A 57,671-nucleotide genomic window follows, 5' to 3' on the forward strand; every position below is an offset into this window, starting at 1 on the left:
AATTGATGACACGCCCTAGTAACTGTAGCCAGAATTTTTCAAATTGGTATTATTTTGCTAAATTAGTCCCAAGGGAAGTCAGCGAATCCCACGGATCAACTCGCATCTTGTTCCATATTTTTCATATAAATGTCCGTGGCTTCTTGAACAACTGCTTTCAGTTCATCCGGCGAAAAAGGCTTCATAATACATCTGAATACAACATTCTGCCGATTGCTATCCTCCTCATCCATGTCTCCTTCACTGTATCCAGTCAGGAGAATGCACTTGGTATTGGGGAATCGCTCTGTTGTTTTGTCAAACAATTGCGTGCCAGTCATTTCCGGCATACTCTGATCGGAAATCATCACCGCCATTTCCCCTTCCTGGTCTAAAATGTCCAGAGCCTCAATGGGGTCTGATGCTTTATAAACTTTAAACTCACGTCGAAACGTCCTGTAGAGCAAATCCAGGTTATCTCTTTCGTCATCGACTATCATCAGTTTGAATTTTTCGGGCATGGTTTACCTCTTGCCAGTGTTTGATCTTATCTGATAGTTGCTTTCCATTTTATGCGGCTTAGGCAAAGGGTTCATAGAGCATAAAGTATTTTTCACCATTAACTCCTGGCAATTGTTTGCCTGATGCTTAGTCAACACAGGAGTCTATCCCATAGAAATCAATTTATCATCGATTACCAGTCCAGCCACATCAAAGGATCAATTACCTGGGATCAAAAGCCAGCACCCTCGCAGATTGGATGAAGATTATATGATGATTCTATGTTAATCAACAATATCAACTTGGTAATATATCATGCTTTTAGCCGCAATCCAGGTTTGTTTATCTTGGGCAATCCGATCGATTGGCCAAGATTCCTGGGGAGGCGACGTAGCGGATCCAGATGCAGGCGATCGCCCATCTCCAGAGGCTTAAGAAACTTTTAATTCTTCATTTGTAATTGCCAATTACAGCTAATTTAGTCAAAATCCTTGCGGATCCTGACAAAAATAGTATTTTTAGCTACAAAAAAATCACAATTCATCGCGATACTAGGGTACGATGCGGGTAAAACAGTAAACAACTACCCAAAGCGAGAGGAGTTAAGAGCTTGAAAAAGGTAGAAGCGATTATTAGGCCATTCAAACTCGATGAAGTCAAAATCGCTCTGGTCAACGCCGGGATTGTCGGGATGACCGTTTCGGAAGTCCGAGGGTTTGGACGGCAAAAAGGACAGACTGAGCGTTATCGAGGTTCCGAGTACACCGTTGAGTTTTTACAGAAACTCAAAGTGGAAATTGTGATTGAAGACAATCAAGTAGATACGGTGGTTGAGAAGATTATTGCGGCAGCCCGTACTGGCGAAATCGGCGACGGCAAAATTTTCATCAGCCCTGTAGAAAAGATTGTCCGTATTCGTACCGGAGAAAAAGATCTGGAAGCGATTTAGGCAATCAGGTAATCTTCAACCCATCTTGATTCGGGGGATTTGCTTTCGGCAGATCCCCCGAATCTCTTTTTGATCTCTTCTTAATTTCTTGATTTCTAGGTCGGTGGAAGTAACTGGAGTTGCGGCAGCAGGAGTTGGAAGGCTTGACCGCGATGGCTGTGGTGTCGCTTTTCGGCAGTGGTCATTTCCGCAAAGGTCATTCCCGCAGTGGGACAGTAGAAAATGGGATCGTAACCAAAGCCGTTGGTGCCACGGGGTGAGTACAAAATTTCTCCGGGACAAGTTCCTTCGACTTGGACGGCAATGGAACCATCGGGACGAGCGATCGCGATCGCGCAGACAAATTGGGCTTGGCGATTGGTTTCCTCGCCCAACTCCCGCAACAATCGCTCGATGCGATCGCGGTCATCTTGACCATAGCGGGCAGAATAGACCCCAGGGGCGCCCCCCAACGCGGCCACTTCTAACCCCGAATCATCGGCGATCGCCCACTGTCCCGTTGCTTTCGCCACTGCGGACGCCTTCAGTTCAGCGTTGGCCATAAAAGTTGCCCCGGTTTCTTCAATATCCAACTCTGGAGGCTTTAACTGTAACTGCCAATCCACATCCCCCAAATATTCCTGCATTTCCCGAAGTTTACCGGGATTGCCCGTCGCCACAACCAGAATAGTCATAAGATTTTTATAGTTGTTTGTTGTTGGTTGGTTGTTGTTTGTTGTTGGTTGTTGGTTGGGGAACGGGGAACAGTTATCGGGGAACGGGGAAATTTATAAGTGAAAAGTTAAAAGTGAAAAGTTAAAAGTGAAAAGTTAAAAGTGAAAAGTCGTAGGGGCGAATGGCCATAAGGCCTGACGGATTATGCTTCGCAAGGACGCCCGTACAAAAGAAGTATCACTATTCACTATTCACTATTCACTATTCACTATTCACTATTCACTATTCACTGTTCCCTATTCCCTATTCCCTGTTCCCTGTTCCCTGTTCTCTGTTCTCTGTTCTCTGTTCCCTGTTCCCTGTTCCCTGTTCCCTGTTGTTTGTTATTCGTTATGCGAGTCAACCAATAACGAATAACAAATAACCAACAATTAGACAGAATTCGCCCAAGATGAAGCCCAAGCTAAAGTGCTGCGGACTTGCTGCATGGTGGGGGCTTCACAATAAAGCCGTAATACGGGTTCGGTGCCGCTAAAACGAATCAGCAGCCAACTGTAATCGGCTAACTGAAATTTATAGCCATCAACGGTTAAGCAATTGAGCACCGTGCGACCATCAATTTCGGTTAACGGCGATTTTTCTAGTTTGTCTAATAATTTTGCCCGCACTTCCATGCTGGCTAAGGGTAAATCAATCCGGTCATAGACAAAATGATAATCGGTTTGATTTTGTAACGCGGTGTAAAGCTGACTGAGATCCTGACCAGATTTAACGATCGCCTCGATGGTATATAGGGCAGATAACAAGGCATCTCGTTCTGGTACATGGGTGCCATAGCCAACACCTCCCGACTCTTCACCACCGATTAACACCTGAGTGGTTAACATTCGCTCGGCAATGTACTTATAACCAATCGCCGTCTCAAATAGCGGCAAATGATAAAGTTTAGTCACACGGGGAATCAGATCGGAACCACTGACTGTTTTGACCACTTCTCCGGTCAACCCGTGATGTTGCACCAGGTGTTGAATCAAAATCGGGATCAGAACTTGAGAACTGAGGAAATTGCCTTGGCTATCTACGGCGGCAATGCGATCGGCATCCCCATCAAAGACTAATCCCACGGAGAGACTATTGGGTTGCTGACGACTTTTGGTGCGGATTAAGCGGAAAAGCTGAGAAAGATAGCGGGGTAAGGGTTCTGGGGCACCGCCATCAAAGAGAGGATCGCGATCGCCGTTAATTTCTTCGATGGGCATACCCAAAATTTGCCCGAGTCCACCACTGGCGGCGCCGTGCATTACATCAGCAAATACGGTAATTTTTCCTGAAGCGATGCTGTCACGAATGGCGGCAATGTCAACTTTTTGCCGCAACATCTCGCAGTAACTCGGCCAAATATTAAATTTTTTTATAGATCCAGGGGCGATCGCTGGTGGCAGAGGACTATCGAGTTTGGCTTCAATATCTAACGTCACTTCTGGGGGCACGGACCCACCAAAAGCCCCTTTCACTTTTAAACCCAGATATGCTGCCGGATTATGACTAGCGGTCAGCACGATCGCGCCGAGTGCTTTTTGGGCATTGGCATACCAACTAAATGCCGGTGTTGGGGCATAAGTTTCGGACAGCAGCACATCAAATCCTGCCCCTTGCACGGCTTGGGCAGCACTGCGAGCAAAATCCTCAGCCAAAAAGCGGCGATCGTAACCGATAATCACCGTGCGACTATTAGTGGTTGGGCCATAAACCTCGGCCAAAACGTGAGCCGCTACCCCAGCGACTAAAGCCACTCGCTCAAAAGTAAAGTCAGCGGCAATCACCCCCCGCCAACCATCGGTGCCAAATTTAATTGGCTTGAAATCAACAGGTAGAGAAGCGTGTTTAACCATAATTTCCGCAAAAATGCAAATTATCTATTCAGGTGACAAGGTAAGCAACCATCAACGAATCAGCACCCCTGAGTCTTACAAACGAGTATCCCTTGAGTAAAGGAAAGGTAAAGGCCATGCCCACTTGTGTCTCTACGAAGACGGGGAAAATCCCATAAGCGTAAGTCCTGAGTGAGCAACACAACCTACAGGCCAAATTATATTGGCAGATCATGGCCAGATTTTCTTTTTTCTGTGAACCTGATATTTTTTTCAGGGTAACAGCATTAGTCCACGATCGATCTCTCAAAAAATCTCCGCACAGAGCCTACGGGTGTGGATGAATTGCAAGGAACCTTAATGGGATAGGAATCCCTAACCAGCAAAAATAGGATCCATTTGGTTTAAGGATTAGCGGTGACAAAAGTAGCGTTAATTTGAACAAAGTTAATTAGTGCGGGAATTGTTCCGGTGGCATATATCAAGGCTACATCGCCATTAGGGTAAAAATCTACTCGACAGGGATAATAAGTGTTATTCCAATACCCCCAACATATTGACATTATACCAGGGCTGGGACGACAACTTGAGGGTAATACTAAAATAGTATTATTAGTTCCAGAAGTTCTAGTTACTAATCCTGTTATAACAATTAAACTCGAAAACTTATTGATTTGTAAATACCAGGATGAACTATGATTACTCCACCCTGTATTGAAAGTGTATGAAATACTGCTCATTGCGACCTGTAGATTAGTTCGTGCCGCTGATACGGTACTTGCCCCGGTGCCGCCATTCGCGATCGCAGCTATCCCAGTAATATTGGCAGCATTTCCAGGGATATTCCCAGAAATTTCAGCGCCCGTGTGAGTATGCGATGCGGCGGCGGCACCTAAATTAGCCAGAGCACCTGCGGGGGTAGTCGCCCCTGTCCCACCTCCCAGAAGTCCCAAAGGTTGATTAAGGTTTACTAACTATGTCAACTTCACAGCCGTGATACGTCAGCATATTCACTGGCATTACCCAGGATGGACGCTTTTTTACCACATCCTACCCCCACGAAGGCTATTCTTACACTTAAATCACTACTCCATTGCTGGAGAGCCAACGTGGGGTTACTTCGTCCCCAAGAGAAGGTTATTTTGCTTTTAGGCTGTCCATCTATCCGGATACTTTTGGGACTTCGTAACGGATGAATCAATTATTTCTCCGTCTTTTTCCTAGTGAATTCCTAGGATTTCTCCAGTCACTTTTTGTGCGTGGCGTGTCAAGCAGTTTCGCCACTTAGTTATTAGGAGGGTTCAAGACGATGGTTCCCATAACGCTATCCATGAGCAATTGACTCAGATGCCGACTTTTTTGACCATCTGCTTAGGTCTTATCGGCTTCGGGAGAGCCCGCTTCACAAGATTGATAGGTATTCCGCTCCGTGGGGCTGATGTCGATGACAAAAGTGGATGGCTCCACAGAAGTCTTTGTCTGTGGGACTGTCCCACACATCTCAAGAGTTATCCTTCTTTCAGACGGCTGAAAGAAATACCCCGCGCACTTTTTAAATATTATTCTCCACTTTTCACGGGAACGAATCGCACATTTTAATTAACTATATAAGTAAATTTAACTGTGCTGGATATAATTTAAATTTACCAGATTTTGCCTGAAAAATATGTAGCAATATTTTATCTAAATTTTTGCTCAGTTTTTGCAGCTTTTTTTCAATATATTTAAAATATTTTTTTTATTATGCGGCCATAAATCACTATATATTTTAAATAAGTTTGCGGTTTTATATATGGTGTTTAAGGGGGTATAAAATTGATAAAATGTCATAAAAATTAAGTAATATTTGAATTGATTTATTTCTTTTTTTCTAGCTAATGCTTGATGAATTTGGGTTTCCGCTTGCTTGCGTTCGTTAATGTCATAAAAAGCTGAAAATATGGCTGGCTCAGAGTTAAAGATAATTAATCTAATATATACCGCTACCCAAAACGGCGTTTCATCTTCTTTTTTTACCTAAACTTCATAATTATTAATTTGTCCATTAATTTTTAAAGTTTCTAACAAATGCTGGCGATCGCTCTGATTGTAGTAATAATCTGGGGTTTGGCAGCCAATCAATTTCTCTGGAGGCAGGTTAAAAATTTGACAGGTGTAATCATTGCCCTATAAAACTAAGCCATCACTAAAGCGGGAAATCACCAGGGGAATGGGAGTAGCATCGGCGATCGCCCGAAACCTTTCCTCACTCTCTCGCAGGGCTTGCTCAATTCGTTGGCGTTCTGGAATTTCTGCGGTGAGTTGTTGATTGATGTTGGATAAATCAGCCACTCTTAATTCCACGTGTTCTTGCAAAATTTCTGGTTGCTTAAGCAGTCGAGCGACGAGATAAGCGATCGCCAACCCAATCGCCAAAATAAATGTGATTTCTAAAATCAATGGAGTTTTAGAACCCCAACCATCAGTGGGTGACAAGACTAATATCCATGCGCCATTAGCAACGTTGATTCGATAAGAGATCGGCTCGACTAAATCGGCATTCTGGGAACGGGCAAATACTCCGCGATCGCCGCTTTCTGGATCGACCCACTCTAATTGATAAGCGTAATCCTGTTTAACAATTTGGTTTAATCGACTTTGTTCAAGTAAATCGGCAATCTGGATCTCGACAATCACCAATCCCCAAAATGTTTCGGCGTCAGTATCCTGCTGTACAAACACTGGCAAATAACCGACGATCTTCATCATGCCGTAATCTAACTCCAGGGGTTGAGTCACCTTCATTTTCCGTGAGGCGATCGCCCTAAATAGGTGTGAGGAATTCGCCTCATCTCTTAAGAGATTAACCGCAATTTCTTGGTCATTTTCTTCGGGAGGATACATTTCCCGGACAATCCCGTCTGGCGCTAATTTTAAGTGACTAATCCCCGGATAAGACTCAATCAGATCCGCTGCTAGATCGTCTTTTTCAGCCTTCCTTGGTTATGGCGGAGAATTAAAGCTAGAGTCAATGGGACTGAGAAGGATTGATCCAACTGTCTCTGCAACAATTCACCTTGAACCACCGCCAGTTTGCCCACGACCTCCCGTTCGGCATTGATATGTCGATCCGTCAGCAAGTACATCAGAAATCCTTCGATGGTGATAATAGTTAAAAATGAAAGGCCAGCAATCCAGTATCGCCGAAAAGATCGGTGATATTTTTTGATCAACTGCTGCGCTATCATCCCTCGCACCCCTCCTAGAAACTGTCCCATCTAAACTAAGCTTGCTTGACACGGCGTAATTCCGAGAATTACTCACCTCTAGTGTAACGACCCCTGATTGAATCAAACCAGAATCAAACCACAATCTTTCTGCTGCTAAGTCTAGGATAAGTGTTGCTGCGTCTTTGACCACGCGACCATCAAGGGAACCCAGGTGGTTACAGCGCTTTTTTGCTGAGTAAACTACAGCCCCGGTAGAGGCTTACTACAGGATGTTTTATATTGCGGAAGCGATCGCCCACGGGACATTCGTACCGGGTTTCTAGCAAGATGCTGGCTTGATGACCGAGGTTTACTCAAGAAACCCGGTTTCTAACGAAGATCGCGATCGCCTCTATCCGTTGCCCCATTCGTTGCCTATTTTAATTTCAAATAGCGATCGCCTCTATCCGTTGCCCCATCCTCACGCTAATCCGTTGCCAATCTGCTACAATTTTATAAAAAAATCCTCTATGCCCAACTCAGAAATTAGCGTAACCGTTAAACTTTTTGCGGGATACCAAGAAGCTTATAGAATGTCAGAACTGGTGCTAAAATTCCCTCCAAATACCCCAGTCGTTGCCGTGCGCGATCGCCTACTCTCGGAACATCCCGAACTAGAACACTTACGCCAAATCACTCGCTTTGGCATCAACCTGGAATTCGTAGCACCAGATACCCTACTCCAAGAAGGAGATGAAATTGTTCTCATTCCTCCAGTAAGCGGTGGTTAATTTCCAACTCTCAGAAAAGCAATCTTCTTAATCGATAAGAAGCCAAAAAAGGTGGGCATTGCCCACCCGAAATTCTCACTTTCTTTGCTAACTTTGGGAAGACTCGCGAATCAATCCTGCCGTTTGACTTCCGGGAATTTCCACAATAAACTCCGTGCCTTTTTCCGATTCAGAAATACAACGCATAGTTCCGTGATGTCTTTCCACAATAATTTGATAGCTAATCGATAAACCCAGTCCAGTGCCTTTACCCACAGGCTTACTGGTATAAAATGGATCAAAAATCTTGGAAATCGCATCCGGTTTAATGCCAATGCCATTATCTTGAATCCGAATTTGTACCCAATCATTCTCTAGGATATGAGTAGAAATCTTGAGGATACTAGGATTAATCAAAATTTCCGACTCAGTGCGAGTTTTATCCCGTTCTTCTAGGGCATCGATCGCATTTGCCAGTAAATTCATAAATACCTGATTTAGCTGACCGGCATAACATTCAATCAGTGGCAGTTCACGATAATCTTTTACCACGTGAATTGCCGGATGTTCGCTCGTCTTCTTCAACCGAGACTGTAAAATCATCAAGGTACTTTCCAGATTTTCATGCAAATCAACCCGTTTCATATCTGACTCGTCTAAGCGGGAAAAAGTCCGCAAAGACTTGACAATTTCGCGAATCCGTTCCGCCCCAACCTTCATAGAATCTAATAACTTAGGCAAATCAACCATCAAAAAATCTAAATCTAACTCTTCAATCGCTTCAGAGATTTTTGGAGTTGGTTTAGAATAAGTATCCCGATAGAGTTGAACAATCTTCAGCAGGTCATTAGCATAATCCCGGGCATATTTCAGGTTGCCATAAATAAAACCAATGGGGTTATTAATTTCATGGGCAACCCCGGCCACCATTTGTCCCAGGGAGGACATTTTTTCCGCCTGGATCAAATTGGCTTGGGTTTGCTTCAATTCTCGTAAAGCTGTCTCTAACTCTTGGGATTTAGCATTAGCAATACGAGCGGACTCTACCGACTGACTATAAAGTTCCGCTTGGTTAATAGCGATCGCCACTTGAGAGCAAATTGATTGCAGCATTTCCACATCTTCCTGCTGCCAATGTTCTGAACCATGAGAATGACCGCAACCGATCACGCCAATTTTGCCCGATCGGGTTTCAAAAGGCAAGGCTAACAAAGCACGATACCCCAGACTAGAGATTTGCTCATTGCCCGAAATCATTAAATTACTGATATCATCCACACGGAAAATCTGTAAATTTAAAATCTGCTTGGTCAAAGGATGGCTGGGTAAAAACTCCGTTGTATTAATTAGATTTGGTAAACTCGTATTCTTCACCTCACTGACCAAATCCCAAGTCACTTCTTTTTGATTGGGGACTAGCCACATAAAAAAGCAATGGTCTATCTGTAAAAAGCCACTAATCTGCTGAATAACCGTTTCCACAATACTTTGAATATCCAACGAGTGACGAATCAGATTCCCAATCCGATTTTGCAGGGCTTCTCGTGCGGCCAATTCCCGGAATTTTTGCTCAGATTTCTGCAAGGCTTGGACAAACTCTTTATATTGGGTAATATCCCGACTGACCGTAGCAAACCCAATAGATTTATTCGTTTGTGGATCCTTAACTAAAAATACATTATATTCCACGGGAATGGGTTGCCCAGTCTTAAAGTTTTTCAGGCGAAATTCTCCTTGCCAAGACCCGGTTTCTAGCACAGCAGGCAGAATATCTGACAACACCACGGGTAAATCTTCCGCCATGAAAAATTTAAACATATTCAATTTTTCCACCGATTCATTGGCGGTGATCTCTACCATTTTTCTGCCCGCTGGATTCAGGAAAAATGGTTTGCCTTCCGAAGACGCCAAAGCAATAAAATCGCTGCTATTCTCAATAATTGTCACCAATTTTTGTTGTTCAATTTCGGCTTTTTTCCGTTCCGTGATATCAATCGTAGTACCAATAATTCGATAAATCAGATTGTGTTCGTTTCGCAACGGAGTTAGGGTAGTCATTGACCAACTTTCTACACCTTTAAAGACCTGATATTCTTCATAAATCCTTGAGGTGGCCGATTGTAAACACTTGGTATAATGATCCCGGACAAACTGAGCCGTATTCGGGCCATAAACATCTTCAAAAGTTTTCCCAGCAATATCCGCCGAACTAATCCCCACCAGTCTTTCTGCGGCTGGATTTAAACCGATATAACGGAAATTACCTTTCGGGAAAACATCCACCACAAAAATTGCTTGTTCTACTCCGTTGTAAATACTGCGTAAAAATTGTTCTTGCTCTTGGAGAATTTTTTCAGATTCTTTTTGGTCTGTAATGTCTCGATTACTCGAACGTAAACCGCGCCAGCGCCCCTCAAAGTCGTGGACTGACTGGCTGAGTTGAGAAATCCAGCGAATTGAGCCACTTTTAGTAATAATCCGAAAGTCGATCTTAGTGGTTAATTTGTCGGGATGAAACGATTGCGGTTGTAGAGATTTCTCGACCCGCTCCCGGTCATGGGGATGGACGATTTGAGTGAATAACTGAGGATCGACTAAGAAATCATCGGCTCGGTATCCAGTAATTCTTTCACAAGCCGGTGAAATATAGAGTAACTTACCATCAGCGTCAACCCAATACTCCCAATCATAAGTAAAATCTACTATCGTTTTGTAATGTTTCTCGCTTTCGCGCAGGGATTCGATATCTTGGTGACGAGTGGTAATGTCATCAATTACGGCAATTAAATATTGGGGTTTACCGCATGAGGTTTGGACTAAGGACACGATCGCATTCATCCACACCCAGTGGCCATTTTTATGTTGGAATCGCACATCCTGAGTCGCGATCGCAATTTCTCCGGCTAGTAATTGGCGTCGGTACTTGGCACTCAGGGGGGCATCATCTGGATGGATCATCTCTTGATAGCGCAACTTAAGCAGTTCCGATGAACTGTACCCCAACAAACAGCACAACCGAGGATTTACATTCAGCCAGGTGCCATCAAATTTCATATGGGCAATTCCCACCCCAGCTTGCTCAAAAGTTGCCCGAAATGTTTCGGATTCTATGGTTAGGTGCTTGACCGTTTCACGCAACTTACTTTCTTGTTGCAGGCGATCGGTCACTTCGTGAAAAGAAATTAAAGCCACGGAATTGTTAATTTTTTGTGGCTCGACTTGTGGCTCGACTTGTGGCTCGACTTGTGGCTCAACTTGTGGCTCGACTTGTGAATCGATTTGTAAATCCACCAATGGTTGAGCATTGACAGAAATCCAACTCAAAGTCCCATCAGCTTTATGAATTCCCTGAAGATTACCTTTAACCGATTTACTCCCTAGCCCTCTTTCAGATTTGAGGTGATGATTTCTGCCTTTTGCATTGCCGAAAAATTCCCGGCTATTGTTTGCTGGGATAGGTACAAAAAATCCAGGATTACCAATAATTTGGGCGGAGGTTAAACCCAGGATATTCTCAGCGGTTTGGTTGCAATCACGAATTTGACCGTTGGCATCTTGGATCAAGAGTCCTTGCGGGATAGCGTTAAACACTGAACGATAAATCGCTTCACTTTCTTTTAAACCCCTGATCAGTTCGTCCGTTGACCTGTTCGCGGGCAAGTTTTCCAGCGAATTTTCGGAAAGTTGCCAGTCACCAATGCCGCCATTTCTAGGCTCTAGATCGGCAGGAAAATCAACAATTTCTAAGATAAATCCATACCAACTTATGTCCCCATTCTCTTTTGCTTGGGGTTCGGCCACCGCTGATAACCACTTGACGACCCCAGAGGGGGTAATTTGTTTCCATTGCCATTGCCATTGGGTGAGGTTTTTGGCACAATTGGCTAAAGAGTTTTGTAAATCATCCCTGGTCTCTGGATCGACAAATGCCCACATCATGGCTGGATTTTGTTGTATTTCTTCGGCGGTTAATTCATATATTCTTTCACAACTGGGACTAATATAAGGAATTTCTTCACGACCATCCCTGTGGCAAATATATTGATAGATAACTCTCGGTAATTTTTGAGCAATTTTTGGCTGATTTGTTTCTGTAATATCTCGGATAATTCCATCAATGCGAATCAGTTCGCCCGTTCCATCGGTGACAGGAGAAATTTTTTCTTTGATCGGACGAATTGTTCCGTCAGGTTGAATAATTTCATATTGGTTTTCTAGCTGTTCATTTTCTAACAATTCCGCTAGGGATAAGCGTTGGCGATCGCCCTCGGTAGCCGCCTTAACTACTTCTAAGCGTAACTCTGGACAAGCGTAAAATTCCTCTTTTGGCCGACCGTAAATTTTTTCTGCCCCGTGGTTTAAATAAAGGAATTGCTCGGTTTTGGCATCCACAGACCAAGCTCCTTCTTCAATTTCATCTAGCAGACTACTCAGCCATGACTCTTGTTGGTTCATGGGATTGGTACTCGAATATGGTTTGACATCTAGAATGAACATTTTCGTAGATAAACATTCATTTGTATTCTATATCACTATTTTCTCTGAAAATACTTGCTTAAAACCAACGGGATTGAAAATTTATAAAAACTTTATAAAGTTTTGCGAAAATTCTGGCGTTACTTAGAAAAAAATTAACTTTTTTACTGCTAGATATTTTGCCGCTATTTTTTAGGTGCAAAAACCGGAAGTATTTACTTGATAAAAATAAGCCAACTCTTGATTAACTTTAATATCTGGTTAATACCGTGCAAATTTTTCGTAAAAAAGCTGAATTTCTGCCAAATTTTGACCGTGGAGATCGCCGATCGCCGTGGATCGGTGACAATTGCTCCGTATAAATCCTGAGATATTGAGATACTAAGATACTGAGATACTAAGATACTGAGATACTAAGATACTAAGATACTGAGATACTGACCCTGAATCACAGACCGAAAGGATTGACAACATGACAATCGGCGGCGCCCACCACGGGGGGCTGGTGAGCCAAAGCCCACCTAGTCATCCAGATCATCCAGATCATCCAGATCATCCAGATCATCCGCGATCGCCCCTGAATCAACCATCTCCGACATAGCGGAGCATAATTCATCCAGGCATTACCGTGAGGACTTCCGAGGCAAAACTAGCGACCCGGACAAATTGAAATGGTCCAGCGATCGCCCCCCAAACTTGCCGATCGGTTTCTAAATCCATACCGCGATCGTGGCTAATAAATTTTTCGGCATCAATTTCAAACTCACCATCAAAATAAGTGGTTTGGTTTTTCCGCACCACAATGCAGCCTTTACCCGGTTCCACCCGACCTTTGAAACTATGATGGTCAGTCCAATGGGTAATGTAGCTACATCCCGACATCTTGGTCAGGCGGTCTTTGGTGAGATTTTTTAAGCGTTCTGGTTGCCGAGAAGCCCCATAAAATTCTTCCACTTCAGCCACTTCATAGTTCTCAACCACAATATGATCCGTAGCGGGGACTAATTTCAAGACCCGCACGCGATAAGGCTGATTAAGCATAAAATCATAAGCTTGCTCCAAATATAAACTCATGCCATCGAGCAATTCCCAAGGCAGGGGACGCATACAAACTCGGATATGGGCAAAAAAGGGAGGGTTTTCTAAGGCTTGCGCTTGGTTACTGAAGTCAGAAGCCATCCATTGAGCTAAGGTCTTGATATCTGTGGAGTGGGTCATCTTGAGTTGAAACTCTCATCACTAAAAAAATCAATGGTTATTTATCTCAAGTAAGTAACTGGTGATTACTGATTTACTTTCAGAATAATGACCATCTCCTTCTAATTACCAGAAATTATGGCTATATTTCTCGACTAACCGGGGGAAAATCTGCGAATGGTGCGATCGCTCCCTCGTGAGATATCAGCCTTTAGCCTTCAGCCTTCAGCCTTCAGCCTTGACCCAAAAGCTAGATAATGATTTTCCCCACAGGACTGACCATTGATCCGGGTGCTGCCACGTCACATCAAATCCATCGGCGTTACATCGGCATTACCAAAGGGGGATGGAACCCCTGAAGGAACCCCTGAAGTCTTCGGCGACCAAATAGTTAAGAATTGTTACATATACTGCCTAGATTGGGACATCATTTGATGTGCGTCAGCCGCCTTAAATCAATCATTAGATCGACAGCACAGCCAGTAATTATACGGATGCAATCCCCAGTTCAATAAAAAAGGGGCGGGCAAAAAAATAAGTATTTCCACTCAATTTAACGGGAAATAAAAAATTGTTACAAAACTTAAGAATCAAAGGGGCAATCCCATTGTATAAAAGATACCTGTAGGGGCTCACAGGCAAAAAAACTTAACCAAAACACTGATTTATCAGTTTTCAAAATTCTCATGTAGATGTAAAATTTTCTAAGATTTCTGAACTAAGCCTTCTAAATCATCCCTAGTTATGAAATAGATGGCTTGCTCGGAAACCTTAAACCAGTGTTGGATGTCTGTGACCAATCCCTCTTAGCTGTTTCCAGCGGCTAAAACTGGTTCAACCAAACTTCCTTTCATCCTAAGTCAACCTTATTAAATAGGAGCTTTCCTCAATGCTAGACGCATTCGCAAGAGTGGTTTCCCAAGCTGATGCTCGCGGTGAATTCCTGAGCACCGCTCAATTAGATGCTCTGTCTGCTATGGTTTCCAACGCCAACAAGCGTCTGGATACCGTCAACCGGATCACCAGCAATGCTTCCACCATCGTCGCTGCCGCTGCCCGCGCTCTGTTCGCCGAGCAACCCCAACTGATCGCTCCCGGTGGAAACGCCTACACCAGCCGTCGTATGGCTGCTTGCTTGCGCGATATGGAAATCATCTTGCGTTACGTCACCTACGCCACCATTGCTGGTGACGCCAGTGTGCTCGATGACCGCTGCTTGAATGGTCTGCGTGAAACCTACCAAGCTTTAGGTGTACCTGGAGCTTCTGTGGCTAACGGGGTCAGCAAAATGAAAGATGCCGCTATCAAGATCGCTAACGATCCTGCTGGTATCACTCCTGGCGATTGCAGCGCCCTGATGTCTGAAGTGGCTACCTACTTCGATCGCGCTGCTGCTGCTGTTGCTTAATCGACCGGATTTTACCAAAATCCCGCGCCGCTTTAGCAAATGAAATCAGCGAAAGATTTCAAACAATTATTAGCCGATTGATTTAATTCAAGGCTAGTCAAAATTCAGCAAATCATAATCACAAGGAGATAGTTCTCAAGATGAAGACCCCAATCACAGAAGCAATTTCTGCCGCAGATTCTCAAGGCCGTTTTCTGAGCAACACTGAACTGCAAGCCGTTGACGGTCGCTTCAAGCGTGCCGCTGCCAGCATGGAAGCTGCTCGCGCTCTGACCAACAATGCTCAAAACCTGATCAATGGCGCAGCTCAAGCGGTGTACAACAAGTTCCCCTACACCACCTCCATGCAAGGTGCCAACTACGCTTCCACCGAAACCGGCAAGTCCAAGTGCGCTCGTGACATCGGTTACTACCTGCGGATGGTGACTTACTGCTTGATTTGCGGTGGCACCGGCCCAATGGATGACTACCTGTTGGCTGGTATTGATGAAATCAACACCACCTTTGAACTGTCTCCTAGCTGGTACGTTGAAGCTCTCAAGTACATCAAAGGCAATCATGGTCTGAGCGGTCAAGCTGCGGTTGAAGCCAACGCTTACCTCGACTACGCCATCAACGCTCTGAGCTAGGATCGCAATGGCAAATAGAAGGCAAGAGATTAAAGGGTGTTACATCTTTTAACTTTTGACTTTTAGATGAAAATGGCTCGGAAAGGTATGCGGGTACTAGCAATACGCTAGTGTTTGTTTACTTTTCCGAGCCATATTTTATTGCGTAAAAGCATTGAGTATTTATCTTGTAGGGTGGGCAAAAGTCCAGCATCATATATAGCGGTTATTGTCCGAATTACAGAGGTTTTCTGGATTCCCGCCTTTGCGGGAATGACAAATTTTTTTTGGACTTCATAACTATGACAATCGCTATATGGTATGGTGGGTCAAATTTTTTGCCCACCATACGAATGTTAGGGGCTGTTGGATGAATTTTTGTAAATGGTAAGCATTGTCATTCAGCGTTTTTTTGATTAAAAATGAACTTTACAGAAAATACTGAGCCAATTTCCGGGGAGTCTTTGACCCTGGAGCAGGCGATCGCGAATCTCCGCCATGAGGATTTGAGTCTGCGTTATTATGCGGCTTGGTGGATTGGTCGATTTCGCGTCCGCGAACCGGAGGCGGTTCAAGCATTAATTGATTTGTTACAATTCGAGGGCGATCGCACCGATGAGGGGGGTTTTCCCTTGCAACGCAATGCGGCGCGGGCTTTGGGGAAACTGGGCGATTTGCAAGCGGTTCCTGGTTTGATTCAATGTTTAAGTTGCTCCGATTATTATGTGCGGGAAGCGGCAGCCCAAGCTTTAGAAATGTTGGGGGATGCGCGGGCGATCGCCCCTTTAATGAAATTACTGGCAGGGGGCGTGACAGCAGCGGTGCAGGTTCCCGGTAAACCCCATTTGATCCAACCTTATTCGGCGATTATTGAAGCGTTGGGGACTTTGAAGGCGACGGAGGCGATCGCGCTGATTCAGCCGTTTTTAGAGCATTCCGTGGAACGGGTGAAAAATTCCGCAGCGCGAGCGATGTTCCAACTGACGGGAGAAGGATATTATGGCGATCTTTTGGCGCGGGGCTTAAATGCGGCAGATTTACAGTTGCGGCGATCGGCTTTGATGGATTTGGGGGCGATTGGTTATTTACCGGCAGCAGAGGCGATCGCGAATACTTTGGCGGAAAATAGCCTAAAGTTAATTGCTTTGAAAGGATTGTTAGAAAATCATTTACTACAGCCTGACCCGGATCAACCCCCCAGTCTTTCCCCGGAAACGATTCAGGTGATGAAGCTGATGGATAGTCTTTTGTAACCGGAAGTCTTTGGGAAGCGATCGAGCAATTATTTACCAATATTTACAAAGAGCGAGAATCTCGTCAATATATAATCGGCAATCTCAACAATCTAATGAATATGACTGATGTTCAGGTTGAAGATCGGGTTCAAAAACTGATCGAAGCGGTGCAACAAGCAGATTCGGCCAATCGTTTAACCGATGCGGTGAGAGATTTAGCCGAAGTGGGGGCGATCGCGGCAATTCCCACTTTAATTGAAGCCCTGGGATATAACAACCCTGGTGCAGCGGTGGCCGCAGTGGATGGACTGGTGGCCATTGGTAAACCCGCCGTGGTTTCTATCCTAGAACAACTCGACGGTTATAACTATGGGGCTAGAGCCTGGGCGCTGCGGGCATTAGCGGGGATTGGCGATCCCAGGGGGTTAAATTTCTTGCTGGAAACGGCGGAAAAAGACTTTGCCTTGAGTGTGCGTCGTGCAGCAGCTAGGGGTTTAGGGAATATCCACTGGGATGATATGGAACCAGATCGAGTCCCGGAAGCCCAACGCCGCGCCCATCAATCCCTGGCGGCAGTGTGCCTGGATCCAGAATGGGTGGTGCGTTATGCCGGTGTGGTTGGCTTGCAAGGGTTGGGGGCGGCGCTTGTCAACAGTCAACCCGCAGAATTTGGGCAAATTCTAGAACGATTACAAGCGATCGCCAAAACCGATGGGGAATTGTCCGTGCGGGCTCGTGCTCAGTTGGCAGTTCAGGAATTGCCAGGGATATAGCACTTGGCAGATTTATGAAGTACAAAACAACCCTGTCATTCCCGCGCGGGAATCCAGAAGACCTCTGTACTTAATCGGGATCATAACCGCTATATCTTAATCGGCGATCGCGCCTAAATTTTATCTAGCGAAGAATTTATCGGAGAAATTAATGATTAAACATATTGTGATGTGGCGTTTAAAAGAGGAAGCAGAAGGGGCGACTAAGGCAGAAAATATCGCCAAAATGAAGGAAATGCTGTTAGCCCTGCCCGGAGTAATTTCAGAAATTATCGAGCTTGAAGTGGGGATTAATTCTTTAGCATCTCCAGCCGCTTATGATGTGGTGCTCTATTCTGAGTTTGCCAGTTTTGAGGGGTTGAATGCTTATCAAATTCACCCCGAACACGAAAAATGTAAAGATTTTATTGGCAAGATTGCGTGCGATCGCGCTGTGGTGGATTATGAAATCTAAACTACCGGAGTTCAATCTCCCGATCTAAATGGGAAAATTGGGAATTTTTTTGTTAAACCGCCCTTTCTCCGGGCGGTTTTGTTTTGCCCGAATTAATGGATAATTTCTTTAATTTGTGATACCAGTCGGTCGATTTCTGACTCTAAGGTAAAATAGTGAACGCAAGCGCGAAAACAATGGGGATGGGGAATCGTGCGGATGATAATTTTATTAGTTTCTAAAGTTTTGCTTAATGATTCATAAGTTATGGCTTTGTTTAACCGCTTGGGTTCGATTTGGAAAGAAACTAACCCACTTTCTGGGGCGGTATGACGTAAACAAGTAATCCCAGGAATTTCGGTTAATTTTTGCCAAAGATATGCGCTCAATTGGAGAATTTTTTGATAACGTTCTTGGGCATTGCCCCATTGATGATGCAAGGCGATCGCCTCTCGCAAACCCGTATATAAAGGATAAGCAGAAGTGGCTAATTCAAACTTACGAGCATCGGGTTTCCATCCTAGGGGATTTTCTGCCGCATCAAATAGTAATCCCCGCCAGCCAATAAATGTGGGATGGAGGTTATTTTGGGCATCAGGATGAATATAAAGCCCACCCACTCCCCCAGGACCGCCCCACCATTTATGGCCGGTAAAACTATAAAAGTCAACGCCTATTTTTGGTAGGTTTAAGGGCAGAACGCCGACCGATTGAGCGGCATCCACTAAGACTTTAATTTTATTTTTAAATCCCCTATGTTCTGGTTGTTGATTCACATTATGGAATAATTGCATTATCCGGTCAAGAGGTAAAAGTTGCCCCGTATTCCACAGGATATGGCTGATGACTAATAATCGGGTATTTGGTCTTAAATATTGGGAAATTACCTCTACTACATCTCCCTGATTTAAGGTAGGAATTAAGGGACAAATAGATACTTCTATTTTAAATCGGCGTTGGATTTCTTCTATGGCGGCAATTACCCCCGGATGTTCGCTGTCCGTCATTAGTAAATGATCGCTCGGTTGCCAGTCTAAACCCCATAAGGCAATGTTACAGCCCCCAGTGGTATTTTCGGTGAATGCAATTGTTTCTGGGGCTACCCCTAATTCAGCGGCGATCGCTTTTCGGGTTTGATAGCATTCTGCCGCTACCCATTGATTTCGGCTTTCTGAGTAGGGGCCAATTTCTTGCAGATAGGTATGAGCATCGGCGATCGCATTTAAGGCTTGTTGGGGCATTACCCCTTGTCCCCCATAGTTAAAATAGGCTTTATTTTTTAAGCCGGGAAATTGCGATCGGTAGAGGTCTAATCCTGATTTTTGGTAATCTGATTTTTGGTAATCTGATTTTTGGTAATCTGATTTTTGGTAATCGTTCATGGTCGGTAAAAAATTATATTTCTTTGGTAAAATATATTTTGGGGAATTTTTCCGTAATCATCATGGTTGGTTGCCGGTTGGAACGAACACAATAGGTACGAAATAGGAGAGGTTCTTCTTCAGAAATATTAAAATAACTGGATAAACCATTGGCGGGTTGTTTGCCGGTATCCAGAATTTCTTTAAAGGTTTCGACCTTTTGTTCCAGCCAAATTTTGCCAATGGGGGTTTTGGTTTCTAATAATTCTTTTTTAAATTTAGGTTCCAGGCGATCCAAGACTAAAATCGATTCGGCATAAATATAATTTCGCCGACTGATTTTTCCTTGGAGTAAAATTTTGCGTTCCCAGACCTCCGCCCCTTGGCTTAAATCCATTTCCGGGATATCATGGTCTAGTTGGATGTTTTTTTCTGAGAGTTTGACTAATTGAATTTGTTCAAAAAAATATGCCTCTAGCATATCCGTGACGGTGCCATCGGTGGTGAGTAAGATGCGTTCAAAAATACTCAGCTTAGAAGGATCGATGTGACTACGATGTAAAGATTGATCTAGGTCGTTTCTCATCGGAAAATGGGTTTTTTTTGGCGGACAATCAAGATTACTATAGCATTTTTCTGAGGAAAATTTCCCCAATTTTTAAGCATCAGTCAGGGCGATCGCGCTCAAGCTGGGGAAGTCTGACCCCTGGAAGCTGACCTCGGAAAGAAATTTAGATCGATTCAGCGGATTCTCCGGCTGAGAAATTGCTACCCTAGAATCGATGACCAATAAATTCAGGGAAGACTTGCCTAAAAAACTATGCCGGAATTAGGGGAGATATTGCAAGAGCGCTATCAACTCCAACAGCAGTTGAGCGATAACCCAGTAAGAGAAACTTGGTTGGCGGTGGATCTGACCACCGAGGAACTTGTCGTTGTCAAGTTATTGCTGTTTGGCGGTCAGAACCCTTGGCAAAATTTGAAACTGTTTGAACGGGAGGCTAAGGTGCTGCAAAATTTACAGCATCCGGCTATTCCCCGTTATCGGGATTATTTTGCGATCGACGACCAAAAACTATGGTCGGGGTTGGTTCAGGATTATATTCCGGGGTCTTCGTTGCTGGAGTTGCTCTCGCGCGGTCGCAAGTTTACCGAGGAAGAGGTGCGATCGCTGGCCGTATCCTTATTAAATATTCTCATCTATTTACATGAGTTAAATCCGCCGGTACTGCACCGAGATATTAAACCGAGCAATATTATTTTTGGGGAAAATGAGCAGGTTTATTTAGTGGATTTTGGCGCTGTCCAAGACCGCAGTTTCTCCGACGGCAAAAGTTTTACTGTGGTCGGGACTTATGGCTATACTCCCTTAGAACAATTTGCCGGTCAAACTGTCCCGGCATCGGATTTATATGCCTTGGGCGCTACCTTAATCCATTTGCTGACGGGCACCCAACCGGCAGAGTTATTAAAGCAAAATTTACGCTTAGAATTTCGCGCTCGCCTGAATGCTAATTTAAGTGCTTATTTTGTCCAGTGGTTAGAACTTTTGGTGGAACCCCAGTTAGACCAACGGTTTACCAGTGCGAGACAGGCGATCGCGGCTTTAGAAAAAAAATATGCCCTGCCCGGAGACACCAAGACGAGAGATACCAGCACGATTTTGCCGCCAGATAACAGTCAAATTCTGGTGAATTATACGGCTAAAAAACTAGAAATTTGTCTGCCAGAACCGGGGATAAGAATATTAGAATTCGGGAAACAACTGATTGAAAAATGTATTCAAGCCGCCGAAGGAGCAATTAGCGCTATTCAAAATAGTACCCACGGTTCTGACCTCAGTTCCCGCATTTTTGTTTATGCCATTGTGGGGATTGGAACTGTCACTTTTCTTTCCCTGACTTTAAATTTGGCGATCGGGATTTTACCCTTTTTAGTCCCGGTGGTGATTGGGGCAAGTTTGACTGACTATTTTGAACGGACTTATCTTTATTTTGACCGCACTACGGACACTTTTACGATTGCCCAAAAGCGTCTAGGGTTGACTTACCGAAATGCGATCGGGATTATTTCAGAAATTCAAGAAATAAGTCTTTTCTATGACCGGCGTAAATTGGTGATTGGGGTAATGATTACCGCTGGACCAAAACCGGGGGAATATCAGCAATATTCTTTTGGCAATTTAGGCCGTAAACTTACCGAAGAAGAATCTCTTTGGTTAGTCCAGCAAATTAAAGATTGGTTAGAAATAAACCCTGATAAGCAAGGGATTTAATTAAGCAATCAGGAATCAAAGAAACCGGGTTTATGTTGTGGGTTTATGGGAGAACTTTTATCTGCCGAAAATCAACCCGGTTTCTCTTGTTTAAAGGGCTACTTATCTGCACAAGAAGCACCCCTAGAATCCGGCTGGGCGATCGGCGCGAACTTCAGCAATAAACTGTAGCATTTTTTCATAGTGAGAACCTTTCCAGTAAATTTTGCCACAATCGAGACATTGGCGAAATTCATCATGGCTTTCTTTCGTTTTTGGGGGAATTTGTTGGGCAATTGTTTCTTTATCCACTGCTTTGACCGAACCATTACAGTGAATACACCGAGAAAAGGGTTTAATCCCATCAAATAGATTAAATCTTTGCAGGACTTCCCGTAGTTGTCGCTCCGGGTCGGTGTTTCTTACCCAGTAACCATGAGTGACAATTTTCCGTTTAAGTAAGCCAATATCTCGCGTGAGTAAAATGCGGTTTTCCTGGCTAGAAACATCGGCTAGTTCCTCATCGGGATAATCATTCCGATATAGGGTATCAAATCCCATTCGGCGTAAGTATGCTGCCAGTTTTCCTAAGTGTAAATCGAGGACAAATCGTGGTTCTGGTTCAGGACGCAAGGGCAGAAATTGGGCATTTTCTATGGAGTATGAAATGGGATAAATATGGCATTGGTCATTATTTTGGACTAAGTAGGAAAAGTCAACGGGAATTCCATTGACAATTATTCCATGAACTTCGGGATGGGGCACCCCGAAAGAAGCAATCATGTCTTTAATTGATGGGTGTTCTTTAAAGTGATGGGTAAATGGCCGATTTTTCCGCTCATCGGCTAAAAATATATTCAGGTCTGCATAGAAGCAAAATATGGCTTGATTCATAAGTTTTTTGGGGATTGAAATAATTTTTTGCCCGATCGCGGTTTTTTCTCAGCCTAACACAAGGAACTCAGCCGATCGCCCCACGGTCTAGTTTCTCTGGATCCCCCCGATGGTCAAAAGTCGGTCTGAGGAGGCGATCGCACGGATTATTTCCCAGGAGTCATGGGTCGGGTTGTACTAGATTTAAGTAAGAGACAGCGCTTAGAATAAGGGTTTTTTCTTTTCTCTCTACTATAATTAGGGTAAGTTGATCGTAAGAGAATAATCGGCCATGAACCAAAATGATAAAGTGATTATCACCGCTTTTATTTATGCTTTAACCCGCTTGGATAAGAAACTCCCCACGACTGTACTGAATCAGTTGGGGATGATCCAAGATGTGGCCGATCATGCCCGACGATTAGAAATGGTGGCGTCAAGTTATACGGATTTGGCAAGATTATATGAGGAAGAATACGATCGCCTCTTGGTTGATGCCAGCGATCGGAGAAAAGGCTATCTGCCGACTTTTGACAGCAGTGAATATGATAGGGATCTGGAAAAACTGGCAGAATGCATTTGTCATTCTCCTAACCCAGTTCAAGCGGCAAAAGATGCAGTAAATTCTTCCAAAAATTGCAGAATTAACCAATTTTTTCAGCACATCTTTAACCCATCTCACGCAAACTAATCATTAGGAATATTCGGGGGGTCAGCGGGAGTACCTTGCCCTCCCCGGATCCATCAGAGGGTCAGCGGGGGTTTTACCAGTGAGAGTTTCCGGTGAGAAATTTTCCATGAAAGAATGAAAAAATAGTTAAATTTAGGATGAAAAATAGCGGGGTTGTGATCTGAAGCATTGTCACATCAGGAAAAGTCCGTTAATTAATAAAGAAAAGTCAACCCCAGATCCTATTCAGCCCCTAAAAATGGGGTATCACCCCTCGATTCCTTATGTTAATTAAGCATAATATCAACGGACTAGAACTGAAATCCCAGTGGCAATTTTTATTCCATAATTCGGTGAGCGATCGCCGAGAAGAGAGAAAAGTTTTACTGGATCTGATTCGTGCATATTCCAGTAACAGTCGCTTTTATCACGGTTTGGATCATATTAAACATACTTTAGCCGTGATTGCTAGTTTGCAAAGCCAAGCGAAAAATTACTCGGCGATTCAGTTAGCGGCTTGGTTTCATGATGCGATTTACAATCCGATGGTCACAGATAACGAAGAAAAAAGTGCCGAATATGCCGCGAAAGTGTTAACAAAACTGAATATTTCCTCCTCCACTATTGATGCGGTGACTCAGATGATCTTAAATACGAAAGATCATCAAGCAGCCCCAGAGGATATTGATAGTCAAATTCTCCTGGATGCTGATTTGGCGATTTTAGGAGAAGATGAAGCCAGCTACCAGTTTTATGCCAGAGGAATTCGTCGAGAATATGGCTATTTAGGTGGGGAGGAATATTGCTTAGGACGACTCAATGTTTTGAAAAAGTTGTTGCAGCGATCGCGCATCTATTATACGGAGCCAATGTTTCAGCAATATGAAGCCAAAGCCCGTCATAATATGCTTTTAGAAATTACCGCTATTTCTAGCCAAGATAGCTGTTTAGGATTCTACGGTGACATATACTCAGCGGCTTGATCCTTCCCAGAGCAACGCAAACAAGGCAAAATTGTGTTTCCCCTGTCGGCTTTGTCGGTATTTCTTCTTGCCTAGGTCTAGAAAAGGGGCACACACTGTCGCATAATCTTATTTGGTAATAACTGTAGAAAATTATCAAGGCAATGAAACGCTATAAATCGATTTTAGCCAGCATTCTGGCAGTGGTCATGGTGTTTTTGGTCAGTTGCGGCAGTCCCACCCCGACCAAACCTCCTGCTTATACTCCAGAAACTCTGGAGCAAATTAGCTCTTATGAATCTAAACTCCTGTCATTTCGCGATCGCATGACCGAGTTAGAAGGATTTATCGCCGCTAAAGATTGGGTCAATGTCCGCAGCTTGATTCACGGACCTCTGGGTTCTCTGCGTCAGGACATGAGCTATGTGAGCCGTCTGCTGCTACTGCCTTCGGAACAAAAAACTGCTTTGGCAGAAGCCCGCGATATTTTCCGTCACCTAGAAGCGATCGATCAAGCGGCTGAAGCCCGAAACTATGCACTGGCACGGGATAACTATGCAGAAGCCCTAAAAGATTTCGATCGGTTCTTTACTTTGCTCCCGACTAGCTAGGTTTCCAGGTTAAGTGAGAAGTTGTGATACACTTCTCACTTTATTGTTTATGGGGAATAGATCAGATGAGCCATGTGGTTGTGATTGGCTGTGGGGTGGTAGGGGCAGCGATCGCATTTGAACTCAGCCGAGTGCCCGGTTTACAAGTCACGGCGATCGATCGCCAACATCCGGGACAAGGTGCCACCAGTGCCGCCCTAGGGGTTTTGATGGGAGCCATTAGCCAGAAGGTGAAAGGCAGGGCGTGGCAACTCCGACACCAAAGTATGCAGCGCTATGAAACCCTGATTCCTGAGTTGGAAGCTTTGACTCAGAAGAAAATTCCCTTCAACCGTCAGGGAATTCTCAAGCTTTGTTTTGCCGGTGAAAATATGTCCAAGTGGGAAGAATTGGCGCAGTTACGGGAAAGTCAAGGTCTGCCGTTAAAAATTCTCCATCCCGGTGAGGTTCGTTCGCAGTATCCGCAATTGGGAAATCTCGATACATTAATTGCGGCGGTATATTCCCCAAGCGATCGCCAAGTTCATCCCGTTCTCCTCACCCAAGCTTTAGTGGAGGCGGCCCAATGCCATGAGGTGAAATTTCAGTTTGATGTCACCGTTGAAGGCTTTAAAACCGTTGCCGGGGAGAATTCTACCCAGTCCGTGACTGTGGTTCAGACTAACCGGGGGGATTTAACCGCCGATTGGCTGGTGGTGGCGGCTGGGTTGGGTTCCACCCCGCTGACCGCTGAGTTGCAACAGCCTGTTTCCGTTACCCCGGTTCTGGGACAAGCCCTGCAATTACGTCTGAGTCATCCTTTGGGCAATCCTGACTGCCAGCCGGTGATTACTGGGGATGATGTACACATTGTCCCTTGTGTAGATTCTGGGTTAACGGAATCGATGGACTATTGGGTGGGGGCTACGGTGGAATTTCCCAGGGAATTTCCCCTCACGGCGATCGCCGCCGATGAAAGCCTGTTAGAAGAGGTGTGGCAACGAGCGATCGCCTTCTGTCCTGACTTGGCGAAGGCTACGATTGTGCGAAAATGGTCGGGTTTACGTCCCCGACCCCAGGAACAGTCAGCCCCCGTACTCGGCCCAATGCCCGGATATGATAATGTGCTGTTGGCCACAGGTCATTATCGCAATGGGGTGTTATTAGCCCCCGCCACGGCGATCGCTATTCGTGATGTGATCGTCGGGAAAATTTGATGGTTTTCCAGGGGTGGAAAAACTGGGTTTTTGTCATACTAATTTCAAAAATTATTGCTACTTATTGCTACAATACGTCCCCCCCCTTTTTTAAGGGGGGCTAGGGGGGATCGAGATGTAATGACATCGCCAACCATTAACGCCGAAATTGTTTAAAAATTTCTTGGGTATAAATATATTGGATTAAACTGAGAGAATGAAAAGAAACCCCGGTTTTTGCTTGACTCAAATGGGAGGTATCGCCATTTAATTCCATTTGCCATTGTTCTCCGGAACCAACCAGTTTAATTAAACCACAAAGAGAGGAACGAATTTTCGCCCGATCGCCCACCAGTTTACGAGTCATATTCACCAAGCTGGCACCATGACTAATAATTAAAAGATTACCCGGAAATTCTTTACTTAAACGTTTAATCGTATCTCCGGCTCGTTTTTTGGCAACTGCCAGGGTTTCTGGGTAGCAAACAGGAACGCGATCGCGATAGTTAAGGTCAATGCGGGGAAACCGTTGGGCTAACATTTCTAAAGGCAAAAGTTCGGGCTTAATAGCACAAAAAGGAAAACTCAAACATTCAGCCGCCCCGGACTCTATTTTAATCGGTAAATTCAGCACTTCTGCCACATAATGGGCTGTTTGTACCGTCCGCAAAAATGGAGAAGCAAAAATATGGGCGATCGGTTCTAAAGCCAGCCGCTGCGCCAACTCTTGCGCTTGTTGAATACCATCCGCAGACAGTCCCGGATCAAACGGGCGATCGGCGGTTTTAATCCAATTAAAATCGACAAAATCTTCGCGATTTCCATGTCGGGCAATCCAAATTGTCTTAGTCATGCTTGTTGGTTGTTGGTTGTTAGTTGTTGGTTGTTAGTTGGGGAACGGGGAAATTTATAAGTGAAAAGTTAAAAGTTAAAACTCGTAGGGGCGAATGGCCATTCGCCCGTACAAAAGTCGTAGGGGAGAATGGCCATTCGCCCGTACAAAAGTCGTAGGGGAGAATGGCCATTCGCCCGTACAAAAGTCGTAGGGGAGAATGGCCATTCGCCCGTACAAAAGTCGTAGGGGAGAATGGCCATTCGCCCGTACAAAAGTCGTAGGGGAGAATGGCCATATAGCCTGACGGCATGGGCTTCGCCTAACGCCCGTACAAGTTAAAAGTTAAAAGTGAAACGAAATATCACTATTCACTATTCACTATTCACTATTCACTATTCACTCTCTCCTCTGCTTCCCTGTTGCCTGTTCGATTGGCGGCTGCTCCCTGTTGGTTGTTGGTTTTTTGACCTTTGACGGTCAAAAAAACTCTTTTACAAACGCTATTTTACCCTTCTCTAAAGCCCATTTTGAGTTGATAGACCCCTTCAGACATTCTCCGAGTCACATCAAAACCCATTTTTTCAAATAAATGCAACATCGGGCGATTTTCCAGGAGAACTTCCGCAGTAAATCCCAGTAAACCTTGTTTTTTAGCCAAATAGGTTAAATATTTCAAAAGTTCTGTACCTAGTCCTTGATGCTGATATTCATCTTGAATCACTAAAGCCACTTCTGCGCTATGGGCTTCAGGATCGATCGCATATTGACCAATGCCAATAATTTCCTCTTTTTGTTGGTCAGACAAAATGGCTAAAATCACCATTTCGTTAGTAAAATTAATCACCGCCAAATCCTGTAACATTTTGTGGGGCATATCTTTACGCATAGACATAAATCGCCGGGATAAACTCCGATCCGACAAGGAGTAAAAGAACTCTTTTAATAACGGTTCATCACTAATTTTCACCGGGCGTAAAAACACTTCTAAACCCGTTTCCGTGGTGCGATAAGTTTCCAGGTTTTCCGGGTATTCTCCGGGAGTTCCGGCAATGAAAGCTTGGTCTTTATAAATGAGGTTTAAGGCTTTGGCTTGTTCTATTAACCAAGGGCGGAATTTGGGATGGGCGATCGCAATTAATTTCATCGCCCGTTCGCGGATATTTTTGCCATGTAAATAAGCAATGCCATATTCCGTCACCACATAATGAACATCTCCTCGATTCAGGGTAATCCCTGCCCCTTCTTTTAAAAAAGGAACAATCCGGGAAATTGTGCCATTTTCCGCTGTGGATTCTAGGGTGAGAATCGTCTTACCATTGGGGGCTAAAATTGCCCCCCGCATAAAGTCAGCTTGCCCCCCAATACCACTATAAAAAATCTTACCCAAAGATTCAGCGGTGGCTTGTCCGGTGAGGTCAATTTCCAAGGCACTATTAATCGCCGTCATATTATGATGTTGAGCAATCACCAAAGGATTGTTCGTATAGTTGACGGTTCTAAATTGAATCGCTGGATTATCATTTATATAGTCATAACTTGACTTTTTTCCCATACAAAAAGAAGCGATAGTTTTCCCAGGATTAATCGTTTTTTTTGCATTGGTAATCACGCCTTTTTTGAGTAAATCCACCAGACCATCGGAAATTAACTCTGTATGCACTCCTAAGTCTTTTTTATCATCAAGATGAGCCATAATTTGATTGGGAATACTACCATAGCCGACCTGAATTGTATCTCCATCTTGAATCAGACTAGAAACATACTTACCAATCCGGCTAGTCATTTCCCCATCGGCATCGGCTTCTACACCATATTCTAAAATCGGTTCATCATGGTGAATGATAAAATCTACCTCATCAATATGAATAAATCCATCCCCATGAACGCGAGGCATAAGTGAGTTGATTTGCACAATCACTAAGGAGGCTGTTTCTGTCGCCGCTTTGACAATATCCACGCTAATTCCTAAACTCATATAGCCATGTCGATCAGGCAGAGAAGTTTGAATCAGGGAAACATCAATGGGCACTAAGCCCCGTTCAAATAATTCAGGAACTTTTGACAAGAAAACCGGGGTATAATCCGCCAGTCCTTTGTTGACCGCATTGCGGGTATTTTTGCCCAGAAAAAATGAATTATGGCGAAAATTGCGCTGATATTTTTCATCAGCGTATGGCGCTAGATCCAATGTCCAAACGTGGAGAACTTCTGTATCTACTAACTCTTTGGGGTGAGAAGATACATAGTTTGTCAGAGCATTTACGAGATATTGTGGGCAGCCGCAACCCGTGCCAATAAAGATGTGATCGCCTCGATGAATATGGCTAAAAATTTTTTCTTTCGAGGCAAACTTCTCCGCATATTTTTGCTTAATTTCATTCAAATAAGTTTCTGGTGAATTCATCGTGCAGGCTCCTATTCAGTGAACATCTGAAGTTAAATTTTTATATCTGGTTTATAGCGCTATGCTCAAGCTATTCTCAAAAAGACCTAAAAACCCCGATGGTTTTTATCATCATTGGGTGTTTGGATGTCACCAAAACTTCTGGCAGTCGCGGCTAGATATTAACATTCAATATATTCACATCATATTCACATCCCAGAAACACCCATGCTTATACTTCACAGGACTGAGAAACATCATCGATTATTCATTATCCATTCTCCATTATCCATTTTCTATTGTCAACTATCAACTATCAATTACAAAGTATCAATTATTGATTATCAATCATCAACTACCAGGTGTAATTCGCCGATGCTTTGTTTAAAAATTACAAGGCCCTGTTTGACCATTCGGACAAACGGTTAAATGATTGGTTTTAGTTTGGGATAAAATCGCTCCTTGAATTTTAGCCCCGGTTAATTTGGCGGCAGTTAAATCCGCCCCGGTTAAATCCGCCCCAGTTAAATCCGCATCGCGCAAATCCACCCCACTTAAATTAGCCCATTTCAGCTTGCTATTGCTCAAATTGGCCGCAATTAAGCTGGCAAAGGCTAAATTAAATCCAGATAGATTTAATCCACGTAATTGGCGATCGCGCTTCGGCGAGTTAACCAACTGCCAGTTGAGTAAATCTTCTCGATCCATTTTGGTGTTATTAACATCAATTTTACTATCTCGTAAATTAGCGCCAGTGAGATTAGCCCCGGTGAGATTTGCCCTGACTAAATTTGCCCCACTTAAATCCGCCGAATGTAAGTTAGCTTCGGTCAAATTCGCCCAATCTAAACTGGCATCTTGCAGTTTTGCCCCTTTTAAATTTGCTTGGCTTAAATTAACTCCATTTAAGTTGGCTTTGACTAAATAAGCATTCACCAAACTAGCCCCTTCTAGATTCGTATTCATCAGCTTCGTTTCCGTGAATTTGACCTCATCTAAGGTGGCGTTTTGTAAATTCACTTCGCTTAAATCTTGGTAGGATACATTTTGAAGATATCCTTGCTTTAAAACCCAAGATATAATCGGTTTGGCAACTCTGGGATCTCTGAAGGCAAAATATCCGGGACTGAGAAACAGTAAAATGACTAACAGATGAAGACAAGCTTTGAGATAGCTCGTGACAGCAAATCCCCCAGACTCCCTAGATTGTACCGCAGATTGTACCGCTTGATAATTTTGCAAGCTGTTCTGGAATTCCTGCAAGCGATTTTGTTCCCGTTCATTGGCTTCTAATTCCCACTGAGTTTGCGATAACCGACTTTGCAATTGGGTGAGTTCACTGTTGGCGCGTTCTAGTTCACTTTGCAGTCGATTTCTTTCTTCTAAACTCATCTCTAAACGGGAGGTGAGTCTGCGTCTTTCTAAGCGTTCTTCATTGAGTTCATATTGGAGTTGAGAATGCTGGTCTTTGAGTCGGCTGGATTCCGCTTGGGCTGTTTGGATTTGCGATCGCATATGGGATTGATTTTCTCGCATTTCCAACAAAGAAAAAGAAGTCTGCTCATCGATATTGGCTAATTTCGCCTTAGTTTCTTCTAATTCGCTTTGTAACTGCCAATAAGAAGTCGCAGCTTGTTGCAGTTGAGCCTGTAATTGGGTAATTTCGGCGGTAGATTCTTGCAAGGCGTTTTGATGCTTTTCTAACTCTGCTTGTAGGCGCGATCGCTCCTCATCAGCGGCTTGCAATTCTGTCAGTAAATTATTTCGCATTTCATCCGCTGACTGCACTTTTTCTTCTAATCGCCAGTAAGCGGTTGCTGCTTGTTTAATTTGTTCTTTTAACTCAAAAGAATTTTGTTCCGACTCGGTAAATTGATTCCGAGTTATTTCCAATTCATTCTCGATTTCGTGATAAGCAGTTTCGGCTTCTTTTAACAGTGCCTTCAAGTGATTTCTTTCTTTATTCACAGCTTTTAACTGTGATTGGGTTTTTTCTAACTCACTATGTATTTTCCAGTAAGCGGTTTCTGTTTTTTCAAACAAAGAATGTAACTCAGTCCGTTCTTGAGTGCATAATTTAAGCTGAGTTTTGGCTTGAGATAGTTCCAACTTAAGATTTGTCAGCTTTTGCACGGTTTCTGGATCAATTTCTGTGCTGCTGACTTTCGCTGATTTAGTTTGTAACTCATCCCAAACTTGCCGACTCCAAGCAAGTTGGACCCGTTCTTTGCGTAAAAAGCCTTCGGGAATGCGTCCCAAGGTCAAAGGATAAGGGGTTAAATCCCAACCACAGTTGGTACAGGTTGTGACTTCCCCCTCAGCGTATTTTGTCTGACAAATCGGACAATAAGCCACTACTGATCTCTCCGCAAATCTGAAATTCCGCAGAACTCCGATGAGTTCCTCCAGAAATTATGCCTTAGCAAGCGGCATTCATGCAAAAGACAGTACAGATCCTGGGGTGTTGAGAAGAAGAACCCCCATCAGCCTCCGGCTTTTTTGGCGGCTGGGCGCCCTGGGTTCTTCTGTTGACTTTTAAGGAATATAGCGTTGAGACTCAATCACTTTTTGGACTGTGGGGGGTACATTACTAAAGAAGTCATAGCCCGTTTTTGCCTCTACATCATCAACGGTGACAATGTAATTTTTCCAACTGGTACGCTTCACAGAATCGTCATTGGGCATCCAAACCGCGATCGTCTTAGTTTGGGCGGTGACATTTTTCGGATTACTCCCCGGAGGATCGAGGATTAATAAGACTTTCCAGTTGTATTTGGGAACCGTAATTTTGCCATTGGCGATGGTTTTAATTTTCCCGTGAGGACCCGCCACAATATATAGTTCTTTGCCCTGATCTACTAATCGCCGAGATTCTAACTCCAATTCTCGCCAAACTTCCCGATTCAAATCCGGCGCTTGTGGCAGCATATTCACCATGAGAAATGTGGCGCTATTTTCTTCGAGGGTACGAGTGCGATCGCCTGACGGAACAATATGTCCGCGATCGTAGCCCGTATTTGCATAGTCTTTAACGGTCACTTGATAAAAGTTGTCTGGCAAACTACTATCCGGGCGAAAATTATTTTGGCGATCGCTAGATCCTAACCAAGATTGATTTAGTTGCCAACTTACCCAATTAGCAGTTCCTAGATTGGCGTTGTAACTTAGGGCATATTCCGTTTTTTCCATTAAATAATTACTCAGATTTATGGAATTTGCCGTGGCATTACTCGGATTTCCCATTAACAAATGCTTCTTCCCAGAAAATACCTGTTTATCTTCACCAACATAACAAACCAGGCGATCGCCACTTCCTCGTTCATAAGCAGAACTCGCCCCACATTCCCGACCATCTTGCCGTCGATCATAAGGACATTCACAAGTGCCAATTTTTGGTGCGCGAATCGGTTTCATTTCTCCAGAAGGAGAAAATAACTGATTGCAGGCAATTATTAAAGGCACCAACAGTAAAATCAGTAATTTTTTCATCATCACTTTATCAGTCAGATCATCGCCGCAATGGGCAAACGCCCAGCGCCATTGATGACCAAATCTCGTCTAATGCTCAACTATCATAGAACACATAGAGCATTTTCGGGATCATCTCACTTTTTATGAAAAGAGAAAACAGAAAAGACGAGGAGGAAGAGGAGAGAGTGAATAGTGAATAGTGAGTAAATTTTTTTTTATTTGCTCTTGATTTTTTGAGATTCCTAAATTTATCTACAAAAATTAATTTAGCTTGTGGGTTTGGTTGAGATACGAAAACAAAAAAATACCCTATTATTGGATTATTTTGGGTTATTTCGCTTTGTTAAACCCTAAAGATGCAATTCATTGGCTACGCGGCGTCAAACCGCCAAAAATTACCTCGATTTTTTCGCAAAAATTTTAAAATTTATTATTAATTTGAAATAAAAAAATTTTTATTTTTTAACCAAAAATTTTATGTTTAAATTATATTTAAAAATCTATAATAATATACTCTAAAAATAAAGTTTAAATTTTTATTGCTTTAATTAAATTAAAAAGCTTAATTTTAAATACTTATTTAATTGTGCAATATTCAAATTTTTTTCTAATTTTTTGCCGTATTTTTCCCAACAAGTGAATAGGGAGAAACGGAGCGGGTTACTACGGATTTCGCCCCAATAATAGCGCCATCCCCCACTTGGACTCCGGGCATTAAAGTGGCACCATAGCCAATCCAAACATCATTACCAATTACCGTATCTCCTTTATCTGGCAAACTCTCTGGCATGGGATTTTCTCACCCATTGCCAAACACGGGAAAAGAATAATTAGTTAACCAATCTGTACAATCGTTGCCCCCATTCATAATAAATTTTACATTAGAGGCGATCGCGCAAAAAAAATTGGCCGATAATCATAAGTATAGTCGCCAACAATAATATTAAGATTCGTGATGATATTTTTCAGATAAACCAGCCTTGATACGGCATGGTATCTTTACTCTCTGGACATGGGCAGAGTAACATAAAATACATCAATAAATTTCTCTTCTCTATCTCTTCTCTAAATTTATCTAAATTTTTCTTTCAGGACTCAATCTCAAAACTGATGAGTGAAAGAACAAGCCAAAGTTAGCCGTAAGAAAAAATTTGTCAAAAAAATTTGTCAATTTTTTAGAGATGACTATAACCGCAAAAAATGATTAGTTTCGGTTGCGGTTTCTCCGACCACCCGCCCAAGGAGGTGGGCCTTCAGCAGGCCGAATTTGCAAAATTTCCCCATCCTCACGAGTAATGGTGAAGGCATCAAAATCATATCCTTCATATTCGCCCACCACCATCACTCGTTCCCCTTCGCGGAAGTTTAATTGATGATACCAAAGCGGGCCGGCATCCACAATCACTTGACCCGTCCCATCATCGAGAATAAACTCATTGCCCACCACCGAACGAATGACCCCAGAAATAGTCAATCCCTGATTTCGCTGCAAGTCGCGAATGGGAATTTGTGCCATGACGGGATTCATTCCTATGGCCAATATTGCTGAAGTAAAAGCTGAAGTAAAAATTGCGGTAATTCTTGGTTTCATAGTATTTTACATTGTTTTACAATGTTTTACCCGTAAGTTCGCATCTAATTTAGAAAACGAATATGACCGAAAAATGACCAAGTAAGAAAATCTAGGAAAGTCGCCGCATCAGGATTTGTCATCTTTTGGTCATAATCTGGATTTAGGCTTAATTTAAGTTCAGCAAAAAACCAATCTACCTAACGAGGAATCTTATTTTATGTCCTACCTCAAGTCTTCCAACTTACTCATGAGTTGTCTTTTAAGTGCCAAAGCCGGTTTTCTGTTAATCTCTCCCGTTGAAGCGGCGATCGGTGGGGCTTCACCACAAACCGCCCTGAATTCGCCGATAGAAGTAGAGGTGGTGAACCTGAAAGTAAATTCCAGCGATCGCACTGGGGATATGATGTTAGTGGCTGATGTTGATTACGATCAAACCCAGGATTACGATCAAACTCAAGATTCCGATCAAAATCAAGCCCGTAGAAATCGTCAAGCATAGGCGTCAAGCATAGGCGATCGCAATTTCTCGACCCCCCATCCCCCTGAAAAAGGGGGAATTTCTTGGCGTCCCGACTGGCGGTAAGATGCAAGTTTATCTGTTTATCAAAGTGTTTATAAAAATGTTTATGAAAGTTTTATCTTCTCTATTAGATCCTTATTCAATTGATACTTTTTTTCAAGAAAACTGGACAAAACGGGCAGTATTAATTTCCGGAAATAATCGGGATAAATTCCAGCAGTTATTTACTTGGCAGCATCTCAACCACTTATTAAATTATCATCAAATTCCTTATCCCGATTTGCGATTTGCTCGCGATGGAGAATCCCTCCCTGCGGCTAAGACCGATCGCTGGTTAGAACTGCTTCAGCAAGGAGCTACTTTAATTATTAATAGCGTTCATAGTCGGATTCCCGAATTAGAGAAATTGGTGGCTGATGTTCGCCAAGAAACAGGTTATCGCAGTCAGATTAATCTCTATTGTTCCCCAAGCTCAGAAAAAGGCTTTAATTGTCATTATGATACCCATGAAGTGCTGATTTTACAAATTGATGGTGAGAAAGAATGGTTTGTTTTTCCAGAGACGATCGCCTCTCCGATTTCTACCATGCGATCGGCAGAACAAATTCCCCCAGATGTGCCTCCTTATTTGCAATGTATTCTCAAACCAGGGGATGTTTTATATATTCCCAGGGGGCATTGGCATTATGCGATCGCCTGTGGCAATTATGCGGAAGAAGAATATGCTCCTTCGCTGCATTTAACATTAGGAATTGACTGTCAAACGGGGTTAGATTGGATGACTTGGTTAGGACAAGAATTGCCGGAAAATACAGCATGGAGAGAAAATTTACCTGTGATTTCTCAGGGAGATAAAACAGCGGCCAAAGCTCATTTAGAACAGTTGCGCGATCGCCTGATTTCCTGGCTACAAACCCCAGAAGCGATCGACGGTTATCTGGATTATTTAGCATATTGCGATCGACCACAGCTACCATTTTCTTTTCCCCATCAACTCGGTAGCCAAATTTTTGCCCAAGGACTAGAAACCCGGTTTATTTGCTCTCAATTACATCCGGTACAAATTTCACCCAAAATTTTACCCACTGGAGAAAACCAAACTCAAATTATTATTGCCGCTAAACAAGCCACCATTAAAGGTTTGCCCACGGATTTAGTCAAAAAACTATTTCGTCCTGAAGGATTTACCCTGCTAGACTTAGCGGACTGGTCGCCATCTCTTGACCTAGAAACCGAAGTAATTCCCCTGTTAACTCGCTTAGTCACTCAGGGAATTTTATTGGTAGATGATTCTGCTTCTATTTCTGAATAAATTATAGATTAAATTTACTGTTTACTGCCGATACTAACCAACGACCAAACCCTCGGAGAAATAAGATTAACCCCGGACGATTTCCCGAAGGCGCGATCGCCAGTTCTAAAGCCTTTTTCATCGCCCCTTGTTTCTCAGGGAAATAAGCAGAAAAGCGTTCATAGCAATAATATAAATCCGGGGTATAACTTTGATCCACTTCCATCACTAACTCAAAGCCCGTTCGCACCATGCGTCGGGCAATCCAGCCACATTGTTTTTTCACCTCAGCGGAAAACCTTAAATTATGGGGTGGTAGTTGTGCTAAAATATCCAAAGTTTTGGCTAAATCATTTTCCCAACTATAGGCATAGTTAACTAGGTAAAATCCGGGCTTAAACTGGGGCAAATTTAGCAAGTTTAAATTGCGATCATTTCCGGCAATTTTTAAGCTTTTGGTCTGGATAATTCCCGGCCAAATCGAATCATTTTCCTGAATAATTGGTAAATTCAAGAGAATCAACTCTACTTTTTTACAAAATAGATAGCGTTTTTTCATTTGGTCGGAAATATCCTTAGCTAAATTAAGATCGTCGTCAGTAATTTCCCCGGACAAAATCGCAAAACTATCTAAATCAGAAACTTGGATCATTGCCAAACCGCGAGGCACCGAACCGCGTAAATAAAGCCCTTGTAAACGACTTGACCAAACTTTCTCACAAGTTTCGCGCAATTCTGCCACTAAGTTTGTCCAGGGGGGCAATATTTTATCTTCATGGCAATCATTAACAATAAATCCTGCCGCATCTTTTTCTAAAAGTTTACCCCACGGTAAAATATTGGTGTTATTAGTCATTTTTTTTCAGGTTAATTAATAATTAATAATTAATAATTGATAATTGAGAATTGACAATTGATAATTCCCCCGATCCCCCACACCCCACACCCTACACCGATGGCTGCCCCACACCCTAAGATAAAGGCAAGGATATTTTAAAGGTTGAACCCTGATTTAGGGTACTGAATACTTCAATAATGCCCCCATGTAGTTGCACAATTTGCTGGGTAATAGCTAACCCTAAGCCAAAGCCTTTTTGATGGCGATCGCCCTTGGGATCGATGCGATAAAACCGTTCAAAAATATGAGCAATTTCCGTTTCGGGAATACCAATTCCCGTATCTTTTACCGCCACGATCGCCTGACAATTTTCGGTGAATAAACTTACTTCAATGATCCCACCAGGGGGAGTGTAGCGACAAGCATTATTTAACAAATTAGCGATCGCTTGCGGCAATAAACTTTTTTCACCATTGACCATAACGGCATCCTTAACCCCATCATATTTCAACTGTAATTGATGGGCTTCAGCTTCGGGGATTAAATCAGCCAATAAACTAGCTACCATTTCCGTTAAATTAATCTGCTGGAAAGATTCAGCAGACAGCCCCCCTTCATGGCGAGCCAAAAATAGTAATTGCCCCACTAATTTACTCATATTTTTCGCCAATTTAACGATTTTTTGCAAGCGGTTTCGGACAGCAGCTAAACTCTCTTCTAAATCCTCTGCATATGCTAATTTTTCTAAATCTGCTAATGCCATTAATCCTACTTGGGCATTACTCAAAACAGCGGCTAATGGGGTACGCAATTCGTGAGAAGCATTGGCGGTAAACCGCTGAAGTTGCTGGCAAACAACTTGTAACTGTTGATTACTAGCTTGTAAATTCAATTCTCGGTTGGCTAACTCTTTTTCTAGTTGGTAAAATAAGTGCATAGACAAATAAAAGCCGAGGAATCCCAATCCAGCCGCAATACATAAAATCGTCCAAGTCACTTGGCGATAAAAATTCTGGTGTTCTTGGCGTTGTTCTAATAATTTCTCTTCGTTTTCCGCGAAGCGATCGATTAATAATCTGGCTTCATCCATTGTAGCTTTCCCTTCTTCTAGCCATTCATACAGAGAAGCAGCGGGAACTAATAAATCCGTCCTGCCGCGAATTCTTTTCAGTTCGCTTTGTAGAGTTGATTTTTGGTAAAAAATCGCTAAATTTTCATTCGTAACATATTTAATATCTTGCAACAAGCGGGTTTGCTGTGGGTTGTCCGTGACTAGGTTTTCTAATTTTTTTAAAGAATCAGGGATAATTTTAAAAGCATTCTCATAAGGGTTTAAAAACTCCGGTCGTAGGGTCAAACCATAACCGCGCACCCCATTTTCTGCATCAATTAAAGCATTCAGTAATCTTTTAGTTTCTAACCGAACGTTTTGCGTATGTTGTACCCATTTTTCATCTTCCACTAGGCTGGCTTTTAACCACGCAAAAGCGGATAAAGCCGCAAACAGACAAGTGACCGGAATGGCAATAATTAGGGTTCCCCGAATCCGAATTGGCAGTTGATGCCACCAGGATATAAAAAATTTACTTTGGTTACTACTTTCCATAAATTAATGGGTAATTAATTCGTTTTAACACCTGATTTTAATCTTTAGTTGTTTTGGGGATTTTCCAGACGATAACCCATGCCATAAACAGTTTCTAGCCAGTGGTCTACTCCCAATTCTTGCAAACGCTTGCGAAGACGTTTAATGCGGGCTGCTACCGCATTACTTTCCGGTTCTTCGCCCCATTCCCACAGGGCTTGTTCTAGGCGATCCCGGCTGATAACTTTTCTCGGATTTCGCATAAAATATTCTAACATTTGAAAGTCCCGACTGGCTAATTTAATCTGATTTTCTCCTTTATTTAAATACATCGTATCTAGGTTCAAAGATAAATCGTTAAATTGGAGAATATCCCCAACCCAAAGAGGCGATCGCCGCCGCAATGCTCGCACCCGCGCTAACAATTCATCTAGATCGACGGGTTTCACCAAATAATCATCAGCCCCTGCATCTAAACCCTGCACTTTATCAGCCGTAGTATCTCTCGCAGTCAGCATTAAAATCGGGGCATTTTTTCCCGAATGGCGATAAAATTGACAGAGAAAAACCCCATCTTTTCCGGGTAACATCCAATCTAAAATTAATAAATCGTAATCTTTTTCTCCCATTAACCATTCCGCGTCTATCCCGTCGTTAACCGCATCCACAATATGTCCTGAACGAGTTAAAGCAAAATGTAGGGGTTCGAGTTGTTCTGGATCGTCTTCAACTAAGAGAATTCGCATGATTTCCACCACATTACCATCGCAAATTACTATCCCAAATTACCATTAAAGAGGGCAAAGATAAGCATTCAGGGATCGGGTATCAGCTTTTAAGGAATGTGCCTCTCCCTCAACTCTTACCCCTGACCCCTGACCGCTGAATGCTTACAATATGAATGCACCCCCTAGAAACCCGCTTGCTTAATTCTTGGTTAATTTTAACCTACCGTAAATTATGTTATATTTTCAGCATTTTTTAGGCATATTTTTTAGGCATATTTTAAGCATCGTCTAGCCCAATAAAAAATTATTTGTACTTAGCATTCCTGGGTTAAAATTATCCACAATTCCCAGCACTTGATTGCTCTGAGTCACTCGAATTGCGGTGCCTAATTCCATCGCTTCTAAACTGAGGTCAGCAAAGGTTAATCCTGGAGTTAATTGAATGCGGTCTAACCCGCTTTCAAAGTCAAGAATGCGATCGGCTGTCTGGAAATCAGCGGCAGCAGTTGCGGTAGATAAAACAAAGATATCATTTCCCGGCCCGCCGGTGAGAAAATCTTGTCCCATATCCCCACTCAGGATATCATTTCCTTCTCCTCCATCCAGAAAATCTGAATCTTTGCCACCGAAAAGGATATCATTTCCTAAATTACCAAATAGCATATCTTGGCCGCGATTCCCCGTAAGGGTATCATCATCTTTGCCGCCAAAGAGAATATCGTTACCGCTATTCCCAGTTAGCAAATCTTTGCCGCGATTCCCCGATATGATATCATTATTTTCACCGCCGAAGATATTATCATTTCCATCATTGCCATTGATGGTATTGGGATTAATTTCGTCGCCAAAAATCAAATCATGTTCCAGGGTTCCTTGTTGTCCGCTATTTAAATTCTGATTTTCCCAACTGAACGGCAGGGTGACTGGAGAATTGCTGCGAGTAATACTAATCGCATCAAAGTCTTCTAAATCATCGCGATCGCCCACCACCGTTACTTGGTCGCCAATATTTAAATTTAAACTATTCCAACTTCCGGCATTCGGTTCCACCCAAATTTGTCCGGTACTATCTTGGAGTAAAAATTCATCTTCCCGGAACCCAGCAACCGTCCCAGCAATTGTCACAATTACATCTTCTCTTACGGGTAATCCGCCGATATTTGTCGCCATAGTCTTGATTCCTCTTCGGGTTTTCCTCTTAGGGTTATTTTGTTCGTTGTTAGAATCTAAGATAGGCAAAGATTATGACCAAAAAATGACGCATCAAAAAAACTCTCAGCCCCCAACAAACCGAGTTTCTACTCGCAGCTTTGCACCTCATCCGTAAATTTACATAAAAACTCGATTTTTAAATCCGCTCCGTTCTATCTATGTCTCTGTGTTTCTATGGATCCAATCTATTCCCCATAATTATATACCATAATTATATAGCATTAACATTTTAGATGTGAAATAGGAATTTATGAAGCCTGAAAACCGGCAACAGGCATGGTCAATAATTTACTTTTGAATTTATTTTTTTAGGAATTAGCAGCACAGGTGAATTGGCTTGACATCTCAAATAAAAATGTTATATTTGGTTATAGGTAAAGATGCACAATATATTTGTCATTTTCCCGTATATCCTGCCCCCGCGTTTGGCGTCCCAGACCCGAAGTTTACTGATGCGGGGTTGGGCATTTAAGCAGCTTTCCCCAAGGTATTTGTTGGGTTTCGTGCCTTAACCCAACCTACTGTTGCTACTATCGATCTGCGGCTGAATTGTTCGTAACTTGTGTGAAACAAAATCCGGGCGATCGCGCGAGCGAAATTTATTTAGAACGGACTCAGCAACAGGTGAACGATGCTGAGTCAAAAAATCACCTTTGACATATTTGGATCAATTGCTCTACTTTATTTTCCAGATTTTGTTTATGAATCAGGCCATCGATCCAAGGGGATTCAATCTTGCTATAGCCAAATTTTGCACCGAGCAAGGCTCCGGCTACTGCGGCATTGGTATCAGCATCTCCACCTTCATTAATAATCCTTAAGATTCCTTCACGAAAGGTTTGTGCGTGTAATAATGCCCAAAATCCAGCCGCTAAAGTCTTGAGGGTATAGCCTATCTTAAATGATTCATAGTGATTTAGTCCTTCATCTAAACGGAGCATTTCTAGGGAGGATTCTTTCGCTTGTTTAAAACAATCCTCGATCTCTGGATGAAATATCTTAACTTCATTGGCAATGCTATCAACCAAAGCCTCAATATTTGAGTTGCCTTGAATTAACTGACTAATGGCGAGGCATACTGCAATACATGAGGCAATACACCGAGGATCTGCATGGGTGATTTTACAGACCTGTTCTGCATTCCAGCGAACCTGCTGGAGGTTTTGGTATTGCCAAATCCCTAAGACTGATGTTCGCATTAATCCACCATTGGCAGCGGAATTTCGACCTTTTGATTCCCAGACTTGCTGGGCAACCTGATGGGGATTTTCTATAAAATCTGGGTCATGGACGACTCGATAAACAGTGCCACCGATGCCAAAACCATCCGTAACTGCCCACTGTTTGAACCGGGTTGCAATGTCTGTTAAATTAACTTGCTCACAGATGAGCAGACTATCAAGAATGCAGAGCATTTGATCCGTATCATCAGTCCAGTCTCCGGGTTGCCAGCGCCAATCATCCAGATCCTCAAATTGATTGGTAATTTTAGAAAAGAAGCGAATTTGAGCATAGTCAGTTAAGCCATCGGGATAAATAAAATTGACTTCAGATTTTGGCATAAATTCAGTGCCAAATCCAAGGGCATCCCCGATCGCCTGCCCGAATATCACTCCCCGAATTTTATCCGCTGCGATCGCATCCATACCTGATTACCTCATTACCTGATATAGCTCATCTATAGCATCATCTATAGCATTGCTAACCAGAAACCCGGAAGAAACCCGGTTTCTTGAAGAAAGAAGAAACCCGGTTTCGCCGAAGTTACCGGGTTTCTTTTCTATAACGAAACTAATTGATTCCCACACTTATAACAAAACTTGGAATTGGTGGGATTTTTGGTGCCGCAATTGGTGCAGAAAACATGGTTTTGCTGCGGGGTTTGATCCACTGGGGGGACAGGCTGAGAAATTTTCGGGGTTTCCTTAGATATCTCAATGGTTTTTTCCGGTGTTTTCTCAGTAGTAGTGGCCGTGACTGGCAGCTTATAACGAGTAATCACATTCTGGATAATTGTCGCTTCTCGCTTATAGATGAGGCTATCTTTACCTCCCTCTTTTTCTAGTTCTATTTGCCGCTGGTTTAAGTAAGCCATGAACTGCTGATATAACTGCTGCTTTTCTCGGTCACTGTCCGCTTGTTCAAGTTTAGCCTTGACTTGCCGTTCAATTTCTTCGCGATCGCCCCGACAAGCGAGCACTTCTAACACTTGCACTGCCTCTTCCCAGGTAGAGGCAATATCCACATTTTCTTCACCGATTACGGTTTTGCGAGTATAGCGAATTACCTTTTCTTTGGTACTGCGATTTTCTTCAACCCGTAATACTTTCAGCGATCGCGCTTCAACCACTAGCTGATAAATTTGGGGATTTTCGGGAAAAATATCCCAAAACGGGGGCTCTTTTTGGATATGAACTGGAATCGGTGGGTCTTTACTTTCCCCCCGTAATTGAGCCCGTTTTGCCTCAATAGTTTGGCCTTTCCAATCTTGATAAGACTGGCGCAACTCCCGCATCCCATCAATGCTACGCAGGGAAAAACCGCCGGTTTCTTGGACAAAAACCACGCGATGCCGTTCTGCTTCTCCCAAAGGAGTCACCGCATCTTTACTGCCTACTCGTTCTTCTAATAAGGGCAATAATTTAATTGCTGCGGGATCGACAGGATTGCGACCTCCGATAACCGCAACTTTGACATTTGTAGCCGGAGTAAATCCCGCATCTTTCCCAGACATTACCGCTTGATTGAGTAAAATTAATGGCTTAGACTTGCTGTAAGCAATGCCCAATTGGGTGCGAATTTCTCCCGGATCATTGTTAAAGATTTTGAAGATGCGATCGCACGCGGCTAACTCTTTTTTCAACCGGCTACTATTCGGCGCATCCGTAATCACTCGTTGACTTTTTTGAGTAATAATTTCGATAAAATCATCATCCTGCACATCCGCCAACTCTGGCAAATTAAACAGTCGCATCACCTCATTAGAAGTGCGATTTTGTTTCCACAACGGACTTGCTTCCGCCAAAGTTTGATCCGATAAATTGCGGCAAATGCCATCCATGCCGATATGATATTTACTCTTACTCCCTTCCGTAGACCCGGCATATTGTTCGACTAAATCCTGATACAAATCATTCAACTCTTGACGATCATAAAGCTTAATTCCATTAATAACTAAAGCATCCGCACTATCCGCTTGGGCATCCGCTAACTTTTGGAAATTATCCCGCCATTGGCGTAACTTTTGATTAAAGCGGGCTAACCGTCGTTCTAACTCATCCAAATGTTCTTGTAAACGGGCAATAACCTCCAAACCCAAAAACCGGGCTTTGCGTTGAATAGTCGCAATTAAACTGCCTTCTAAACCGCCCAAGGCAGATTGACAATATTCCTCCATTTTCGCTTGTTTAGTCAACCCAAACTTATCTTTAAAATGGGCAATATCTTGCAGGGCATCCTCATATTGTTTCTGGCGTTTTTCCTCATTGGGTTGCCAGACTTTCTCCGCTTCCCGGCGAAACTTTTCGGCTGAAGCTGTAAAAATTTGCCGCATAATGCTGATAAAACTATCGGCAAACTTTGGCCCTCGGTTGCGGTCTTCCAGAATCCGATAAAATTCTTCTTCTAAAGCCTTACGTCCTTGGATAATAGTCCGATTGCGATTATCGTACATCTTTTGCAAGAAATCCCCATGCAACCGTTCGTCGGGGCTTAATTCCCGCAAGTGATTTGAGCGATATTCCTCAACTTTTGGGCTTAAATAACCATCAACAAATTGCAGAATTTTGCCTTTTTCTGCCCCCATTACACCGCCAACTCCCTGCTGGGTACATTGCAATAAATTCTCCTTAGCGATTTCATTGCGAATACTGTTCACCCAACTGGAAATTTCTGCCAAATAAGACTTATCCCCAGCAGCAGATAAATCCATAATTAACTCTATATCCGTCAACCGCATTCGCTTGAGCAGATCGTTCTGAATTAACTCAAACATTTGCGGCGGTAATTGCACTGATTCATTTAGCCACCACCGGATAAAATCAGCCCCTAAACGACTGGCTAAAGATGTGCGAATTTGGGCGATGGGAATTTCTAGAGTAGATAAGCCAAAACTCATAAAGTTTTTCGGATAGCCTCGTCCCCCTGGATCCGCCGCAGCCCAGGCACCTTTAATATTATCCCGAATTGACCGTTTATGGGGGGCAAAGTCGGAGGTTAAATCAAGGAATATATTCTGGGCAATTAGTTCGCGAATTGCCTCCAGACCAAATTCACTTTCGCCGTTTTTGGTGCCCACTAAGTAGGTAAAATCAAAGGGCGGTAATTTCTGGCGAATTTCATCCATTAAGCTACTACTATATTGAGCCACATATTCGGTGCGATGGTCAGAGAAATAACTCAATTCCATCATCGCCGCATAACCATTCGCTAAGACGCGATCGCCCACATTAATCCCCGCAAAAGCCTCTGGAGTAGGGGCAATTCCTGTCACCAAAGGACTCGATTGACCCTTTAACCAATGGCGTACACAATAGCCCAGGTCAATCATCATCCCACTGCCCGTCCCCCCGGAAAGTGACCCGACCACAAACACATTTAAACTATTTGTCACCACCTTAATGCCGTACTTATCCAGCATAATATTTTCGTGACCTTTTACTCGTTCTGCGGCATAATTAAATGCTTCTTTAATTTTGTGATAATTGCAGAAAAAAGCAAAGCGACCACAGCCACGAATTTGGCCAGCCCCAGCTTCAATGGCGCTGAGATTTCGTTCTAATTCCGTAGGAAACCACTGGGCAATCCAGGGATAATTTTGCATATTATCCATCATATCCCGGACTTGGCGACCACTCACACTTGCCCATAACTTTTCTGAATCTTTAAACGCAGAACCTGCCGCATTCGGACTGGTGACTTTATATTCTTTATCCGTATCGATGATTAGGAAGCTAATTAAGGGAAAATTATTCAAACTGCCATAAGTTTCCTCCACCAAGCGGCGGACTCTTGCCAGCACCTCATGTCCCGTACCCCCGACCCCAATTAACACCGTGGGCACCATACTTTTTTCTTCTACCGTAACTGCCATATTTTTCTCCTGTTTAATGACACTTGATTTTATTATATTTGTCGGTTGGGTTTCCTTCCTCAACCCAACCGACAATTGCTAACACACCCTAAATTCTACTACCTTGGTGCGTTACGGTGGACAATTAAGTTAACCCGTGAAACATTAATTTTTCGCCGCCTAACACACCCTACCTTCTCATATATGAACTGTTGAATTTAGCAAGCACCCGTAAAGGGTAAACCAAATAATCGCCAAACCACAATAATGGTTAAAATTGTCCAAAATAGGGCATTGCCTAAAGCCAGTTGACCGCTGAGGGTCATGTCTAAACCAATTAACCCTTGAAATAACCACCGATCTAATGGTAGCGTCAACATCCACATTAAGCAAATAAATGCTGCTCCTAACCAGAAAATTATCCAGCCCAGATTACTATTAAAGCGGGTAAACAAGTTTTCCGTAAATAAAGTGCTTAGTTGGCTGGCTTCTCCAGAGAGATAAATCCCTCGACTGCGAATGGTCGCCGTTTGCAGATCGGAGGAAACTATATTCCCTAAAACCACCGCATTAATTTTAACATTTTCCTTAATAGCCTGATCGACGATTTCTGGGTTTACGTCAACAATTCCATCGGTGACAATTAACAGTTCTCGACAATGCTTGAGAATGGTCTTGAGAGAGTTTACCCCTTCTTGAATGGCTAAATTCAGATTAGTTCCTCCCCCTAATTGTTTTTCTAGGCTAGGATTCTGTAATGCTTGGGTTAACTCATTGTCTACTTCCTGAGTCTTACTATTAAAAGATGTGGTTAATGGTTGGACGTTGCTGGCAAAAGCCAATATTTTGATTTTGTTTGGGTTTTTGAGTGCTTCGTTTTGCTGTAAATAGGATTTAATTGCCAGGATTTCTTGTTGTCGCACATAACCCGTGGTACTGCCACTCAGGTCAAGAGAAATTGCCACCGCTACCGGAGGTCTGCCCCAACTTAATAGCCAACCCAAGACAGCAATGATTAAACAGCCAATCATTAACATTAACGGAATTTGAAATAGAGGATATAGCCAGAGTTGACGACGCTGAAGCATGATAATTTAGTTATTAGTTATTAGTTATTAGTTGTTGGTTGTTAGTTGGTGGTTGTCAGAAACCGGGTTTCTTAAAGAAACCCGGTTTCTTTTACAGCGGTTTTCAGATTGGTCAACCAGAAATATCTGTAGGGGCGAAGCATTCCGGCAGATATTTGTGGTTGAAAACAGATATTTAATGCCGGAATGCTTCGCCCCTACCAATATCTGTGGTCTATTTAATATAAAATCGCTGTATGCTATGTTTTTTGGCCTCTAGTCTTCCAAAATTACCTTTCCATCTTTGTCCTGCCTCTTGGCTTCTACTCGATAGGATCGAACTGATATTTGGAACCAGTTGGGCCAGCGGTTCCGGGATTAGCTTTGACTAAAGGAATTTCATTAAAAATATTAAATTCCGTAGCCGTTTTTGTCAGGGTGACACCTTGATTTAACTGTTGACTAATCGCCGCCCGATCGCCTGGAAATTGGGTAAAGGCATTGGCTAAGGCATTGGTAGCATCATAGGTTGTGGCAGTGCGCCAACTGACTCTTCCTTGCCAAAGTTTTCCGGCTTGACTCGCAAAAGGATCGTTACTTCGCCAGCGCCAAGGTACAGCCAAAACCATTCCCTTAATCGCATCGCCTCCTTGAACCAAAATCTGCGGATTATACATTTCATCGCTACTAAGTAAAACCAATTGATTTTGATTGGCTTGGGCTAGAGCGATCGCGCGATCGACCTGATTTTTACTTAAGGCTAAAAAGGCAATATTTGACCCGGCTTGACGGGCTTTATCGATCTCTGCCGTCGCATCAAACCCTGGAGATAAAATATCCACTTCTTTGACCAAAGTTGCCCCCGCTTTTGACAAAGCGGAGACTAATTCCCCTTTTAAATCTTGGCTATAACGATTATCGGAATTGTAAAATAATGTCACTTTGGCAGGGCTGTGATTTTTCACCGCATAATTGACTAAAGTTTCGGCTACTTTTTGCAAATAAGTGGTGAGTATAGTTTTGGTTTGACTCAAGGGAATCGTTTGCACAGTCGATTGGCCTGCATTGGTGGAAATTGTCGTATTTAAAGGGGACAGTACCGCCAGATTATTTTGCTCATAACGAGTTAAGGCTTGACGACTATTATTGTCCACCCCATGTCCAATCACTCCCAGCACATTTGCGGAAGATTGAATCAGATCCTCAGCCAAAGAATCGGATAAGCTGGCATCTTTTTCATTGACAACCACCACTTCCAATAACCTTCCGGGAATGCTGGGAACTTGGTTAAATTCCCCTTGGTATTGGGCAACTCCGCGCAGCACTTCTTTGGCTTCATTCACGCGGGTAGTAATCGGCACTACCACTGCCATTGTTAAGGGATTTCCCGCTTGTTTGGCCTTGGCATTGTTCAGGTAAATTGCCGCTTCTGGGTCATTTTTATCTTTATTTACCGCTTCTTGATATTGTTGAATTGCCCCCGGCCAATCTTGACTGGCAAATGCCGCCGCTGCTGAGGTTTTTTCCTGGGAATTCCTCCCACCAATAATCAATATTTTCTCCCCTTGACTAATTAATTCAGCATTCACCGCTGTTTCACTGACGATCGCCAAAGGATTCACCCCAGAGGTCGGGACTCCGTCAGAATTATTGCCAGAATCATTTTCCACCACCACGGTGCGATCGCCCCCCCGTTGGCTAAAATACCACCAACTGCCACCACCTAACAGCAGCAAGGCGATCGCCACCAACATCAAAATCGGCAGAGGAAAGTTTCCTCCCTTTCCTCCATTGGACGAAACCACGGTTTTTGCCGACTGCATGGCCTCCTGGGGCAACCCACAAATGGCACAATCTGGGCCATTATTCTCATAAGGGGGGTGAGGGCCGGAACAATTGGGATATTGCTGGCCATTTTTCGGCGTCCCATCACAAATCCAACTCACTTTGGACTACCTCTCTCGTGACGTTTATTCTAACTATTCTAGAATTATCCTCAACCATAAAACCGTAAATTTCGCAATTTCTGGATTCTAATGGCGAATTGCGGAATTACCAGGCGATCGCTTTGTAACAAAACGTAATATTCTTCAGAACACAGCCATCAGAAAATCTTTCTGGAGCGACCTGGAGCGACCTGGAGCGACGGTCGAAAATCCCACAAATTGACGAAGTGCGATCGTCAGATAGGTCAGAAGGATTTTGAGGCGATCGCCCCTCTTGATTCACCTTTACTAACTCGGCAACTCTTCAGCGGAAAACAACAAACCCATGACCACTCAAAGCAACCATCCCTCCCTAGGCAGTCTGGAATATTTATCTTACCTAGATCAAGAAGGACAAATCAACAACACCTTTCAAGGTCAAGTCGGAGTTTATGCAATTTTTGACCAAAACCAAAAGTTACAATTTATTGGCTATTCTCGCGATATTTATCTCAGTCTCAAACAACACTTAATCCGTAAACCAAATCAATGCTATTGGTTCAAAGTGCAAACAATTAATCGGCCTAGTCGCACAATCTTAGAAGAAATTCGCGAAAACTGGATTGCCGAAAACGGGTCAACTCCCGTGGGCAATTCATCAGAATTAGAACTCTGGACGCAGCCAATTAACGTCAAAACCATGATGCTGGATCGAGAAAAACAAGACTATGAGAAAGCAGCCGGAGATGAACTCAGCCAAATCAAAGTCTTAAAACAAATTGCTCGACGAGTAGAAGCCGAAATCTTATCGATTTTAGAACAGCGGGGATGCAAAGAACAACTCCGCTTTAACCCCAAACTCAAAGAAACAGGATTACTCGATTTAAAGTAATACCATATTAATGCATTCATTAGGGATTAATCTTGGTAAAAACACGGTGAAATATAGAGATTATTTAAATTCTCTATATTTCACCTACCGTCAAAATGGGGTTTGGTTAAATCCAGAATTTCATCAAACAAAAAGTGATTCGTTAAATTAGTCAAAAATTCGCGCGAGTATATTATGGGGTAATTTCAGCCACAAGCTGAAAAATTATTTCATCGCTACACTCTTCCGCTGATTGATAAACTTCTGACAAGCAATCACCGGAAATTTGCCTTAAATAGAACTGGATATCTTCCTCCCGTTTCAATGTAGAATCCTTGGATTTCAACGGATGAAAAACTTGTGATTTCTGATATAAATAAAGAACTCCTAAATATTTTTCCATTTTGACTAAAAGTTCTTGTTCCTGGAAAGGCTTTAGCACGAAATCATCACAACCAATTTGCAAGATTTCCTGGCGATCTTCCTCAAAAGCACTAGCGGTTAAAGCAATAATTACAATTTTTTGGCTCAGAGGATTAGCCTTAATTCGTTTCGTCGCTTCATAGCCATTCATCACCGGCATTTGCATATCCATCCAGATTAAATCCGGTTGCCAAGTTTTCAGGATATCGAGAGCTTCTTGACCATTGGTCGCTTCACGCACTTCCTGAAAACCCCATCTAGAAAGCATTTTCATTAGTAACAAACGATTTTCCAGTCGATCTTCAACTACAAGAATGCGGTATTGAGGTTGATCCGGCGCTAAACCAACCACCTTGGAGTATTTTGAAGTAGTAGCGATTTCCGTCAGATCGGCGTTTTCAATCTGAATATCAAACCCAAACGTTGTGTAAGCGCCCCCTTTTGTTCTTTGCAAATAAGTATCTTTGACCGGAGTGTCTGGGTTGCCAAAATGTTTCAAAGTACATTCTTCATTGTTCATAAACTTATCAGTTAAGAATTATCCTGGTTGGGTGGCAAGAGACGCATCCAACCAGGACTGACAGATTCAGAAGCAAATTCACCACTCCAGTCAGGATTAAAATGATAGATAGCAAAGCGATCGCAGTGCAGAATGGCGCGTAATTCTTCGGTTGTCACCGAGAAAATTGTCTGAAAATCTAAAGTCTGACGCATTTTTTGAATAATTTTGGCGATCGCCCGTTCTCGGTCGGCAATTTCTCGCAAAGATTGCTCCGCTAAAGCGCGATCGCGGGATTCAATCGCCCGAGAAATCATATACGCCAAATAACTGATAAAATTTTGTTCCTCAATTTCCCAGACTCTTTTTTCACCCGTATGTTATATACAAATGACTCCCTTAATTTCACCCTTTAAATGAATTGGCACATCCAACATAGAACTAATCAATAATGGAGTCAGATAAGTTTCGGTAAATTCAGTAGTTTTTGGATCCTGCTTGGCATCATAAACCACCATACATTTCTCAGATTCTAAAGCCTGAAAATATTTAGGATAATCAGAAAAAGACAATTCATATCCTTGACTATGCTGATTGGGAGTTAACTCATAAAGATTGGCACAAAAGCTCGCCGAATTATTCTGGTTATAAAACAAAATACTGGCTCTTTCAAGGTTCAAAATTAGGCTAAAAACTTGAGTAATTTCCTGCAATGCCTGCTTTAAATATCCCTGATAAATGCTTTGATTTTTCGCTAACGACAGGAGTCCAGACTGCTGCTTGCTTAACCGATATTCACTACAAAGTAGATTTAATCGTCTTTATCACTTTAATTTTACTTGCTAATACTAGGTTATTTTTTAATAAATTATTTCTCTTTTTTTGCGCTCTAATATCTAATTAATTTTCAGCATTTAGCCGTTTTTTTCGCCTATTTTTTTCTAATTGTTCTAATTATATACTGAATATTGCGGCAAAAAAAATCAAACTTTTCGGTATTTTAATTTTGGATAATTCGTCGATTGTCTGTAATACAAAAATTGCCAATTACTCTATTTTATTTATCTAATAGCGATTGCCAAATATAACTTTTTATTTGGCGTTATTTGATTAACAAATTTTTATAAAATTATTAGCAAAAAATATTAATAATGATAATATTTATCAAATAAAATTTGAATATTTTTGGTGGTAAATAGACATTTTTTTTAATTATATATTATATCCCAAAGATGATCTGCCAAAGCACAGCCCAAATTACTAAAGGTTTTAATCGCTCTGTCGGGTTTTATATGGCTTCATAAACCATCGCATAGGACACATCAATATCTTGATCTAGATGAGTGACCAAAGCGGAAAAAAATTCACTTACCGTTGCAGTTACCAACACAATATTTTTTAGGGTGTTTTCTGTTCCCAGGCGTTCCCCAATTTATTTTTGCATTTCTTGGTTTAATTGATCTAATTGTTCAGGATTTTTTAAAGCTAAAAATTTTGCCAGTAAATCTACCATTTTTAAAGCTGTATAGCAAAACACTAAAGCGGTGATAGATCGCTCAAATTTTGACCGCCAATAAGCGGGATGCCACAATGTCCAAATATCCAATAAATATCCGATGCCACAGCAAACAATAAAAGCGCCTACTAAGTAGAAAAATCCAAAAAAAGCAGATCCTGGCGTTTGATCGCGAAATAGATTAACAATGCCGAAATCGAAAAATAAGCCAGGGCGATTAGGAAGTCGCTGGTTACATGAAGCCAAACTAAAGGGGGTTGCCACAGGAAGCTGTAACCGTGAGGCATATATTGACTAGGGGAAAAGATGGTTTTGAGAATTTGCCACATTTTCTTGCCGATTGATTATGGGATTTTAAAAAAACGAGAATTAATTGCTATGATACCTTTGAATTATACGTGAAAACTATTTTTTTTTTGCCAAAACATTAATTCATCGTCACTTGAAGGGGATTAGGGTGAGTCAAATTATCGGAAAAAATTACTTGAGCATCCGGGAGGTTTGTTTATCCTAAATAGAGATTATTAGCTCTTTGTCAGGATCTCAGCCCTGCAAATCTTTTGCGATCGCGCTGATTTTTCTTCCCCTAGGGTTTGGCCACGATGAAATTTTTTGCCGATAGGATATAATTACTATATTCTATATTAGATCCATGATGGATGAGTAGGCAAAAGCCCAACCTAAATTTATTAATTTATCTTGGAGCCAATGTTTGACGTAATTTTCCGCAGCCAGCCACTCCCGGCACTCCCCCTTTATGCCCCTTTATGTTAGATATTGGTTAGCTCATGGAAATCAGTTAATTTGAATGATTGGAGGAATATCCTTGTGAATTTTTCGAGAATTTTGGCGATCGCTGTCAATGTGTTTTGGGAAGTGATGCGGGAACGAGTCCTTTATCTGATTGCTTTGTTTGCGATATTTTTATTCGGCACTTTGCGACTGTTGCGAGAATTTGCCCTGGGAACCGAGTATAAAATTATCACCGATTTAGGAATTGCCGGGATTGGGGTAATCGGCTTAATTGTGGCAATTTTTGTCGGCACTGGCATGATTAACAAAGAAATTGAAAAACGCACGGTTTTAGTCCTGTTAGCTAAACCCATTAGCCGCGCCGATCTGATTGTAGGCAAATATCTCGGACTCTCTGGAATTCTGGCAATTCTGATCTTTTTTACCAGTCTGATTTATCTGAGTTTTTTGAGCTTAAATCGAGTAGAATATCCGTTAGGCAGCATTTTAGTCGCCTTATTTTTTATCTTTTTAGAACTGTCTTTACTCACCGCCGTAGCCATGCTTTTGGGGGTGTTTACCAGTTCTTTGTTAGCTACCCTACTCAGTGTTGGGGTTTATGTGATGGGACACTTGAGTCCTGATATTATTAAGGCTGGGGAACTGAGTGAAAATCCGGCTTTGATCGGTTTTACTCGAAACTTATACTTAATTTTACCAGATTTGACCAAGCTAGATTTAAAAAATCAAGCCGTCTATGGTCTATTACCTGACTTGAATACCTTGCTATTTAATGGGATTTATGCTGTAATTTATATTATCCTATTGTTGGCGATCGCTAACTTGATTTTTCGCCAAAAAGAATTTTAACCTTGGCGACAGCCGAAAAATTGTTTTTTGGGTTTTTTTGTTTTTTTGTAGAGAAGCATAGTAGAGAAGCATAGAGTGATGGAAAAACTGAAGCAACTAAAAAATATATTTGCGGAAATGGAGCGAGCATTAATTGCTTATTCCGGTGGAATTGATAGTACCTTAGTCGCCAAAGTTGCTTATGATGTCCTGGGCGATCGCGCTTTAGCGGTAACGGCGGTTTCGGCTTCATTATTGCCCGAAGATTTAGAAGATGCCCGCATTCAAGCAGCGGATATTGGCATTCACCATGAAGAAATTGCCACCCATGAAATGGCCAATCCTAACTACACCTCTAACCCAGTAAATCGCTGCTACTTTTGCAAAAGTGAACTGCATGATACCTTAAAAACCTTAGCCCTGCAACGGGGTTATCCTTATGTAGTGGATGGAGTGAATGCGGATGATTTACAAGATTATCGTCCGGGGATTCAAGCCGCCAAAGAAAGAGGGGCGCGATCGCCTTTAGCGGAAGTGGGCATTACTAAATTAGAAGTCCGACAAATAGCGAAAGAATTGGGTTTACCGTGGTGGGATAAACCCGCCCAACCTTGCCTCAGTTCCCGCTTTCCTTATGGAGAAGAAATCACCATAGCCAAATTGCAGCGAGTCGGTCGTAGCGAACATTATTTACGCCAGTTAGGATTAAAAAATCTGCGGGTTCGTTCAGCGGGGGATACAGCCAAAATTGAATTACCCCCTGAAGAAATTAAACCGTTTATTTTAACCACCGATTTACCCCAACTGGTGGCAACCCTTCAAGAATTTGGCTTTGTTTATGTCACCCTTGATTTAGAAGGATATCGTAGTGGTAAATTAAATCAGGTTTTACCTCCAGAAGTCTTGGCCAATCCGTAAATTAAATAACTTTAAATAACTTTAAATAACTGGCGATCGCCCCAACCCCGATTGGCGGATCTCTCCTTGATCCCCCCTGAAAAAAGGGGGGGGCTTTTGAGATGTTTCCAGAATAGACCTCTGGCTTTCATAACGGATCTCCCCTTGATCCCCCCTGAAAAAGGGGGGCTTTTAAGATGTTTCCAGAATCTAATACATCTTACTCAACACTTCTCGAATCGTATCCGCAGAAACTCGATCCGTAATCGTCACCGCCCCGATCGCCGTCGGCAAAACAAACCGGACTTTCCCCGCTTTCACCTTCTTATCCATTTGCAGACTATCTAAAATAGCCTCAATTTCCAAACCCTGGGGTAACTTTGTGGGTAATCCCGCTTTCGCAATCAAAGCCAACTGACGGCGATCGCACAGTTCATCCCAAAGGCCCAAAGCCACCGCTAACCGACTAGCTGCCACCATCCCAATGCCCACCGCTTCACCGTGAATCACCACCGTATAGCCGGTTAAGCTTTCCACCGCGTGACCAATGGTATGACCATAATTCAAAATTGCCCGCAGTCCCGCTTCTTTCTCGTCTTTGCCCACCACATCCGCTTTACTTTGACAAGACCGGACTAAAATATCTTGCAGCAAGCTTTCTCCCAAATAGCCCAACTCGTCGAGGCGTTCTACCGCTTCCATCCGCGCAAATAATTCCGCATCCCAAATCACCCCATATTTAATCACTTCCGCCATCCCCGCCCGAAACTCGCGCACCGGCAGGGTTTGCAGCACCAAAGGGTCAATTAAAACTAAACGCGGTTGATAAAAAGCACCGATGAGATTTTTGCCTTGAGGATGGTTCACCCCAGTTTTGCCGCCAATGGAAGCATCCACCATTGCCAACAGGGTGGTGGGGACTTGGACAAAGTTAATCCCCCGTAACCAAGTGGCTGCCGCAAATCCAGTCATATCGCCAATCACCCCGCCACCGAGAGCAACCATTGTGGAAGAACGTTCCAGGCGATTTTCTAGGGCAGTATCATAAATTTTTTGAATAGTTGCCAGAGTTTTATATTCTTCTCCGTCCGGGAGAATGCAGCGAAACACTTCAAATCCGGCAGACTCCAAAGAGGCGATCGCCCTTGCCCCGTAATGGTCAAACACCACGGGATTGGACACCAGCAGCACTTTTTTGCCTAATTTGCCTAACTTCTGACCCCCAGAGAGTCCCTCGGAGAGTCCCTGCGTTGTTGCCCCCAGTTCGTCCAAGGTGTTATGGCCGATCGCGATTTGATAGGAATTTTCCGGCAGCGCTACATCAATGACAGACCCCATGACTCAGACCCTCGAAACAAGCATTAATCGGCTTAATTGTATCGCAGTATGTTTCAATATTAGAACCATGTTGTTAATTGGAGAAACTTAAATGACTGCTGCTGGAGCCGTTACTTACTTCACTCTCTTGGGTGGTGCCTTTGTCACCGCTTTAGTGCTGTTCTTTGGTTTGCGAGCCGTCAAACTGATCTAACCGGATCTAAAAAAAGTTAAGGCGATCGCATCACCAAAAAATAGAGATTTATAGAGACTCATAGAGAGTTGCCGATCCGCTCGGCAACTCTCTATGTTTCGATTCACTTCGATTCACTTATTTTGTTCTCTGTTCTCTCATTCCGATCTAACCGATCTCATTGATTTAATTATTTTCATCAATTGATGGATCAATTGATGAATCAATTGATCCATTTTGGTTAGGTTGGTCAGGATAGTTATTTGCCGGTGCAGCCCCATTTTCCGCTGATTGATAATTGGCCTGAGAATCCGCAAATTGATTCAACTCTAATTCCGCCTTTTTCTCTTCAGAATCCGCAAAATTATTTAAATATGAGGCTGAATCTGGTGCATCATTTTCTCCCCCTGGAGTCATAGTTGCTCCCAACCGGGCAGCATTTCTTTTGGTTACAGTCTCCCAGGAATCAGACTGAGACTCAGGAGACAATGTTCGCTTCAGGATATCCGTAATACTATGGCAATAATTGGTTAAACCGAAACTGGCGGGACTGACCGCATTTTCATAAGTGAAATGACGATAGTTTAAACAAAAGCGATCCCAAGGACTCATTTGAATCTTAAACCAGTTGATAATTAAATCCGTTAACCAATCAGACAAAGGAATTCTAAAATAAATTTTTTTGTCTAAATATGCACAAATTTCTTCTATAATTTGATTAACCGTAACCGGCTGATTTCCTAATACCAAATGTGGCGCAGTATCCGGGGGATTTTCAATCAAATGCAGCACAATTTGGGCAATATCCCCAGCATGGATAAAGTGAAAACTGCCCTCAGCTTTCAGGAAGCGAATTAGATTAATCCATTTGAGCACATCGGGTAATCCCTTGGTCAGGTGAGAAGAGATGCCGGTATCTTCACCCCCAAATACGAGGGTGGGAAATAAGGTGGTAATCCGTGAGGCGATCGCCAACCGAGATAAGCGAGAGTAACAATCATACTTAGTCCGAATATAATCGGTGCCCAATTGTCTGGCTTCTTTGAGGGGTTGGTTGCGGCGATCGAGAATACTCGCAGTGGAAAAATAGATCACCTGTTCGCAGAATGCGGGATCCAAAGACTGCATCAACTGCATGGTTTTCAGGACATTCACATCAAAAACATCTCCGCCTCCCCAAGCAGTAGCGGTTAATACCGCCACATTAATGGTTTGTAACAGAGGGGCATATCGATCGATGTGTTGCATATCTCCCCGCAAAAGTTCGATTCCCGGACGATGGTTGAGGTCAACTTTCAGCCGATCCGGGTTTCTCACCAGCAGGTAGAGTTCGTGTTCCGTATGGTGAATCAACGCTTGAGTAATATAGTGACCAATACAGCCACTCGCACCAGTAATAAAAATCCGCTTGGGGTTCATTAGAAAAATCTCTCAGGATAAGCTGGGTGAGTGATGGGCTAGATTTTGAATTTTAGACTTAGATTCTATAGTGCGATCGCCAGATTTTCAATTGTATCACCGCAAAATTTTTAAATTTCAGCCCATTGACGCCTAAATTGCGCCTTAAATGATCCTTAAAAATGTGAATTGGGGCAATCCCTGAAGGACTTGCCCCAACAAGAGTTTAAATATGGAGATTTATGAGTCGCTCCGATAAAATCTCAAATAGACTTCTTGCTTTCCCCGGCTAAAAAGCCCCCTTTTTTAAGGGGGGTTGGGGGGATCGACGGCGGTATGAAAGCAATATGTCTAATTTTGTCATCCAGGTGAACTATCACGAAAACCGAGTAAAATTAAGCGGGGACTGCCAATAATTGATCGACTTTTTTGGCGGTTTCAAAGAAGAAAGCAACGTTTTCCTCCGGGGTTCCCGGTAAAATGCCATGTCCTAAGTTAAGAATATGGCCTTGGTTGCCCGCTTTGCGAA

General features: G+C 42.9%; 53 protein-coding genes and 1 pseudogene (1 of these 54 running past the window's edge). 19 read left to right on the forward strand and 35 right to left on the reverse strand.

The annotated features are described in order from the left end of the window. Positions 1-95 precede the first annotated feature (95 nt). A complete protein-coding gene (locus tag AM228_RS09170) occupies positions 96-500 on the reverse strand; it encodes a response regulator (RefSeq protein ID WP_054465827.1) in 405 nt (134 codons plus the stop codon). A 590-nt stretch (positions 501-1,090) separates the two neighbouring features. On the opposite strand from AM228_RS09170, the gene AM228_RS09175 reads away from it, so the two are divergent. Further along, positions 1,091-1,429, forward strand: a complete 339-nt coding sequence (locus AM228_RS09175) for a P-II family nitrogen regulator (protein ID WP_054465828.1) — start codon at positions 1,091-1,093, stop codon at positions 1,427-1,429. A gap of 95 nt (positions 1,430-1,524) precedes the next feature. Here the strand turns inward: AM228_RS09175 and rdgB are convergent, their stop codons facing one another. From rdgB to AM228_RS32220, 6 genes are all read right to left on the reverse strand, one after another. Next, positions 1,525-2,103: an RdgB/HAM1 family non-canonical purine NTP pyrophosphatase gene (rdgB, locus tag AM228_RS09180; RefSeq protein ID WP_054465829.1), complete on the reverse strand. Its 579-nt coding sequence runs from the start codon at positions 2,101-2,103 to the stop codon at positions 1,525-1,527. Between the two features lie 411 nt (positions 2,104-2,514). Continuing rightward, positions 2,515-3,975 (reverse strand): phosphoglucomutase/phosphomannomutase family protein, encoded by a 1,461-nt coding sequence (locus AM228_RS09185; protein ID WP_054465830.1) that lies wholly within the window; start codon positions 3,973-3,975, stop codon positions 2,515-2,517. 383 nt (positions 3,976-4,358) lie between these two features. Next, positions 4,359-4,907: a hypothetical protein gene (locus AM228_RS09190; protein ID WP_054465831.1), complete on the reverse strand. Its 549-nt coding sequence runs from the start codon at positions 4,905-4,907 to the stop codon at positions 4,359-4,361. Positions 4,908-5,325: 418 nt separating this feature from the next. Then, the gene (locus tag AM228_RS36105; RefSeq protein ID WP_255353174.1) at positions 5,326-5,454 is read right to left on the reverse strand and encodes a hypothetical protein; all 129 of its coding nucleotides are present in this window, start codon (positions 5,452-5,454) and stop codon (positions 5,326-5,328) included. Positions 5,455-6,120: 666 nt separating this feature from the next. After that, on the reverse strand, positions 6,121-6,837 hold the full coding sequence (locus AM228_RS09195; RefSeq protein WP_054465832.1) for a CHASE domain-containing protein: 717 nt from the start codon (positions 6,835-6,837) through the stop codon (positions 6,121-6,123). 71 nt (positions 6,838-6,908) lie between these two features. Further along, positions 6,909-7,079, reverse strand: coding sequence for a hypothetical protein (locus AM228_RS32220; protein WP_156331651.1), 171 nt, complete (start codon positions 7,077-7,079; stop codon positions 6,909-6,911). Positions 7,080-7,672: 593 nt separating this feature from the next. On the opposite strand from AM228_RS32220, the gene AM228_RS09205 reads away from it, so the two are divergent. After that, positions 7,673-7,933 carry a MoaD/ThiS family protein gene (locus AM228_RS09205; RefSeq protein WP_054465926.1) on the forward strand — a complete coding sequence of 87 codons (261 nt, stop codon included), beginning with the start codon at positions 7,673-7,675 and terminating at the stop codon, positions 7,931-7,933. 87 nt (positions 7,934-8,020) lie between these two features. On the opposite strand, the gene AM228_RS09210 is transcribed toward AM228_RS09205, so the two are convergent. Next, positions 8,021-12,409: a PAS domain S-box protein gene (locus AM228_RS09210; protein ID WP_082348811.1), complete on the reverse strand. Its 4,389-nt coding sequence runs from the start codon at positions 12,407-12,409 to the stop codon at positions 8,021-8,023. A gap of 451 nt (positions 12,410-12,860) precedes the next feature. On the opposite strand from AM228_RS09210, the gene AM228_RS36110 reads away from it, so the two are divergent. After that, complete coding sequence (locus AM228_RS36110; protein WP_255353175.1) at positions 12,861-12,989, forward strand: hypothetical protein; 129 nt, start codon at positions 12,861-12,863, stop codon at positions 12,987-12,989. Between the two features lie 11 nt (positions 12,990-13,000). Here AM228_RS36110 and AM228_RS09215 read toward each other — a convergent pair whose 3' ends face one another. Next, positions 13,001-13,606 carry a chromophore lyase CpcT/CpeT gene (locus AM228_RS09215; protein WP_054465835.1) on the reverse strand — a complete coding sequence of 202 codons (606 nt, stop codon included), beginning with the start codon at positions 13,604-13,606 and terminating at the stop codon, positions 13,001-13,003. Positions 13,607-14,474: 868 nt separating this feature from the next. Between AM228_RS09215 and AM228_RS09220 the strand changes: the two genes are divergently transcribed. The 5 genes from AM228_RS09220 (at position 14,475) to AM228_RS09240 (ending at position 18,063) form a co-directional block, all read left to right on the forward strand. Next, entirely contained in the window at positions 14,475-14,993 is a 519-nt protein-coding gene (locus AM228_RS09220) for a phycocyanin subunit beta (protein ID WP_054465836.1), read from the forward strand. A 140-nt stretch (positions 14,994-15,133) separates the two neighbouring features. Beyond that, the gene (cpcA, locus tag AM228_RS09225) at positions 15,134-15,622 is read left to right on the forward strand and encodes a phycocyanin subunit alpha (protein WP_054465837.1); all 489 of its coding nucleotides are present in this window, start codon (positions 15,134-15,136) and stop codon (positions 15,620-15,622) included. 401 nt (positions 15,623-16,023) lie between these two features. Then, the gene (locus tag AM228_RS09230; RefSeq protein WP_054465838.1) at positions 16,024-16,854 is read left to right on the forward strand and encodes a HEAT repeat domain-containing protein; all 831 of its coding nucleotides are present in this window, start codon (positions 16,024-16,026) and stop codon (positions 16,852-16,854) included. 101 nt (positions 16,855-16,955) lie between these two features. Further along, on the forward strand, positions 16,956-17,609 hold the full coding sequence (locus AM228_RS09235) for a HEAT repeat domain-containing protein (RefSeq protein ID WP_054465839.1): 654 nt from the start codon (positions 16,956-16,958) through the stop codon (positions 17,607-17,609). 151 nt (positions 17,610-17,760) lie between these two features. Beyond that, on the forward strand, positions 17,761-18,063 hold the full coding sequence (locus tag AM228_RS09240; protein WP_054465840.1) for a Dabb family protein: 303 nt from the start codon (positions 17,761-17,763) through the stop codon (positions 18,061-18,063). 92 nt (positions 18,064-18,155) lie between these two features. Here AM228_RS09240 and AM228_RS09245 read toward each other — a convergent pair whose 3' ends face one another. Together AM228_RS09245 and AM228_RS09250 are read right to left on the reverse strand one after the other, a co-directional pair. Continuing rightward, complete coding sequence (locus AM228_RS09245) at positions 18,156-19,424, reverse strand: aminotransferase class V-fold PLP-dependent enzyme (RefSeq protein WP_054465841.1); 1,269 nt, start codon at positions 19,422-19,424, stop codon at positions 18,156-18,158. Positions 19,425-19,437: 13 nt separating this feature from the next. After that, the gene (locus AM228_RS09250; protein WP_054465842.1) at positions 19,438-19,989 is read right to left on the reverse strand and encodes a chorismate pyruvate-lyase family protein; all 552 of its coding nucleotides are present in this window, start codon (positions 19,987-19,989) and stop codon (positions 19,438-19,440) included. A 234-nt stretch (positions 19,990-20,223) separates the two neighbouring features. Here AM228_RS09250 and AM228_RS09255 point away from each other — a divergent pair, with 234 nt between their 5' ends. Further along, positions 20,224-21,678, forward strand: a complete 1,455-nt coding sequence (locus tag AM228_RS09255) for a serine/threonine-protein kinase (RefSeq protein ID WP_054465843.1) — start codon at positions 20,224-20,226, stop codon at positions 21,676-21,678. Positions 21,679-21,801: 123 nt separating this feature from the next. On the opposite strand, the gene AM228_RS09260 is transcribed toward AM228_RS09255, so the two are convergent. Next, complete coding sequence (locus tag AM228_RS09260; RefSeq protein ID WP_054465844.1) at positions 21,802-22,551, reverse strand: Mut7-C RNAse domain-containing protein; 750 nt, start codon at positions 22,549-22,551, stop codon at positions 21,802-21,804. 271 nt (positions 22,552-22,822) lie between these two features. Here AM228_RS09260 and AM228_RS09265 point away from each other — a divergent pair, with 271 nt between their 5' ends. The 4 genes from AM228_RS09265 to AM228_RS09280 all read left to right on the forward strand — a co-directional run bounded on the left by AM228_RS09265 (position 22,823) and on the right by AM228_RS09280 (position 25,969). Continuing rightward, positions 22,823-23,221 carry a hypothetical protein gene (locus tag AM228_RS09265; protein ID WP_054465845.1) on the forward strand — a complete coding sequence of 133 codons (399 nt, stop codon included), beginning with the start codon at positions 22,823-22,825 and terminating at the stop codon, positions 23,219-23,221. Positions 23,222-23,484: 263 nt separating this feature from the next. Beyond that, positions 23,485-24,183 (forward strand): hypothetical protein, encoded by a 699-nt coding sequence (locus AM228_RS09270; RefSeq protein WP_231636719.1) that lies wholly within the window; start codon positions 23,485-23,487, stop codon positions 24,181-24,183. Positions 24,184-24,326: 143 nt separating this feature from the next. After that, entirely contained in the window at positions 24,327-24,773 is a 447-nt protein-coding gene (gene psbQ, locus AM228_RS09275; RefSeq protein WP_054465846.1) for a photosystem II protein PsbQ, read from the forward strand. Positions 24,774-24,838: 65 nt separating this feature from the next. Beyond that, the gene (locus AM228_RS09280) at positions 24,839-25,969 is read left to right on the forward strand and encodes an FAD-binding oxidoreductase (RefSeq protein WP_054465847.1); all 1,131 of its coding nucleotides are present in this window, start codon (positions 24,839-24,841) and stop codon (positions 25,967-25,969) included. A 136-nt stretch (positions 25,970-26,105) separates the two neighbouring features. Here the strand turns inward: AM228_RS09280 and AM228_RS09285 are convergent, their stop codons facing one another. The 7 genes and pseudogenes from AM228_RS09285 to AM228_RS09310 all read right to left on the reverse strand — a co-directional run bounded on the left by AM228_RS09285 (position 26,106) and on the right by AM228_RS09310 (position 34,228). Then, complete coding sequence (locus AM228_RS09285) at positions 26,106-26,801, reverse strand: histidine phosphatase family protein (protein ID WP_054465848.1); 696 nt, start codon at positions 26,799-26,801, stop codon at positions 26,106-26,108. Positions 26,802-26,869: 68 nt separating this feature from the next. After that, a complete protein-coding gene (locus AM228_RS32225; RefSeq protein ID WP_156331652.1) occupies positions 26,870-27,043 on the reverse strand; it encodes a hypothetical protein in 174 nt (57 codons plus the stop codon). A gap of 245 nt (positions 27,044-27,288) precedes the next feature. After that, positions 27,289-29,187 (reverse strand): bifunctional acetyl-CoA hydrolase/transferase family protein/GNAT family N-acetyltransferase, encoded by a 1,899-nt coding sequence (locus tag AM228_RS09290; protein WP_054465849.1) that lies wholly within the window; start codon positions 29,185-29,187, stop codon positions 27,289-27,291. Positions 29,188-29,550: 363 nt separating this feature from the next. After that, a complete protein-coding gene (locus AM228_RS09295; RefSeq protein ID WP_054465850.1) occupies positions 29,551-31,521 on the reverse strand; it encodes a pentapeptide repeat-containing protein in 1,971 nt (656 codons plus the stop codon). Between the two features lie 180 nt (positions 31,522-31,701). After that, positions 31,702-32,658, reverse strand: a complete 957-nt coding sequence (locus tag AM228_RS09300; protein WP_231636720.1) for a DNA/RNA non-specific endonuclease — start codon at positions 32,656-32,658, stop codon at positions 31,702-31,704. 601 nt (positions 32,659-33,259) lie between these two features. Then, positions 33,260-33,424: pseudogene (locus tag AM228_RS35055) on the reverse strand (DapH/DapD/GlmU-related protein); the annotation flags it as partial. A gap of 417 nt (positions 33,425-33,841) precedes the next feature. Next, complete coding sequence (locus tag AM228_RS09310) at positions 33,842-34,228, reverse strand: OB-fold nucleic acid binding domain-containing protein (RefSeq protein WP_054465852.1); 387 nt, start codon at positions 34,226-34,228, stop codon at positions 33,842-33,844. 199 nt (positions 34,229-34,427) lie between these two features. Here AM228_RS09310 and AM228_RS09315 point away from each other — a divergent pair, with 199 nt between their 5' ends. Together AM228_RS09315 and AM228_RS09320 are read left to right on the forward strand one after the other, a co-directional pair. Continuing rightward, entirely contained in the window at positions 34,428-34,709 is a 282-nt protein-coding gene (locus AM228_RS09315; protein WP_054465853.1) for a hypothetical protein, read from the forward strand. Positions 34,710-34,836: 127 nt separating this feature from the next. Next, on the forward strand, positions 34,837-36,042 hold the full coding sequence (locus AM228_RS09320) for a cupin domain-containing protein (protein ID WP_054465929.1): 1,206 nt from the start codon (positions 34,837-34,839) through the stop codon (positions 36,040-36,042). Between the two features lies 1 nt (position 36,043). Here the strand turns inward: AM228_RS09320 and AM228_RS09325 are convergent, their stop codons facing one another. From AM228_RS09325 to AM228_RS32235, 9 genes are all read right to left on the reverse strand, one after another. Continuing rightward, on the reverse strand, positions 36,044-36,877 hold the full coding sequence (locus AM228_RS09325) for a hypothetical protein (protein WP_054465854.1): 834 nt from the start codon (positions 36,875-36,877) through the stop codon (positions 36,044-36,046). 115 nt (positions 36,878-36,992) lie between these two features. Continuing rightward, positions 36,993-38,465, reverse strand: coding sequence for a CHASE3 domain-containing protein (locus tag AM228_RS09330; RefSeq protein WP_054465855.1), 1,473 nt, complete (start codon positions 38,463-38,465; stop codon positions 36,993-36,995). Positions 38,466-38,509: 44 nt separating this feature from the next. After that, positions 38,510-39,190 carry a two-component system response regulator RppA gene (gene rppA, locus AM228_RS09335; protein WP_054465856.1) on the reverse strand — a complete coding sequence of 227 codons (681 nt, stop codon included), beginning with the start codon at positions 39,188-39,190 and terminating at the stop codon, positions 38,510-38,512. 270 nt (positions 39,191-39,460) lie between these two features. Beyond that, the gene (locus tag AM228_RS32230) at positions 39,461-40,342 is read right to left on the reverse strand and encodes a calcium-binding protein (protein WP_054465857.1); all 882 of its coding nucleotides are present in this window, start codon (positions 40,340-40,342) and stop codon (positions 39,461-39,463) included. 689 nt (positions 40,343-41,031) lie between these two features. Next, on the reverse strand, positions 41,032-42,030 hold the full coding sequence (locus tag AM228_RS09345) for an ADP-ribosylglycohydrolase family protein (protein ID WP_054465858.1): 999 nt from the start codon (positions 42,028-42,030) through the stop codon (positions 41,032-41,034). 134 nt (positions 42,031-42,164) lie between these two features. Further along, positions 42,165-45,476 carry a tubulin-like doman-containing protein gene (locus AM228_RS09350; RefSeq protein WP_054465859.1) on the reverse strand — a complete coding sequence of 1,104 codons (3,312 nt, stop codon included), beginning with the start codon at positions 45,474-45,476 and terminating at the stop codon, positions 42,165-42,167. 197 nt (positions 45,477-45,673) lie between these two features. Next, the gene (locus AM228_RS09355) at positions 45,674-46,543 is read right to left on the reverse strand and encodes a vWA domain-containing protein (RefSeq protein ID WP_054465860.1); all 870 of its coding nucleotides are present in this window, start codon (positions 46,541-46,543) and stop codon (positions 45,674-45,676) included. Positions 46,544-46,845: 302 nt separating this feature from the next. Continuing rightward, positions 46,846-48,468, reverse strand: coding sequence for an ABC transporter substrate-binding protein (locus AM228_RS09360; RefSeq protein WP_054465861.1), 1,623 nt, complete (start codon positions 48,466-48,468; stop codon positions 46,846-46,848). A 106-nt stretch (positions 48,469-48,574) separates the two neighbouring features. Further along, positions 48,575-48,751, reverse strand: coding sequence for a hypothetical protein (locus AM228_RS32235; protein ID WP_156331654.1), 177 nt, complete (start codon positions 48,749-48,751; stop codon positions 48,575-48,577). A 42-nt stretch (positions 48,752-48,793) separates the two neighbouring features. On the opposite strand from AM228_RS32235, the gene AM228_RS09365 reads away from it, so the two are divergent. Further along, the gene (locus AM228_RS09365) at positions 48,794-49,339 is read left to right on the forward strand and encodes a GIY-YIG nuclease family protein (protein ID WP_054465862.1); all 546 of its coding nucleotides are present in this window, start codon (positions 48,794-48,796) and stop codon (positions 49,337-49,339) included. Positions 49,340-49,511: 172 nt separating this feature from the next. Here AM228_RS09365 and AM228_RS09370 read toward each other — a convergent pair whose 3' ends face one another. The 4 genes from AM228_RS09370 to AM228_RS09385 all read right to left on the reverse strand — a co-directional run bounded on the left by AM228_RS09370 (position 49,512) and on the right by AM228_RS09385 (position 52,002). Continuing rightward, positions 49,512-50,261 carry a response regulator gene (locus AM228_RS09370; RefSeq protein WP_054465863.1) on the reverse strand — a complete coding sequence of 250 codons (750 nt, stop codon included), beginning with the start codon at positions 50,259-50,261 and terminating at the stop codon, positions 49,512-49,514. An 11-nt stretch (positions 50,262-50,272) separates the two neighbouring features. Continuing rightward, the gene (locus tag AM228_RS09375) at positions 50,273-50,557 is read right to left on the reverse strand and encodes a hypothetical protein (RefSeq protein ID WP_054465864.1); all 285 of its coding nucleotides are present in this window, start codon (positions 50,555-50,557) and stop codon (positions 50,273-50,275) included. A gap of 63 nt (positions 50,558-50,620) precedes the next feature. Next, the gene (locus tag AM228_RS09380; RefSeq protein ID WP_054465865.1) at positions 50,621-50,953 is read right to left on the reverse strand and encodes a GAF domain-containing protein; all 333 of its coding nucleotides are present in this window, start codon (positions 50,951-50,953) and stop codon (positions 50,621-50,623) included. 719 nt (positions 50,954-51,672) lie between these two features. After that, positions 51,673-52,002, reverse strand: coding sequence for a hypothetical protein (locus AM228_RS09385; RefSeq protein WP_231636722.1), 330 nt, complete (start codon positions 52,000-52,002; stop codon positions 51,673-51,675). Positions 52,003-52,584: 582 nt separating this feature from the next. Here AM228_RS09385 and AM228_RS09390 point away from each other — a divergent pair. Next, positions 52,585-53,358 (forward strand): ABC transporter permease, encoded by a 774-nt coding sequence (locus tag AM228_RS09390; RefSeq protein ID WP_054465867.1) that lies wholly within the window; start codon positions 52,585-52,587, stop codon positions 53,356-53,358. Between the two features lie 78 nt (positions 53,359-53,436). Continuing rightward, positions 53,437-54,255 carry an ATP-dependent sacrificial sulfur transferase LarE gene (gene larE, locus AM228_RS09395; RefSeq protein ID WP_054465868.1) on the forward strand — a complete coding sequence of 273 codons (819 nt, stop codon included), beginning with the start codon at positions 53,437-53,439 and terminating at the stop codon, positions 54,253-54,255. Between the two features lie 189 nt (positions 54,256-54,444). Here larE and aroB read toward each other — a convergent pair whose 3' ends face one another. Continuing rightward, the gene (aroB, locus tag AM228_RS09400; protein WP_054465869.1) at positions 54,445-55,572 is read right to left on the reverse strand and encodes a 3-dehydroquinate synthase; all 1,128 of its coding nucleotides are present in this window, start codon (positions 55,570-55,572) and stop codon (positions 54,445-54,447) included. A 91-nt stretch (positions 55,573-55,663) separates the two neighbouring features. On the opposite strand from aroB, the gene AM228_RS29520 reads away from it, so the two are divergent. Beyond that, positions 55,664-55,765 (forward strand): cytochrome b6-f complex subunit PetL, encoded by a 102-nt coding sequence (locus tag AM228_RS29520; RefSeq protein WP_072160727.1) that lies wholly within the window; start codon positions 55,664-55,666, stop codon positions 55,763-55,765. A 165-nt stretch (positions 55,766-55,930) separates the two neighbouring features. On the opposite strand, the gene AM228_RS09405 is transcribed toward AM228_RS29520, so the two are convergent. Then, positions 55,931-57,163, reverse strand: a complete 1,233-nt coding sequence (locus tag AM228_RS09405) for an NAD(P)-dependent oxidoreductase (protein ID WP_072160728.1) — start codon at positions 57,161-57,163, stop codon at positions 55,931-55,933. A 374-nt stretch (positions 57,164-57,537) separates the two neighbouring features. Next, positions 57,538-57,671, reverse strand: partial view of a uroporphyrinogen decarboxylase gene (gene hemE, locus AM228_RS09410; RefSeq protein ID WP_054465870.1) — the 3' portion only. It continues 931 nt past the right edge of the window; 134 of the gene's 1,065 nt are visible here — the last part of the coding sequence; its start codon lies off the right edge, out of view; its stop codon occupies positions 57,538-57,540.

This window comes from Planktothricoides sp. SR001, from assembly GCF_001276715.1.
GTDB classification, from domain to species: domain Bacteria; phylum Cyanobacteriota; class Cyanobacteriia; order Cyanobacteriales; family Laspinemataceae; genus Planktothricoides; species Planktothricoides raciborskii.

Bases quoted from the DNA above. Each gene is read 5' to 3' on its own strand.
- AM228_RS09285 (WP_054465848.1), bottom strand. From the start codon at position 26,801: ATGACTAAGACAATTTGGATTGCCCGACATGGAAATCGCGAAGATTTT.
- AM228_RS09325 (WP_054465854.1), bottom strand. From the start codon at position 36,877: ATGACTAATAACACCAATATTTTACCGTGGGGTAAACTTTTAGAAAAA.
- AM228_RS32225 (WP_156331652.1), bottom strand. From the start codon at position 27,043: ATGGCCATTCTCCCCTACGACTTTTGTACGGGCGAATGGCCATTCTCC.
- rppA (WP_054465856.1), bottom strand. From the start codon at position 39,190: ATGCGAATTCTCTTAGTTGAAGACGATCCAGAACAACTCGAACCCCTA.
- AM228_RS09210 (WP_082348811.1), bottom strand. From the start codon at position 12,409: ATGTTCATTCTAGATGTCAAACCATATTCGAGTACCAATCCCATGAAC.
- AM228_RS09245 (WP_054465841.1), bottom strand. From the start codon at position 19,424: ATGAACGATTACCAAAAATCAGATTACCAAAAATCAGATTACCAAAAA.
- AM228_RS09355 (WP_054465860.1), bottom strand. From the start codon at position 46,543: ATGCTTCAGCGTCGTCAACTCTGGCTATATCCTCTATTTCAAATTCCG.
- AM228_RS09185 (WP_054465830.1), bottom strand. From the start codon at position 3,975: ATGGTTAAACACGCTTCTCTACCTGTTGATTTCAAGCCAATTAAATTT.
- AM228_RS09220 (WP_054465836.1), top strand. From the start codon at position 14,475: ATGCTAGACGCATTCGCAAGAGTGGTTTCCCAAGCTGATGCTCGCGGT.
- AM228_RS09290 (WP_054465849.1), bottom strand. From the start codon at position 29,187: ATGAATTCACCAGAAACTTATTTGAATGAAATTAAGCAAAAATATGCG.
- AM228_RS09405 (WP_072160728.1), bottom strand. From the start codon at position 57,163: ATGAACCCCAAGCGGATTTTTATTACTGGTGCGAGTGGCTGTATTGGT.
- AM228_RS09260 (WP_054465844.1), bottom strand. From the start codon at position 22,551: ATGAATCAAGCCATATTTTGCTTCTATGCAGACCTGAATATATTTTTA.
- psbQ (WP_054465846.1), top strand. From the start codon at position 24,327: ATGAAACGCTATAAATCGATTTTAGCCAGCATTCTGGCAGTGGTCATG.
- larE (WP_054465868.1), top strand. From the start codon at position 53,437: ATGGAAAAACTGAAGCAACTAAAAAATATATTTGCGGAAATGGAGCGA.
- AM228_RS09255 (WP_054465843.1), top strand. From the start codon at position 20,224: ATGCCGGAATTAGGGGAGATATTGCAAGAGCGCTATCAACTCCAACAG.
- cpcA (WP_054465837.1), top strand. From the start codon at position 15,134: ATGAAGACCCCAATCACAGAAGCAATTTCTGCCGCAGATTCTCAAGGC.
- AM228_RS09365 (WP_054465862.1), top strand. From the start codon at position 48,794: ATGACCACTCAAAGCAACCATCCCTCCCTAGGCAGTCTGGAATATTTA.
- AM228_RS09205 (WP_054465926.1), top strand. From the start codon at position 7,673: ATGCCCAACTCAGAAATTAGCGTAACCGTTAAACTTTTTGCGGGATAC.
- AM228_RS09345 (WP_054465858.1), bottom strand. From the start codon at position 42,030: ATGGATGCGATCGCAGCGGATAAAATTCGGGGAGTGATATTCGGGCAG.
- rdgB (WP_054465829.1), bottom strand. From the start codon at position 2,103: ATGACTATTCTGGTTGTGGCGACGGGCAATCCCGGTAAACTTCGGGAA.
- AM228_RS09230 (WP_054465838.1), top strand. From the start codon at position 16,024: ATGAACTTTACAGAAAATACTGAGCCAATTTCCGGGGAGTCTTTGACC.
- AM228_RS09315 (WP_054465853.1), top strand. From the start codon at position 34,428: ATGTCCTACCTCAAGTCTTCCAACTTACTCATGAGTTGTCTTTTAAGT.
- AM228_RS29520 (WP_072160727.1), top strand. From the start codon at position 55,664: ATGACTGCTGCTGGAGCCGTTACTTACTTCACTCTCTTGGGTGGTGCC.
- AM228_RS09350 (WP_054465859.1), bottom strand. From the start codon at position 45,476: ATGGCAGTTACGGTAGAAGAAAAAAGTATGGTGCCCACGGTGTTAATT.
- AM228_RS09310 (WP_054465852.1), bottom strand. From the start codon at position 34,228: ATGAAACCAAGAATTACCGCAATTTTTACTTCAGCTTTTACTTCAGCA.
- AM228_RS09195 (WP_054465832.1), bottom strand. From the start codon at position 6,837: ATGTATCCTCCCGAAGAAAATGACCAAGAAATTGCGGTTAATCTCTTA.
- AM228_RS09250 (WP_054465842.1), bottom strand. From the start codon at position 19,989: ATGAGAAACGACCTAGATCAATCTTTACATCGTAGTCACATCGATCCT.
- AM228_RS32230 (WP_054465857.1), bottom strand. From the start codon at position 40,342: ATGGCGACAAATATCGGCGGATTACCCGTAAGAGAAGATGTAATTGTG.
- AM228_RS36110 (WP_255353175.1), top strand. From the start codon at position 12,861: ATGACAATCGGCGGCGCCCACCACGGGGGGCTGGTGAGCCAAAGCCCA.
- AM228_RS09170 (WP_054465827.1), bottom strand. From the start codon at position 500: ATGCCCGAAAAATTCAAACTGATGATAGTCGATGACGAAAGAGATAAC.
- AM228_RS09320 (WP_054465929.1), top strand. From the start codon at position 34,837: ATGAAAGTTTTATCTTCTCTATTAGATCCTTATTCAATTGATACTTTT.
- AM228_RS09300 (WP_231636720.1), bottom strand. From the start codon at position 32,658: ATGATGAAAAAATTACTGATTTTACTGTTGGTGCCTTTAATAATTGCC.
- AM228_RS09215 (WP_054465835.1), bottom strand. From the start codon at position 13,606: ATGACCCACTCCACAGATATCAAGACCTTAGCTCAATGGATGGCTTCT.
- AM228_RS36105 (WP_255353174.1), bottom strand. From the start codon at position 5,454: ATGTGTGGGACAGTCCCACAGACAAAGACTTCTGTGGAGCCATCCACT.
- AM228_RS09330 (WP_054465855.1), bottom strand. From the start codon at position 38,465: ATGGAAAGTAGTAACCAAAGTAAATTTTTTATATCCTGGTGGCATCAA.
- aroB (WP_054465869.1), bottom strand. From the start codon at position 55,572: ATGGGGTCTGTCATTGATGTAGCGCTGCCGGAAAATTCCTATCAAATC.
- AM228_RS09375 (WP_054465864.1), bottom strand. From the start codon at position 50,557: ATGATTTCTCGGGCGATTGAATCCCGCGATCGCGCTTTAGCGGAGCAA.
- AM228_RS09235 (WP_054465839.1), top strand. From the start codon at position 16,956: ATGACTGATGTTCAGGTTGAAGATCGGGTTCAAAAACTGATCGAAGCG.
- AM228_RS09240 (WP_054465840.1), top strand. From the start codon at position 17,761: ATGATTAAACATATTGTGATGTGGCGTTTAAAAGAGGAAGCAGAAGGG.
- AM228_RS09265 (WP_054465845.1), top strand. From the start codon at position 22,823: ATGAACCAAAATGATAAAGTGATTATCACCGCTTTTATTTATGCTTTA.
- AM228_RS32220 (WP_156331651.1), bottom strand. From the start codon at position 7,079: ATGTACTTGCTGACGGATCGACATATCAATGCCGAACGGGAGGTCGTG.
- AM228_RS09280 (WP_054465847.1), top strand. From the start codon at position 24,839: ATGAGCCATGTGGTTGTGATTGGCTGTGGGGTGGTAGGGGCAGCGATC.
- AM228_RS09370 (WP_054465863.1), bottom strand. From the start codon at position 50,261: ATGAACAATGAAGAATGTACTTTGAAACATTTTGGCAACCCAGACACT.
- AM228_RS09270 (WP_231636719.1), top strand. From the start codon at position 23,485: ATGTTAATTAAGCATAATATCAACGGACTAGAACTGAAATCCCAGTGG.